Genomic DNA, 56558 nt, shown 5'->3' on the forward strand with positions numbered 1-56558 from the left:
CGCCGCCATCCGGCGTGCCTCGGGCAGGCCCTGGTCGGTGAGGAGTCCGGCGAGGCCGTCAACGTATCCCTGGCCCACGGCGCGGACCTTCCAGGCGCCCCGGCGGCGGTAGAACTCCAGGGCGACCACGGCACGCTCCGCGTCGAGGCCGGTGAGCGTGTAGGTGGCGACCTCGGTGCCGTCGAGACCCGTCACCGCGACGAAGGGTGCGGCGACGGCGCCGAAGCGGACGGGCCCGCGACCACCGCCGGGCAGCGCGAGGAGCACGTCGACGCGGTGCACGGTGTCCCGCAGGGCGTCGAGGTCGATCGCGAGGCGGTGGTCGGCGGCCGCCTGCCGGGGCACCTCCACCCCGGGCAGCGCCGGAACTCCGGGGTGGGCCACTCCGGCGGCTCCGGGCACGATGCCGTGCTCGTCGCTGAGGGTGGCCGCGGCCACGACCGGGCTGCCGGCCGAGATCCTGACCTCGAGCCGGACCTGGGTGAGCGGGTGGTTCTGCCCCCGCACCAGCTCGGCCGTCATCGCCTTCCGTCCCCCCGCCTCGCCGTCCGTCCTCGGTACCGCTCACCGCGCGCCGGACGTTCCACCGGCCGCCGCGGCCTTACAGCAGCGGCAGGATCGCCGGCATCAGGTCCTGGAAGGTGCGGCCGTTGGCCGGCGCACCGAGGGCGGTCATCGTCCAGCCCGAGCCCGCGCGGTGCACCTTCGCCATGATCTGAGCGGTGTAGGCACCGCCGCCGGCGAGGGTGTAGCGGGCGAGCTCCTGGCCGTTGGTCTCGTCGACCAGGCGGCAGAAGGCGTTCTGCACCTCCTGGAACGTCTGGCCCGTGAAGGAGTTCACGGTGAAGACGATCTGGTCGATGTGGACCGGGAGGCGCTGCAGGTCGACGAGGATGGCCTCGTCGTCGCCGCCCTGGCCGACACCCCCGACGAGGTTGTCACCCGTGTGGCGCACGGAACCGTCGTCGCTCACCAGGTGGCGGAAGAAGACGACGTCGACCGGCTGCTTGTCCGCGAACAGGACGGCTGAGGCGTCGAGGTCGATCTCCCTGGTGCGGGAGCCGAACAGGCCGCGACGGGGCGCCGCCTGCCAGCCGAGACCCATGCGCACCGCGGTCAGGCTGCCTCCGTCGTTCTTCTGCAGACTGATGGCCTGACCCTTGGTCATGTTGACGGTCACGCGCTGATTCCCCTCTCGAACGGTCCCCTGTTAGCCGCTGCGTCCGCGGTTGATCAGAACCCTACGCAGCGGCGCCGACAATGCCGAACCCCGGTGCACGTTTTGTGTCGGTCTTGCAACACAGTCCCCGGGGCCGGCGGCCGGGCCCGGCACGTCGTCAGGCCAGACCCGCCTCCTTCATCTGCCGCAGTTCCTTCTTCATCTCCGCGACCTCGTCGCGCAACCGGGCCGCGATCTCGAACTGCAGGTCCGCGGCGGCGGCGCGCATGCGCTCCGTCAGCTCCTCGATCTGCCCCGCGAGTTCGGCGGCCGGCTGATCGGTGGGGACGGCTTCCCCGGTCCGGCTCTTGGCGGACCCGGCCGGCTTCGCGGACGTGCCGCCCTTGGCCGCCTTGCCGCCGAGCGAGGGCACCGGGGCCTTGGCGCCCCGGCCGTCCTTCGGCGCCCGGTAACCGGTGCCGAGCAGCTGCTCGGTGTCGACGTCCTCGCGCGCGATCTGCGCCACGATGTCGTTGATCTTCTTGCGCAGTGGCTGGGGGTCGATCCCGTTGGCCTTGTTGTACGCGACCTGCTTCGCACGGCGCCGGTTGGTCTCGTCGATGGCCTTCTCCATCGCCGGGGTGATCTTGTCGGCGTACATGTGGACCTGGCCGGAGACGTTGCGGGCGGCGCGGCCGATGGTCTGGATCAGCGAGGTGCCCGAGCGCAGGAAGCCCTCCTTGTCGGCGTCGAGGATCGCCACCAGGGACACCTCGGGCAGGTCCAGGCCCTCGCGGAGGAGGTTGATGCCGACCAGGACGTCGAACTCGCCGGCGCGCAGTTCGCGCAGCAGCTCCACACGGCGCAGGGTGTCGACGTCGCTGTGCAGGTAGCGCACCTGGATGCCGAGCTCCAGGAAGTAGTCGGTGAGGTCCTCGGCCATCTTCTTGGTGAGGGTGGTGACCAGGACGCGCTCGTCCTTCTCGGTGCGCTTGCGGATCTCGTGCACCAGGTCGTCGATCTGGCCCTCGGTCGGCTTGACGACGACCTCGGGGTCGACGAGGCCGGTGGGGCGGATGATCTGCTCGACCGCGCCCTGGGAACGCGACAGCTCGTACGTGCCGGGGGTCGCCGACAGGTAGACGGTCTGGCCGATGCGCTCCTGGAACTCCTCCCACTTCAGCGGGCGGTTGTCCAGCGCGGAGGGCAGCCGGAAGCCGTGGTCGACGAGGGTGCGCTTGCGGGAGGCGTCGCCCTCGTACATCGCGCCGATCTGGGGCACCGTGACGTGCGACTCGTCGATGACGAGGAGGAAGTCCTCGGGGAAGTAGTCGAGGAGGGTGTTCGGCGGGGTGCCCGGCGAGCGGCCGTCGAAGTGCATCGAGTAGTTCTCGACGCCGGAGCAGGTGCCGATCTGGCGGAGCATCTCGATGTCGTACGCGGTGCGCATCCGCAGCCGCTGGGCCTCCAGCAGCTTGCCCTGCTTCTCCAGCCCGGCCAGGCGCTGTTGCAGTTCCTCCTCTATGCCCTTGACGGCCCGCTCCATGCGCTCGGGGCCGGCGACGTAGTGGGAGGCGGGGAAGACGTACAGCTTGTCGTCGTCGCTGATGATCTCGCCGGTGATCGGGTGCAGCGTGGAGAGCGCCTCGATCTCGTCGCCGAACATCTCGATGCGGACGGCCAGCTCCTCGTAGACCGGGAAGATCTCGATGGTGTCGCCGCGGACCCGGAAGGTACCTCGGGTGAACGCCGTGTCGTTGCGCGTGTACTGGATGTCCACGAAGCGGCGCAGCAGCTCGTCCCGGTCGATCTCGTCACCGACCCGTAGGGGGACCATCCGGTCGACGTACTCCTGCGGGGTGCCGAGGCCGTAGATACAGGACACCGAGGCGACCACGACGACGTCACGGCGGGTGAGCAGGGAGTTCGTGGCGGAATGGCGCAGACGCTCGACCTCCTCGTTGATCGAGGAGTCCTTCTCGATGTAGGTGTCCGACTGCGGGACGTAGGCCTCGGGCTGGTAGTAGTCGTAGTACGAGACGAAGTACTCCACGGCGTTGTCCGGCAGGAGCTCGCGGAACTCGTTCGCCAGCTGGGCGGCCAGCGTCTTGTTCGGCGCCATGACGAGCGTGGGGCGCTGGAGCTTCTCGATCATCCACGCGGTGGTGGCGGACTTGCCGGTGCCGGTCGCGCCCAGCAGGACGACGTCCCTCTCACCGGCCCCGATGCGGCGCGCGAGCTCGGCGATGGCCGCCGGCTGGTCGCCGCTGGGCTGGTAGGGGCTGACGACCTCGAAGGGCGCCACCGTGCGTTCGATGTGGGAAACGGGCCGCATGGAATCCACCGTACGACCCGGCACCGACATCGATGCCCCGATCGGCCGCTCTACGAGGTGCGGGAGGGTCTCCGCCCCAGGTCGCGGCGGGACCGGGCGCGGCGGTCTGCGTGGCCGGCGACGGAGTGGGCGGGGACGCCGGGCCTGCGCTCGGCCGGGGACCAGTCGGAGCGGCCCGGCACCATCAGCGGGTCGAAGATGACGACGACCCCGGCGAGGCACAGGAAGGCGAGCGGACCGATCAGCAGGGGGGCGAGCAGGGCCGCGGGCGAGCCGCCGGTGGAGGGGGCTGCGGTGCCGTGGAGGTGGACCGTGACGGCGGCCATGCCCATGTAGTGCACGCCGGTGACGGCGACGCCCAGGCCGAGGCTCGCCCCGATGCTCCAGACGAACCCCCTCACCTGCCCGACCGCCCACAGCGCCGCGGTGGCGGCGGCCATGGCGAGGACCACGGAGGCGGCCACGGTGAGCGTGTCGTACTCCAGCCGGCCGTCGAGGCGCAGGCCCGCCATGCCGAGGTAGTGCATCGAGGCGATGCCCAGGCCGGTGACCGTCCCACCGGTGAACAGGGCGGTTCCGCGGGCGCCGCGGTAGCCCACGATGAAGATCCCGATCCCGGTCATGACGACGGCGAGGGCGAGGCTGGCGAACGTCGTCGCCTTGTCGTAGCGGACCGGGGCCTGCGCGACGGTGAAGCCCATCATCGCGATGAAATGCATGGTCCATATGCCGGAGCCCATGGCGGCGGAGGCGAGAGCGAGCCAGCCGGGTCGCCAGGATCCGGCGACGAGCAGGGCTCTGCCGGTGCACCGCAGACCGAGGGCGCCGCCCAGGCAGGCCATGAGGCAGGCCACCAGCGGTGTGACGAGTCCGTAGCTGAAACCGTCGACCGTGCCCTGCATGCGCGGTTGCCCTTCCGCCCTGTACCGGAAATTGCCCGAAATGCACCCCTCCCGGCGCCGCGCGAGCGGTCAGGGCCGAGTGCGAAGAGTATGACCCCCACCGGAATGGTCGAACGATTTTCCGGAAAAGAAACACGGCCCTGCCGCAGATGCGGGGCACCGGCGAGCGGACTTGAGCAACTCCCGTCACCCGGCGACCGCGACCCACTCCTCCGTCGCTGACTCTCTGCTGCCACAGTGGAACCGACCGTGATCACTCGACGCGAGGAGTACGCATGCACGCGCGCGCAGTTGCCGTCACGACCACCGCGCTCCTGGCCGCCCTGTGCCTCCTGGTCACCGCTCCCGGTGCCCGGGCCGGCGAGGGCGGCCGGCCGCCCGTGGTCGTCGCCCACCGGGGCGCCTCCGCCTACGCCCCCGAGAACACCCTGGCCGCCGTCGACGAGGCGGCGCTGCTGGGCATCCGCTGGGTGGAGAACGACGTCCAGCGCACCCGGGACGGCGCGCTCGTGGTGATGCACGACGACAGCCTCAGGCGCACCACCGACGCCGAGGAGGTCTTCCCCGGCCGCGCCCCGTGGAAGGTGAAGGACTTCACCGCCGCCGAGATCGCCCGCCTGGACGCGGGCGGCTGGTTCGACCCCACGTACGCGGGCGTGCGCGTGCCGACGCTGGAGCAGTACCTGCGCCGGGTGGAGCGCAACCACCAGAGGCTGCTGCTGGAGATCAAGAGCCCCGAGCTGTACCCGGGCATCGAGCAGCAGATCCTGAAGGTGCTCGCCGACGAGGGCTGGCTGGACCACCGGCACGTGGCGGACGAGCTGATCGTGCAGAGCTTCAGCGCGGACAGCATCCGTGCCGTGCACGACCTGGAGCCCGCGGTCAGGACGGGCCTCCTCGGCACGCCGCCCTTGGCCGACCTGCCCGGCTACTCCGGCTTCACCGACCAGATCAACCCCTCCCACGGGACGATCTCGGCCGCCTACGTGGCCGCGGTGCACGCGTTCACCGGGGCGCACGGGCAGGCCATGGAAGTGTTCACCTGGATCGTCGACGACGCGGCGACCGCCCGGCAGGCGGCCGGCTACGGCGTCGACGGCATCATCTCCGACAGGCCCGACGTGGTGGAGGACGCCGTTCCCGCCGGCTGACCCCCGCTGCGGCAGCGGGCGCACACCGGTTCCCGGCGGCGTTGTCGGCGCCGGGCCGTACGGTGGTCGCATGGACGGTGACGGGCAGAACAGGCAGCGGGTCGTGTGGGCGGTCGTCGGCACCGGCACGGGTCCGCTGCTGCTGGCCGCGACCGGCGCGGGACTGGTCAACGTCGTGTTCCACGCGACGGGTGCGGTGCGCGAGCGGGCGCTGCGGCACCTGGCGGAACGACTGGGCGCCGAGCCCGTGGAGGCTCCCGGCTCTCCCCTGCTCGCCGAGGCGATACGGCAGGTGGAGGAGTACTTCGCCGGATCACGGCGGGACTTCGGGCTGCCGCTGGACTGGTCGCTGGTCTCGGGCTTCAACCGCCAGGTGCTGCGCGAACTGGCGTCCGGGGTGCCCTTCGGCTCGGTCGTGGGCTACGGCGACCTCGCCCGGCGGGTGGGACGGCCGGCTGCCGCGCAGGCGGTGGGCATGGCGATGGGCGCCAATCCGCTACCGGTCGTCGTGCCCTGCCACCGTGTCGTGGAGAGCGACGGCGGGATCGGCGGGTTCGGCGGCGGTCTGGAGACCAAGCGGACACTGCTCGCCCTGGAGGGCGTGCTGCCGGAGCCGCTCTTCTGACTCCAAGGGGGACGGCGAGACCGCGTCCGCGGCGGGGTGGGCGCGGTCGCGCCCCCGCCCTTCCCCGGGGCGGGCGGAGGCCGCGGATTCCCCGACCGGCCACACGCCGGGCGGCACCACCCAGCGGGCCGAAGGTTCCAGCCGAGGACAGCCGAAGCGTCGGTCAGCCGGAGCGCCGGCCCCGGGCGATGCCGTGGCCGGTCCACACCGTCAGTCGTAGTGGCGGGCCTCCAGGACGTTGCCGTCCGGGTCGCGGAAGTAGAAGCTGCGCCGGGCCCGGCCCCGGGCGCCGAAGGAGTCGTGGGCGAGGTCGGACACCGGGACGTCGTGTCCCCGAAGGCGGGTGTGCAGCGCGTCGAATTCGGTCCGCGGCAGGGACAGGCAGACGTGGTTGACGGGATGTCCCGCGCTGCCCTCGGTGCCGGTGAGGGAGGCCACGCGCTCCGCCGCGGCCCGTGGCATCAGGTCGAGGATCGTCCCGACGCTGACGCGCACGGAGGGGAAGGGCGCATCGCCGGCCGTGTACTCGGTGAGCCTCACCGGCTCCAGGCCGACCACCCGCTCGTAGAACCCGGCGGAGGCGGCCGGGTCGCCCACCCAGAGGACGACGTGGTCGAGGCGCAGGGAATTGTCCGTCATGCCTCCAGGCTGGCGCCTGCTCCCGCGGGGCGGCAAGGGTTTGACCGGCCGTGCGGCCCGCCAGAGATGAGGAAGGGACCCAACGACGGGAGGCAGGCGCGTGGTGCTGGTGGTGTCCGAAGAGGTGCGGGAGGCGATCGGCGCGGGACGCCCGGTGGTGGCGCTGGAGTCCACGATCATCGCGCACGGGTTGCCGCGCCCGCGCAATCTGCAGGTGGCGCTGGAACTGGAGGCGGCGGTCCGGCGGGAGGCCGCCGTACCGGCGACGATCGCCGTACTGGACGGGCGGCCGCACGTCGGCCTGGACAAGGAGCAGCTGGAGCGGATCGCCAACGAGGACGGTCTGCGCAAACTGGGCCACCGTGATCTGCCGCTCGCGGTGGCCTCGGGGGCCTGCGGGGCGACCACGGTGTCGGGCACCGCGCAGCTGGCGGCACTGGCGGGGATCCGGGTCTTCGCGACCGGTGGGCTCGGCGGGGTGCACCGGCAGTGGACGGTGACGCAGGACGAGTCCGCCGACCTGGGGCTGCTGGCACGTACCCGGATCACCGTGGTGTGCGCGGGCGTGAAGTCGATCCTGGACGTCCCGGCCACCCTGCAGCGGCTGGAGACGCTGGGTGTCGCGGTGGCCGGTTTCGGCACGGACCGCTTCCCCGGCTTCTACCTGTCCGACTCGGGGCATCCCGTCCCGTGGCGGCTCGACTCACCGGACCAGGTGGCCGGGGCCATGCGCGCGCAGGACGCGCTCGGCGGGCCCGAGTCGGCGCTGATCGTCGCCCGGCCGGTCCCGGAGGCGGAGCAGCTGGACCCCGGTCTGCACGCGCGCGTGCTCGCGGACGCGCTCGCGGCGTGCGAGGCGGAGGGCGTCTTGGGGCAGGCCGTCACGCCGTTCCTTCTCGACTACCTGGTGCGGCACACCGACGGCGCGTCGCTGAACGCCAACCTGGCCGCGGTGCGGGGCAATGTGCAGCTGGCCGGGCGGATCGCAGCGGCCTGGGCGGGGGCGTGACGGCGCAGCAGCACGGCGCGCTGCTGGTGATCGGGGACGTGATCACCGATGTCGTGGCCCGCCATCGGGGGCCGCTCGCCGCGGGGACCGACACGGCCGCGGGGATCCGCACCCTGCCGGGCGGTGCGGGCGCGAACGTGGCGTGCTGGGCGGCGCGCCACGGATGCGCGGACGTCCGGCTGCTCGGGCGGGTCGGTGCGGACGCGGCGGCGTGGCACGAGCGCGAACTGACGGCCTGTGGGGTGCGAGCCCGGCTCGTGGTGGACTCAGAAGCGGCGACGGGAACGGTGATCTGCCTGGTCGACTCGGGCGCCGCGGCCGAGCGGACGTTCCTCACCGACAGCGGCGCGTCCCTGCGGCTGGATCCCGGTGACTGGTCGGACGAGCTGCTCGACGGGGTCGCCCGGCTGCACCTGTCGGGCTATCTGCTCTTCGCCGAGTCGAGCCGGGCCCTGGTGGCGACGGCCGTCACGGCGGCGCGCACGCGGGGTGTGCCGGTGAGCCTGGACCCGGCGTCGGCCGGGTTCCTGGCGACGCTGGGGGCCGACCGGTTCCTGGCACTCGCGGAAGGGGTGGACATCCTGCTGCCGAGTCGCGACGAGGCGTGCCTGCTCGCCGGGCTGCCCGACGCGGAGGACGCGGCGGCGGCGCTGAGCCGGCGTGTGCCGCTGGTCGTCGCCAAGCTGGGTCCGCGCGGTGCGCTGGTCGCCCGTGGCGGTGCCGTCGCGGCCCGGATCGCCGCCGTCCCGGCGACTCCCCGCGACACCACGGGCGCCGGCGACGCCTTCACCGGCGCCTTCCTCGCCGCCCTGCTGGCGGGCGCGCCGCCCGAAGCGGCGGCGGAGAAGGGGTGCTGGGCGGGGGCGGCCGCGGTCGAGCGGGCGGGAGGAAGGCCGGCGCCACGGGGATGAGGCGGGGAGCCGGCACGGCCCGCGGCCCGGCCCCGGGCGGGGCCGCCGCCGCTACCGCTTGCGGCCCCAGGCGGAGATCAGCGGTGCCGTCGCCAGTTCCATCGCCCCGGAGGCGATGTTCGACAGGTGGCGATCGATGTCCTCGTCCGTCGCGAGACCTGCCGCGACGAGCCGGCCGCGGACCTGACGGATCGTCGCGGACTCCAGGGCGACGCAGGCGGCCGAGGCGAGGGGGAAGTAGGCGTCGGCCTCGACGCGCTGGAGGCCGGCCTCGCGCAGCAGGCGCGGGAGGCGGCGGCCGTAGGACAGGTCGGCGCCGCTGTCGGCGAGCAGGGTGCGGAAACCGTGCCGCAGCCGGTTGGCGAGCTGCTGCTCGGGGCCGTGCTCGTCGGGGCAGACCAGAGGCTGCAGGGCGGGGTCGGCGTCCTCCAGCAGCAGCCGTCCCCCGGGCCGTAGAGCCCTCACCATGGACGCCAACGCCCGCTCCCGGTCCGGCACATGAACGAGCACCAGCCGGGCATGGACCAGGTCGAAACTCTCCGCAGGGGGCTCGTCCGCCCCGATGTCGTGGACGCGCACCTCCACCGGCGTACGGGCCACCTCGGCCAGCCGGGTGATGTCGATGCCGGTGGCGACGACCTTGCCGGTCGGTCCGACCTTCTTGGCCATCCAGGACACCACCGACGTACCTCCGGCGCCGACTTCCCAGCAGCGCCAGCCGGGTCCGACGCCGAGCCCCTCCAGGTGCCGGAGGGTCGTGGGGTCGAAAAGGTCGGCGAAGGCGTCGAAGCGCTCCGCCGCCTCGTCCTGCCGGTTGTCGAGGAGATACCCGTCGGTTCGCGTCATGCCGTGATCATCCCAGTTTGCGCGTCGGTCCGGACAGGACGACGCTCCGGTGCACCCGCGTCCACAGGCCGGAACCAAGCGGAACCTGCCCTTTCCACAGGCTCGCACGAGGGTGCTGCCTCCCTGGCAGACTGGCGTGCCACGCCGCCGAACGCGGCGCGAGGAGATCGACGCGAGGAGATCCCCATGACGATGGCAGGGAACCTGCGGAAGGTCACGGGCAGGGTAGGTGGCCTGCGCAAGGTGGCCCGGCTGGCCCGGCGGCGCGTCCGCGTCGACCTCAGTCATCCGGCCCGCTCCCCGCTGGGCTCCGCGGTGGTGAACTGCGTGACCTATCAGGACGGCGTCCAGGCGGCCGGGGACGACCTGCTCGACTCCGTGCGGCGGGTCCGAAGGAGCGGGGACGGCTTCGTCTGGCTCGGGCTGCACGAGCCGACCGACGTGGAGTTCGCGGGCATCGCCGAGTTGTTCGACCTGCACCCGCTGGCGGTGGAGGACGCCGTCGAGGCCCACCAGCGTCCCAAGGTCGAGCGGTACGGCGAGACGCTGTTCGCGGTGTTCAAAACGGTCTGCTACGTCGAGCACGAGGAACTCACCGCGACGAGCGAGGTGGTGAACACCGGCGAGATCATGGTCTTCGTCGGCCGGGAGTTCGTCATCACCGTACGGCACGGCAGGCACGGCTCCCTGGGCCCGCTGCGCGAGGAGCTGGAGTCCGATCCGCAACAGCTCGCCAAGGGCCCCTCGGCGGTGCTGCACGCGGTGGCGGACCACGTCGTCGACGAGTACCTCAACGTCGCCGACGCCGTCCAGGCGGACATCGAGCAGGTCGAGACCGACGTGTTCGCGGAGAACGGAGCGCGGGTCGATCCGGGAAGGATCTACCAGCTCAAACGTGAACTGCTGGAGCTGAAGCGGGCCGTGGTCCCGCTCGGCCGGCCGTTGCTGGACCTCGCCGACCGGCCGATGCGGGTCGTCGACCCGGAGATACAGGCCTACTTCCGCGACGTCTCCGACCACCTGCTGCGGGCCACCGAGCAGATAGCCGCCTTCGACGAGCTGCTCAACTCGATTCTCCAGGCGCACCTCGCCCAGGTCACGGTCGCACAGAACGAGGACATGCGGAAGATCACCGCGTGGGCCGCGGTCATCGCCGTACCGACGATGGTGTGCGGTGTGTACGGCATGAACTTCGACCACATGCCGGAGCTGCACTGGCGGTACGGCTACGGCCTGGTGATCGGCGTGATATCGGTGGCCTGTCTGGTGCTGTACCGGGGTTTCCGGCGCAACGGCTGGCTATGACCGGGGCCGGAGTCGCGGCGTCAGTGCGATGAGGGCGCAGACCTGGCGTAGACGTGCTCGGCCCAGGATCCGATCTGCTCCTCGGTGAGGTGCTGGGCGAGGTCCGCCTCGCTGATCATGCCGACCAGGCGCTTGTTGTCGATGACCGGCAGACGGCGGATCTGGTGATCCTGCATCTCGCGCAGCACGTCACCGACGTCGGCGTCCGCGTCGATCCAGCGCGGGGTGCCCTGGGCGAGTTCGCCCGCAGTGACCTTGGACGGGTCGCGGCCCATGGCGACGCAGCCGACGACGATGTCGCGGTCGGTGAGGATGCCGCAGAGCCGCTCGTTGTTGTCGCTGATCGGCAGGGCGCCGACGCCGAGCTCGCGCATCAGCTGCGCTGCGCGGTCCAGGGTCTCGTGCGTGGGGATCCACTGGGCACCCCGGTGCATGATGTCTCGGGCGGTGGTCATGGAATACCTCCCTGAGCCGGGCGGCCGGCGCGGCGCAGGACGCACCACTGTCCCGGCGTCCTACATTCTCGCCGTGCCGGACGCCGCCCGCACCTCTGCCGCGGACTCAGCCGCCGAAGCCGCTCCACGCCGGATGCCGGGGGTCGTCGGCGCGCACCAGGACATCGGCCGTGCCGGCCGGGTCGGTCTCCCGCTCGTAGCGCGCACAGGCGGGCAGGGTCCAGTGGTCGGGCTCGGGGGTGCGTCGGCGCAGAGCGGCCGGGGAGAGGAGGACGTGGACCGAGAGGTCGAAGGGGAACCAGTGTCTGAGCAGGAAGGGGCCGTGCAGCAACAGCACTCCGCCGGGCGGGAGTTGTACGTAGGGGCTACGGGTGGCGCGGTCGGTGTCGGGGTCGCGGAGGTCGGGAAGGATCCGCCCGTCACCGCCGGGTTCGAGCGGGCCGAAGACCTCGCGCCACAGAGCGCCGGTGTCGAACCAGCCGTCGTAGTAGGCCTCCACGTCCTGACGGCCGTGCTCCAGGCGAAGCGAGGCGGGCCGCAGGAAGCCGTGTGCGCCGACGGCACGGGAGGCACGGCCGCGGAGGCGCAGCGACTCGGCGACGCGCTCGGCGAGGTCTCCGGGACGGGCGGCCGGAGCACCGTCGAAGGCGACGCGCGGCCAGGGACCGCCGTCAGCCGGCTTCAGGTCGAGCAGCCGCTCGGCGAGACGGTCGGCAAGCCGGTCCCAGGTGATCGCTTCGAGTCGCACGGCCCCATCATCCGCCGCCGACCGCCCGCCGTGCGGCCCGGCCCCGATGCGGAGGGCGCAATGTGTGCACGGCGGGCCTCGTGGTCGCGGTTCCGGCGGGGTGCATCCCGGCGGTGGCGAGGGCATGAACCGGGTATGACAGGCACTGCCGTCCCGTCGCCCCGTACCGCGCTCGTCGTCGTGCAGCCGCTGCGGCGCAAGCACTGCGCGGCGTGCCGGCGCGGCCCGCTGCCGCTGCTGGTGCTGGAGGACCGGGCGCCACGCTGCCTGGACTGCGCCGACCTCGGCCACCTGGTGTTCCTGCCGCGCGGGGACGCGGCGCTGACCCGCAGGTCACGGGAGGAGAGCACGTTGTCGGCCGTGGTCGTGCGGTTCAACCGGCGCAGGGGGCGCTACGAGCGGCAGGGTGTCCTCGTCGAGGAGGCGGGCCTCGCGCGGGCAGAGGAGCGGTGCCTGGCGGATGCTGAGGCGCGGCAGCGGCGCCGGGCACGGGATGCCAGGCGGCGGGCCGTGGAGGACGCCCTGTTCGCGGAGGCGTTCGCGACTGAGGTGCGGAGGATGTTCCCCGGCTGCCCGGCCGACCGGGCCGGCGCGATCGCCGGGCACGCCTCGGTGCGGAGCAGCGGACGCGTGGGGCGGAGCGCGGAGGGCCGGGCGCTGGCCGAGCGGGCGGTGGTCTCGGCGGTGGCGGCCTCCGTGCGGCACCTGGACACGCCGTACGACGCGCTGCTGATGAGCGGGGTCCCTCGGCAGGAGGCCCGGCGGCGGATCGCCGCGCGCGTGGAGACGGTGCTGCGGGACTGGCGGGGCGGGCAGGGGAGCGAGGGTGGGAGCAGAAGCAAGGGCGAGAGCGGAGGCGGAGGCGGAGGCGGGTGAGAGGGTGCCGGTTCGCCCCCTCCGTGGGCCGTGCACGACCCGCGGAGGCGCCCGGTTCCGCGCCCGGCGGACGTGCCGATGCCCGGACCCGGCGGCGGGGGTGGGCGGCCGGGCCGAACGGCCGGTCTCGGCAGCTCCGGACGGGAAGACGGGGCACGTCGTCCGCGTCGGCCGGCAGGACTGTGCGTCGGGGGCCGGGCCGGGCCGTCGGCGAGGTGGGATGGTGGACGGTCGCGATGCGGTCGGGCGGCTCGTCCGTGGTCGTCCGGCAGGTTGTGCGGGTTGGCTGAGGGTGCCGGACGGCGCGGGTCGGGGTCCACAGCTCTACGGGCGGGAGTTGACGTTGAGATGATCGACGGACCGTACTTGGTGGTGACCGTGCTGGGGGTTCTGGCGACGGGGCTGATGGCCGGCGTCTTCGGCGCGTTCTCGTTGCTGGTCATGCGTGGTCTGGCGGCGCTTCCGGCCGCTCGGGGGGTGGCCGCGATGAACGCGATCAACGCGGCGGCGACGACACCGGCGTTCATGGTCGTGTTCGCCGGGGCGGCCGTGGTGTGCGCAGTGATCGCGGTGGTCACCTTCGTGCTGTGGCCGGAGGAGGGAACGGCCGAGTTGCTGCTGGGCAGTGCGCTGTACCTGGTCGGGGCGTTCGGGGTGACGGTGGTGGCGAACGTGCCGCGCAACGACACGCTGACACGGCTGGAACCGGGCGCACCGCAGGCCGAGGCGTACTGGCCGGCGTACGTGCGCCAGTGGACGCGGTGGAACCACGTGCGTGCCGTCGCTTCGGCGGCGGCGGCGCTGACGTACCTGCTCGCGCTGGTGTGAGCCACCTGTGCGACCCGGCCCGCGCGGACGAGGGGGTGCCTGCGGGAACCGGCCGGGCCATTCGGGGAAAGCGCTGTCCGCCCCTCTGCGAGCAGGACCTGCCGGACGTATCGTGGCCGGAAGAGTGTGCCGCCCGATGATGCACGGCCTGTCGTGCGCGGACGCAAGGATGACGGCCATGGCCGATCCCAAGGGTTTCCTGACGACGCCCCGCCAGGACTGGCCCCGCCGGCCCGTCGAGGAACGAGTCCGGGACTGGAACGAGGTGTACGTCCCGGGGGCTCTGCTGCCCGTCATCAGCAAGCAGGCCGACCGCTGCATGGACTGCGGCGTCCCGTTCTGCCACGACGCCTGCCCGCTGGGCAATCTGATCCCCGAGTGGAACGACCTGGTCTCACGCGGGGACTGGCGTGCGGCGAGCGACCGGCTGCACGCGACGAACAACTTCCCGGAGTTCACCGGGCGGCTGTGCCCGGCGCCGTGCGAGGCGGGGTGCGTGCTGGCGATCAACCAGCCGGCCGTGACGATCAAGAACGTGGAGTGTGCGATCGCCGATCGGGCCTGGGAGGACGGTCTGACCCCGCCCCGGCCGCCGGAGCGGCTGTCGGGGCGGACGGTGGCCGTGATCGGCTCGGGCCCGACCGGACTGGCGGCGGCCCAGCAACTGACCCGGGCCGGTCACACCGTCGCCGTGTACGAGAGGGACGACCGGCTCGGCGGACTGATGCGCTACGGGATACCGGCGTTCAAGATGGAGAAGCACCACCTGGAGCGGCGGCTGGAGCAGATGGCGGCCGAGGGCACCAAGTTCCGTGCGTCCACGGTGGTCGGCCTGGACGTCGGGGCGGCGGAGCTGCGGTCACGCTACGACGCCCTGGTGGTCGCGACGGGCGCGACCGCCTGGCGTGAGCTGCCGGTGCCGGGCCGTGAGCTGGACGGAATCCATCAGGCCATGGAGTACCTGCCGCTGGCCAACCGGGTGTGCGAGGGCGATCTGGCGCTCTCCCCGCTGTCCGCGGCCGGTCGGCACGTCGTGATCGTGGGCGGCGGCGACACCGGGGCCGACTGCCTGGGCACCGCGGTACGCGAGGGCGCGGCGTCCGTGACCCAGCTGGACATCTACGCCCGGCCCGGCGCGGAGCGGGACGAGGACACCGAGCCCTGGCCGACGTACCCGAAGATCTACCGCCTGTCGGCGGCGCACGAGGAGGCACGGGATCTGCGGACGGCGCCCGCCGCCGACGCCGACGCACGTCTGTTCGCGGCGTCGACGCTCCGGTTCACCGGCGACGCGGACGGCCGGGTGCGCGGTCTGCACCTGGTCGAGGTGGACGCGCGGCGGCGCCCGGTGCCGGGCACCGGGCGCACGCTCCCCTGCGATCTCGTGCTGCTCGCCCTCGGCTTCTCCGGGCCGGACCGGGCGGACGGGCTCGTCGACCAGCTGGGGCTGGCGCTGGAACCGCGCGGCACGCTGGCACGGGACGCCGGTTTCGCGACCAATGTGCCGGGGGTGTTCGCCGCGGGTGACGCCGCGCGGGGGCAGTCGCTCATCGTGTGGGCGATCGCGGAGGGCCGTGCGGTGGCGGCGGCCGTGGACCGGTATCTGACGGGCGACTCGCGGCTGCCGGCGCCGATCGCGCCCGGGGACCGGCCCATGGCGGTCTGACCGTCACCGTCGCGCACCGGCCTCGGGGCAGCGGCCCTCATCGTTTCTCCCGGCGCCACGGACGACGACCCCACCGCCGCCTCCGCACCGGGAGCCGTCACCGCCGCCTGCCGCACCGCGGGTCGCCGCGCGCCGCACACCGGGCCGTCGCCACGCCGCTCGTCGCCGCCGGTACTCGTCACCGTCGGCGCGCATCACGGCTTGCGGGCCACCGCCCCGTAGCCCGGGATGAAGCCGTCGTCCTGGCCGGGCACCGGCTCACCCAGTTCCGGATGCCACCTGTGGACGATCTCCACGCCCGGTTCGACCAGGTCCAGCCCGTCGAAGAAGCGGGTGAACTCCGCGCGGGAGCGCAGGGCCAGGGTGACGCCGGCCGCCTTGAGCTTCTCGGTGGCGGCGGCCGACTGCTCGGGGGTGAAGTCGGCGGTGGCGTGGGTCATCACCAGGAAACTGCCGGAGGGGAGTTCACCCAGCAGCCGGCGGACGAGGTCGTGCGCCCCGTCCGCGTCGGAGACGAAGTGCAGCAGGGCGACGAGGGAGAGCGCGACCGGTCTGCCGAAGTCGAGTACCTTCCGGGCGCCCTCGACGATGGTGGCCGGATCCCGTACGTCGGCCTGGAGGTACTCGGTCGCTCCCTCTTCGGTGCTGCGCAGCAGGGCGGCGGCGTGGGCGAGGACGATGGGGTCGTTGTCGCAGTAGACGACGCGGGCGTCGGGGGCGGCGTCCTGCGCGACCTGGTGCAGGTTGGGCTCGGTGGGGATGCCCGTGCCGACGTCCAGGAACTGCCGGACGCCGGCACCGGCGAGCCAGCGGGTGGCCCGGTGCATGAAGGCGCGGTTGACTCGTGCCATCACCGGCACACGGGGGTCGAGGGCGAGCATCTGCCGCCCCATCTCCTCGTCGACGGGGTAGTTGTCCTTACCGCCGAGGTACCAGTCGTACATCCGCGCGGGATGCGGCCTGCTGGTGTCGATCCGGTTGGCGCCGGCGGTGTCCTTCCCGGTCATACGGCACTCCGTGAGCGTGGGATGCGATGAGTGATCAAGTGAGCACCACAATAAGTAAGTTGGAGCGAGAAAAAGACACACGTTCAGGACAGCAGGAAGTCCGCCTCTCCCGCCTTGGCGCCCTCGATGAAGGCGGTCATCTCGTCGGAGGTGTAGATCAGGGCCGGTCCGTCGGGGTCGGTCGACTGGCGGACGGCGATCCGGCCGTCGGCGAGTTTCATCGCCTCCAGGCAGTTGCCGCCGTTGCCGCCGCTCCACGGCTTGTGCCAGCCCTCGCTGCCCAGTTCCCGGGCGGGCATGCCGTTGTAGATCCGCTCGGCGCGGCCCCCCGACATGTGCGGGGACGTGATGCGATCCATTCACAACTCCTTGCGGAGATCCTGGAGGATCTCCTTCGTGCGGTGGGCCGTGGTGGCCTGGGCCGCCATGCGGTCCAGGACCTCCAGGTGGGTGGCCACCTCGTGGCGCGCGTCGAGGTAGACGGCGCCGGTCAGGTACTCGCTGTAGACCATGTCCGGCAGTTCGGGCATGGCGAACCGGAAGAGCACGAACGGCCCGTACGTGCCCGGGTGCGGGCCGGCGGAGAACTCGGCGATCTGCAGGGTGACATGGGGCAGCTGCGTGCCGTCGAGGAGCTTGTCGACCTGGGCGCGCATCGTCTGCGGGCCGCCGACCGGACGGCGCAGCGCGGTCTCGTCCATGACGACCCACAGACGCGGCGCGCCCTGGCGGGTGAGCAGGTCCTGGCGCTGCATGCGCAGTGCGACATGGCGCTCGATGTCGTCGGGGCTGGTCTGACCGATGGCGCCCGAGGTCAGAACCGCGCGTGCGTAGTCCTCGGTCTGGAGCAGGCCGGGCACGAAGTGCGGCTCGTACTGGCGGATCAGGGCGGCGGCACCCTCCAGGCTGACGTGCATGGAGAACCAGCCGGGCAGGATGTCGTGGAACCGCTGCCACCAACCGGGCTTGTTGGCCTCTTCGGCGAGTCGCACGAAGGCCCCGGCCTCCTCGTCGCCGACCCCGTAGGCCTTCAGCAGCAGCTGGAGGTAGGGGATCTTGAGGGAGACCTCGGCCGTCTCCATGCGGCGGACGGTGGCGGGCGCGACACGCAGGACGCGGGCGGCCTCCTCGCGTTTGAGGCCGGCGCGCTCCCTCAGGTCCAGCAGGCGCCGGCCGAGAACGACCTGTCCGACTGTCGGTGCGGACCGCGGTTCACTCACGCTCCACCTCCATCAAGGGCTCTGGGCGGGCGATTTCCGGCCACTGCCCACCATCCGACAACAGGGCGTCGTCAAAAGAATCCTGACAGCCCAGCGGCGCCATTCGAAGACCCGTTCGAAGATCTTCGGAGATCCCCGGTGGCTCAACTGGCGCCGCTGCAGATGCTGTTGCGAGCAGTGTGCCACGGCCGTTCACCGCGTCATACAGCACTCTGCAATTTTCAGAGTGACACTTGCCAAGTGTTCACGGCGGGGAGATAGTGGCAAGCGTGATTCCGTCCGCGCCCTTAGGAACAGACGCCGCAGACCACTTCGGCCTCCCGGCCGATGGAGGCCCCCTCGCCGGACGCCGGTTCCGTTTCGAGCTGGCCGCGCATCCGGGCTCTCCCGCCCGGGCCAGACATCTGACACGGGCCCGACTGAACGGCTGGGAGGTGTGCGAGGACACCTGCGACACCGCGGCCTTGGTCGTATCGGAACTCGTCACGAACGCGATCGTGCACACCGCGAGCAGGGTCGTCGTGTGCGAACTGCACGACGGCAGCGACCGGGTGCGCATAGCCGTGCGCGACGAGGGGTGCGCGCCGGGCGGGCCGAGCGCGGCACAGGGGCAGCCCGAGGAGGAGCACGGGAGGGGGTTGCTCCTCGTCGACGCCCTCTGTCACGCGTGGGGGGCCCACGAGCACGGGCCCGGCCTGCTCGTCTGGGCCGAGCTGCCACGGCAGGCCGACCCGCCCGGCGCGCCAGTCGAGCCCCGCGACGACCTCGGGTGGGGCGCCCGCCCCAAGCCGGGCCCGGCCGGCGGCGATCCGGGCGACGGCGACGAGGACGAGGCGCAGCGCACGGAATCACCACAGCAACGGACGACAACGGCGCGACGAACCGGGTACCGCCCGTCGCGCGACGGCGCGGAACACCACGCGACAGGGGGCGAACGGCCGTGAGCGCCGAACCCGGCCGCCCCCAGGTCCACAGCATGCACACCCTCGTACGCCTCGGGCGCGGGCTGCATCCGGCACACTCCCCCAGCCGGCTCACCGTGCCCGAGGGCATGACCGCACCGCTGGGGTGCGACGCGGTCGCCGTACCCGCCCGGTTCGGCCCGCTGCTGCTGCCCCGCCTCCCCCGTGTGGGGTGCGTGTACGCCGATGACACCCACTGGTGGTGGATCGTCCCGTCCGACTCGGACTACGCACTGGACTGGCCGGCCCCCGCGCGCTACTCCGTCGGCGCGGTCCTGCCCGACACTCCACGCGCCCCCGGACTCATCCACCAGCCCGACGACACGGTGCCGTACACGCCACCGATCCCGCTGTACCTGGCCCTGTGCCGGTTGACGGGAACCGCGCCGGCCTGGTCACGGCCGGTCAACGCGTAGCCGCCGCACCACGCCCTCCGGGCGCGCGCCGCCCACTCCGGCGCGCCCCGGCGCCGCGCGCCCCAGGACGACGCTGACCGAAGCGCTCGCGGGACTGTGCGAACCCGCGGGGCTGTACGCACCGGACCCGGGACGGATCCTGCGGGACGGGGTGGACGCGGCTTGGGCCGGCACCGTCCGGCGAAGCGGGTGGTCGCGATGGTCGCGCAGGACTTCAAGCAGTGACCGTTCACCGCCCGAGACGGGCTGGAGGAGTTGCCGGCCCCTTGGGGGCGGTACACCGAGTCGTACGCGCGGCAGGCGCAGCAGTTCGCCGCGGAGGGGACGGCGCCCGTCACGAGGGCGGGCCGAACCGTCTCACTCCCCCAGGTTGCCGCCGCGGACGATCACCAGGAACGTGTCCGTCGCGAGGTCCATGACGACCTCGGCGGGCAGCCCTTCCAGACGCCGCGCCTGCGCGAACTCCTCCGCCGGCCACGATCCGCGCGGCCCACCTGCGGGAAAGCGTTCGAGCACTGTTCGCCCGTTCACCACCCTGCACCTCCAGAAAGCGTTGTACTTGTAGGAGTTAACGCCTTCCCCGGGTCGAAGGGCTCACCCGGTGACGGGACTGAGACATTGTTGACACGCGTTCACCACGCAGGGTGAGAAAGCGATCACCTTGCGCGCCGGGCGAACACGTTACGTATCGAATTCCACACGTTCCGCATCGGACACCGCCCACGCCCCGACACCGGGCACGAGCCCTGCGCGGACGTGGGCGTCGGCGTCGGCGGGGGTGCGCGATCCGGACCTCCCCGTGAGGCAGCGGCGCCGGACGCGAGGCCCGGGCGGTCGACGCGAACAACGGGCCATACGCCCATAGATGGGCGAAATATCCGGTCTGGTGGGGAGCCACTGAACGTCCGGGTCGCGCATCGCCCACCTCGGGGTCGGAACGAAGCCGTGGACGGTCCGCCGGACCCGCCCCCTCGAACGGACCCGGCGGAGTGGCCTTCCGTCACCGCGCTCGAAGGCGCGCTCCTCCTCGACCTCCACCCTGGGCAGCCCGCGCCGTCCTGGGGCAATGCGCGCGCGTCGCCACCCCGCCCGGCACTTCCCCTCGTCCACCCCGTTCTCCGCGCGGCGCACGCCACTGGTCCCGCGGGTCCCCGCGCGCGGCGACCTCCTCCTGGACTCGGCACCGCGAGGAGGGGGCCGCCGAAGTGGAACGGAACTCGCCGCTCCGACACGGACCTTCCCTGCTCCCCTCCCGACGAGGCTCCTGCGCCGTGGAAGGCCGGGGCGTGGCAGCCGGGAAAGGCGGCGCCCCGACGACCGCCCCGCCTGCCGGACACGGCGGCCGGAACGGCGTTCGAGCGGACCACCCGGGCTCTCGGCCAACTCCCCTGCACCGGTGGCCGCGTCGGCGGCCGACGGCACCCGGCACGCATCAGCGACCTGCGCCGGCAGCGGTCGCGCCCGTGGGGGCGCCGCGACGCACGCGGGAGGAACCGACGTCATCGGAGATCCGGGGCGGCCCTGCGGGCACGCCCGGGCCGGGCACCCGGACACCGCAGCGCGCCTGACCGTGCGTCAGGGTCGGCGGCGCACCCTCGACGACCGGTCATGTTCTCTGTCGCACGGCACGACCCGGGTGCGTTCTCCGCCTGTGGGACACCCCCGCTGCCCCCCTCGCGCAGTACTTCTCCCGGGTCGACTCCGGCCGGCACCAGCTGATCGGCCATGTCCTGGTGAGCACCGGCCGGTCCACCGGGTGACGGCGGCGGGCACGCGTCCGGCCGGGTCCGGCCCGCCGGGCCGCCTCGGCCTGACAGGATCCGGTGGAGCGCAGGGGTGCGCCGGGCTCGGATCACGCTCCGGTGTGGCTGCGGATCGGCGACCGAGCCGCCCACCGCGGCGCCTTCTGGGCGGGCGACGGCCACGGACCACCGGGACCGGACGACGGCCGACACGGGCTCGGAGAGCCCACTTCCAGGCGTTCCGGCCGGGGAACCCCCGGATCGGGGAGCCCGACCCGCTCCCGCATCCGGTCCAGCCGGCCCAGGACCTCGTGAAGCCGGCGGAGGTGCACGGAGGTGAGCCGGCCGGTGTCGTCGAGGTGCACGGCGCACGCGGTCGTCGTGTCCACGAGACGTTCCAGCAGACCGGCGACCGCGTCGGCGCCCTCGGTGTGCCGGGCGACCGGGGGCAGTTCGGCCGCGGCCAGCGCGATCGCCGTACGGGCCTCGGCCAGGCTGCGGTATGCCTCGCGCCGGAGGGTCCAGCGGGCCGCGCGGTCCTCGGACCCGGCGAGCACGTGGCCGAGGTGGGCGTAGGCCGCCGACGCCGCCGCGGCCAGCAGGTGCCGTACTCCCCCACCCCGCCGGGCAGGCATCGGAAGGTGGCCCACGACGAGCACGATCACGCAGGCCAGCAGGGTCTCGCCGATGCGTCCGGCGGAGGCCTGCGGCTCGCCGCCCACCATCACCAGGGCCAGGACGAGGACGGTGGCGACGGCGGTCTGGGCGGCGAAGTGGCGTGTGGCCGCGGGAAGGAGGGCTCCGCACACCGCGACGACGGCGACGAGCCCCTCGGGCCGGGGCAGCAGGGCGGCGAGCCCGGCGAAGACGAGGGCGCCGAGTACGGTTCCGGCGGCCCGGCACAGCACGCGGGAGACGAGCGGCCCGAGGTCGGGCTTGACGAGGAAGACGGCGGTGACGGGCAGCCAGTACCAGTGCGGGTGACTGCCGTACCAGCGGGCGTGGTGCAGTGCCTGCGCAGCGGCGGAGCCGGCCCCGAAGCAGAGGGCGACGCGCATGCCGTACTCGCGACCGCCGCGTCCGAAGGCGGCCGTCAGTGTCTGCCGGACGGTCCGACGGCGCCTGTGCAGAGCACGGCCGCTGTACCCGCGGTCGAAGGCCTCTGCGGCGTGCAGCAGGGCGTCGTCCAGGGCGCGCAGAGCGGGTACGGAACGATCCGGTGCGGGCAGCGGGCGCGTGTGCGCGCGATCCCGCACGGCGGCGGCCAGGCGCCGGGGACCCACCGACGCCCGGGGCCCGGCGGACTCCCCTGCCCAGGCCAGCGCGGTGGCCGCCTCGGCGAGCGGCAGAGCGGCGGCGTACTGCGCGTGCAGTCGGCGCTCGGCGGCGCTGGACGCACAGCGCCGCAGACGCGGCCCGGCGAGAGCGTCCTGGGCCTGGTCGAGCGCGGCGGTGAGCGCGGCGCGGCGGGCGCCGGCCTGTGCGGTCCCGGCCGCGTCGAGCAGGTCCCCGACCGCGTCGTACACCCGGGCCACGGCTACCCGTTCCCCGTCGAAGCGGAAGTCGCCGCCGGCGAGCGATCCGGGCGTGGGCAGTGCCAGCCGCAGCAACAGCAACCATCCCGCCCCGGCGAGGAAGGCCAGTCCCCGCTGCCACCCGGTCTCGGGCAGCGGCATCCCGGCCCCGATCGCGGCGGCCACCAGCACCTGGGTACCGGCCGCGGAGGCGACCGGGCCACCGGCGCTGGCGCAGCCGGCGATCAGCCCGAGCCCGGTCAGCAGCAGGGTGAGCACGACGGCCGAGCAGTTCTGCCCGGCATACGTTCCCGCGCACAGCCCCACCGCCCCTGCCAGCGCGGGCCCCCCGATCCTGCCGACGGCGGCCCGCCGGCTGCCGGGGCGGTCGTTGATCCCGGCCAGCATGGCCGCGACGGCGGCGACGACCCCCAGGGAGGCGCGGCCGGTGAGCAGCGCGGCCGACAGCAGGGGTCCGGCGGCCAGTGCGCCGCGGGTCACCGCGCTCCAGGGAACCGGTACCCGCTGAGCACGGAGGGCGTGGGCGAGCCACGGAGGAGGGGTGAGGGTGGCGCGGGGGCGGGACACGGGGCTCCTGACCGGGCGAGGGCGGGATGCCTTCGGACGACGGCGGCCGGGCGACGAGGTGCGCACTCCACCGTAGATCGTGCCGGTGTCCGGCGAGGGGACGGCCGTATTGCGGGCGTGTGACGGCTCGTCGGCACCGACGCGGCAAGAGGAGGTGCGGGCACGGCAGGGGTGTCTCGCGGACGGTCTGTGGCCGTTGCGCGGCAGCCGAACGTCCCGCAGGGCCCGTACCTGCACGACCTGTGCGCGCACCCGCCCCGCCTGCCACTCCCGCCTCAGCCACCTCACCCAGGAAGTGGCCGTTGCCCGCGTAGTGGGTGACGGTCCGGGCGATCCCCCTCCGGAACCGTGGGTCCCCGTACCGCTCGACCGATGGCGGTGGCGCGGGGATCGTCGCCGTCTCCCAGTCGGTCCGGGCTCGCGCCGCCCGCCCGGGGACCGCGGGGTCCGGGGACTCGAAGCAGCCGGTTGCCGGCTGCGGCAACGTTTCCACCGCGCCGGTCGGCGGGCGGCTCGGCGAGGAACCGCCCGAAGGACTCCGGGAAGATCTTCCCGAGCCCTCGCGCCGGCAGGTCCACCGCGGCGTCGGACCGGGTCGCGACGCCCGTCAGCACCAGCCCGTCGACCACGGACCCGTCGTCTCAGGTCCCGTCGGCTCGCCGCCCTGCGGGCCGGTGGGGCAGGCCCGCCGCCCTGGCCGCCGTGCGCAGCGTGTCCCGCAGCATGAGAGGGGTGAGCCGACCGGTGAAGGTGTTGCGCTGACTGACGTGGAAGCAGCCGAGGAGCTCCAGTCCGCCGTGCCCCTCCAACCTCACCCGCGCGCCGTGGGCGAAGACCGGCCGCGGCCGGGGGACGGCCCAGCCGGCCTCGGCGAACGCGGGCAGCGACGCCTGCCAGCCGAAACCGCCCAGCACCAGCACGGCCCTCAGCGTCGGCCGCAGAAAACGCAGCTCCTGAACCAGCCACGGCCGGCACGTGTCCCGTTCCGCGGGGGTGGGCTTGTTGGCCGGCGGTGCACAGTGCACCGGCGCGGTCACGCGGACGCCGTACAGCTCCAGCCCGTCGCCCACCCCCACCGACGCCGGCTGCGAGGCGAGTCCCACCTCGTACAGTGCCTGGTACAGCACGTCCCCGGAACGATCACCGGTGAACATGCGGCCGGTGCGGTTCCCGCCGTGCGCTGCGGGTGCGAGGCCGACGATCAGCATCCGGGCGTCGACCGGGCCGAACCCGGGCACCGGTCGTCCCCAGTACGTCCAGTCGGCGAACGCGGCCCGCTTGGTGCGGGCCGCCTCCTCCCGCCACCCGACCAGCCGGGGGCAGGCCCGGCAGCCCGCGATCCGCCGGTCGAGCCCGGGAAGACCTCGGGGGGCGCCGGGGACGGCGGGGGCCGGGAGTGCGGCGATGTCGTCGGCGGGGTCGGGACTCCCCGCGGGTGGGCTGACGCTCATCCCTCCACCGTAGGAAACCGGTCGGAGACGTGCCGTGCGGGGAGCTAGGGTCGGGGACATGGTTGCTGAAGGTACGGACCGCGCCACGACGGACCCGTCGGACACCGGCGGCGAGGATTCCGGAACCGACACGTCCCGGGCCGGGGAAGCGAAGGTCGCCGCCGCGGTGGCTGCCGCCGAGGCCGCCGGGCCGGCCCGCGGCGAGTCGGTGCGGATCGACAGCTGGATCTGGTCCGTACGCCTGGTCAAGACCCGCTCCGTGGGTGCCACCGCCTGCAAGGGCGGTCATGTGCGGGTGAACGGCGAGCGCGTCAAGCCCGCCCATTCCGTACGGGTCGGCGACGAGGTGCGGCTACGGCACGAGGGCCGGGAGCGCGTGGTCGTGGTCAAGCGCCTGATCCGCAAGCGGGTCGGCGCCCCGGTGGCCGTCCAGTGCTACGTCGACAACAGCCCGCCGCCCCCGCCGCGCGAGGCCGTCGCCCCTGCGGGCATCCGCGACCGAGGCACCGGCCGTCCCACCAAGCGCGACCGCCGCGAGCTGGAACGGCTGCGGGCCCTGCGCATGCAGGGCAGCGAGGCGCGCCGGCCGGGAACTGCGGGCAAGCCGGGCGCGGAGGGTGGCGGGCGCACCGGCGGCCGGTGAGCGGGGCAGAAGCGGCTCAGTCCCTTCTCCCCCGGCTTCTCCCCCGACTGTCCCTGGCACCGGCCGGTTCGTCCGTGACGCTCAGCCGCGCCGCCGCACCCACCGCACCAGCTCCGCTGTGTGCCGGCTCCGCACCCACGCGATGAGCAGGAGCGGCACGATCAGGATGACCGGGGTCGCCGCGTTCTCCCCGGCGAAGACGGTGACCTGCACGACGAACACTCCCACCATCAGCGCACTCAGCGCAGTCGCCGCCACGGACTGCAGCACCGGGATCAGCAGTGCCTCTGGCGGGCAGTTGCCCGGGCGCCTGTCGTCCGGGCCACCCGCACCCGCTCCAGCATGTCGGGGGACTCGTCGACCGCGGTGACCGTGAAGCCCCGCTCCAGCAGCGGGTGGGTCATGCGCCCGGTCCCGCAGCGCGGTTCCAGGACGGTCGTGCCTGCCGGAACCGCCGCCTCGATGATGTCCGGCCGGCCCGGCCGGCAACCGGGAGCAGAGCCCGACCGGGCAGCCGTCCGGCGTGATCGACCCAGGTCCCGTCCCCTGATTTCCCGCTCGCACTCTTCGCTCCATGCCCGTCCAACGGCCCGCGTCCGCACGGACGTTCCCCTCCCTCGCGGGTTCACCCGTTCGAGTGGCCCTCCGAGGGGCCGCCCTCCGGGGCCGCCTCATGCGGCCTCAGGGCGCCGGAGAGCAGGTGCACATCGCCCGGCGAACCGGGCCGTGCGGTGCCCGCTCACGAGGGCACGGCCGGAGCCGCACCGTCACAGGCGGAGCCATCCGTCCGGGACGTACCAGTGCCCACCGTCCCGGACATGGTCGACCACCGCGCGTTCGAGGACCGTTCGGCGCGGCAGCCCGCCGGGGTCACTGTCGGGGGTACCGAAGACGTGGCGGATCGGCGCGTCGTCCTCCGGTTCCGCCGGCAGGTGACTGATGCGGAAGCGCTCCTGGAAGCGGACGATGTCGGAGCGGTCGGGCAGGTATCGCTTCAGCTGCGGGTCGAGCAGCCAGGAGCCGCAGGTCACCACCTGGTACGGCTCGTCGGGGTAGTGGCGGGCGAAGAAGGTGCGGGCCAGGTCCAGGGAGCGGTCCACGGCCTGCGGGGTCAGCGGCCCGAGGAAGTCGGGGATGTGCAGGCCGAGACACGGGTCGTCGGGACCGAGGGGGAGGCCGGCCGCCGCGGCGGATTCGCTCGTCCATTTCCCGACATGGCCCCGCTGGAACTGCAGCCGGCCCAGCTGGTACAGCTCGCCGCGGAAATGCAGGGTCAGCCACTGGGAACGCAGCAGGCCGCCCGTGCCGTACCGCCTGCGATGGCAGGCCAGGGCGCGGCCGGTGTCGGCGAGGGTGCGCCGGGTGACGTCCGGCGGGATTCCCCGCTCGCGGTGGTGAGCGCGTACGGCGGGCAGGGCCGCGAGCAGGACGTACAGGGGGAAGTAGCGCTGCATGGGGCCGGACGGCCAGTCGAGGTCCGGCAGGTCGGCGCCGCCACGGATCTCGCCGATGTCCTGGACGAGTACCGCCAGTCTGCGCTCCGCTGCGGCGCGCAGTTCCGGATCGTCCACCACCCGCCGGCTCATCCGCACGATGTCGTCGATGTCCTCGTGCGGCACGGAGAGGTCGCAGAGCGTCGCGGCCAGTTCGTCGGTGTCCCAGAGCACGCGCTGAGCCCCCTGTCGGACGGTGTGGAGAACCCCTGCGCCGAAGAGTACGTTGCGGATGGGAGCTGGTGGTCGCGATGCGTACGGGCAGTGAGCCGACGACGGCGCGCAGTGCGCTGCGGATGCGGTTCTGGCTGAGCCTGTGGGGCGTGTTCTGGTCGATCTTCGGGACGGCCGTGTTCGCGTTCGTCGGGCGCCCGGGGTGGGCGGCTGCCTGCGGGGTGCTGTGGCTGGTGATCACGGCGGATCTGGCCGTGATCCTCAAGCACATGCGCGAGGGCCCGCATTTCCAGCCCGGACGGGACGTCCCGCCCTACCTGCCGCCCGAGCACCGCCGACGCTCCCCGTGAGACGTGAGATCCACTCCTCCCGGGAGAGGCGCCCGTGCGGAGACGCGCACGTCCGCGTCGGCGCACGACGGGCGCACGGGGCGGAGGACACGGCTCGTCGGAAGAGGACGTGCCTCGGGGAGAGGGCGGACGTCAGTTGTCGAAGCGCGCCGCTTCGAGGTACTGCGGGTTGGGGTCCAGGGCGGCGGCGAGGCGGAAGTGGCGCCTCGCCTGGTCGCCGCGGCCTTGGCGCTCGTAGGTGCGGGCGAGGGCGAAGTGCGCGTAGGCGTTGTCCGGCTCGCGCTCCAGGACGACGGAGAACTCCAGCTCGGCGGGTCGCAGTTGCGCGGCGGCGAAGAAGGCCCGGGCACGCAGCAGGCGGGCGGCGGTGTTCTCCGGGTGCGCTGCGATGACGGAGTCGAGCAGCTTCACCGCACCCCGCGGGTCACGGGCGGCGAGCAGTTGCTCGGCGGCACGGAAGTCGATGACGTGTGTCTCCGGAGTACCTCCGGTCGAACCGCTGGTTTCGGGCACGGAGAAATCCTTCCCTTGCTGCGGGGGTTCAACGCCCGGGGCGCGTGCCCCTATTCCGGGCGGCCGGTACGGGCCCCGCGGCGCTGCTCGTGCGCCGTGCGTTCCAGTTGCGCCCACACCTCGCGCACCCGCTGCCGGAGCCGCTCCAGGGGCACGTCGTTGTCGATCACGATGTCCGCGATCTCGCGGCGCGCGTCGCGGGTGGCCTGGGCGGCCATACGCGCGCGTGCTTCCTCCTCGGTCATCCCGCGCAGCCGGACCAGGCGGTCCAGCTGGGTCTCCGGGCTCGCGTCGACGACGATCACGACGTCGTAGAGCGGGGCGAGGCCGTTCTCGGTGAGCAGGGGGACGTCGTGCACGACGACGGCGTCGTCGGCGGCGGCCCGCTCCAGTTCACGGGAACGGGCACCCACCAGGGGGTGCACGATCGCGTTGAGCACGCTGAGCCTGTCGGGGTCGGCGAAGACGACGGCACCCAGCCGGGGCCGGTCCAGGCTGCCGTCCTCGGCGAGGATCTCCTCGCCGAAGGCGTCGGCGACGGCCGCGAGTCCGGGCGTGCCCGGGGCCACGACCTCGCGCGCGATCCGGTCCGCGTCGATCAGCACCGCCCCGCACTCGACGAGCAGCCGGGACACCTCGCTCTTGCCGGCGCCGATCCCACCGGTCAGGCCCACCTTCAGCATGAGCGGAAGCCTAGGCCCTGCCACCGGTGGTGCGCGGGGCAGGGCCCGGGCCGAGGGACCGGGACGGCGTCAGTTGTCGCCCTCACGTTCGGCGAGGAACCTCTCGAACTCGCGCCCGATCTCATCGGCGGACGGGATCTCGACGGGGTCGGCGAGCATGTTGCCGCGTGTCTCGGCGCCCGCGGCCGCGTCGTACTGGTGCTCCAGGCCCTGGACGAGGGCGGTCAGTTCCTCGTCGCCCTCCCGGATCTGGCGTTCGATCTCGGTCTGCGTCCGGTGGGCGTCCGTACGCAGCGCGTGCGCGATACCCGGCAGCACCAGGCCGGTGGCGGCGGTGATGGACTCCAGGGCGGTCAGTGCGGCGTCCGGGTACGCCGACCGGGCGATGTAGTGCGGGACGTGCGCGGCGACGCCCAGGACGTCGTGCCCGGCCTCCATGAGGCGGTACTCGACGAGCGCCTCGGCACTGCCGGGCACCTGCGCCTCGTCGAAGGGGCTGCGGTGGCCCGGGACGAGCTCCGTGCGGTTGCCGTGCGGGGTGAGACCGACCGGGCGGGTGTGGGGCACGCCCATGGGGATGCCGTGGAAGTTGACCGACAGGCGTACGCCGAGCCGCTCGACGATCTGCTGCACGGCCGCCGCGAAGCGCTCCCACTCCACGTCCGGTTCGGGGCCGGACAGCAGCAGGAACGGGGCTCCGGTGGCGTCCTGGACGAGCCGTACGGTGATGGACGGTTCCTCGTAGCCGGCCCAGCGGTCGCGCCGGAAGGTCAGCAGGGGCCGGCGGGCGCGGTAGTCCACCAGCCGGTCGTGGTCGAAGCGGGCGACGACCTGGTGGGGCAGCGAGTCGAGAAGCCGGTCGACGATCTGGTCGCCGGTCTCGCCCGCGTCGATGTATCCGTCGAAGTGGTAGAGCATGACAAGTCCGGCCGACTCCTGGGCGAGCGCCATGTCGACGACGGCCAGGCCCTTCGGCTCCCATGCGTACAAACCCTGCGGATCAAGCACTTGGACCGCTCCTCCTCGTGTTCTCGCAGAACAACGCGGGCGGGAGCGCGGGCATTCCCGGGCCGGAGCCTTGATCAGCCGACCTCTGCGGGCTTCTCACGTCACGGCGGCTGGATGGGCGGGAGCGGTGGGCCGGACACGGCCGAGGGGCCGCACCTCGAAAGGTGCGGCCCCTCGGCCTCGGCTGTGCCTCAGCGGTGAGCGGGTCAGCTCTGGCCGCCCGCCAGCTTCTCGCGCAGCGCGGCGAGCGCCTCGTCCGAGGCCAGGGCGCCGGACTGGTCGCCGCCCTCGGAGGAGTACGAACCGCCGCCGGTCGCGGCCGGAGCGGCGGCCTCGCCGCCCTCGGCGGCAGCGGCAGCGTCCGCCTCGCGGGACTTGACGACCTGCTGCTGGTGCTGCTCGAAGCGGGTCTGCGCCTCGGCGTACTGGCGCTCCCACTCCTCGCGCTGCTTCTCGTAGCCCTCGAGCCAGTCGTTGGTCTCGGGGTCGAAGCCCTCGGGGTAGATGTAGTTGCCCTGGTCGTCGTAGGACGCGGCCATGCCGTACAGGGTCGGGTCGAACTCGACCGCCATCGGGTCGGCACCGAAGGACTCGTTGGCCTGCTTCAGCGAGAGGCTGATGCGACGACGCTCGAGGTCGATGTCGATGACCTTGACGAAGATCTCGTCGTTGACCTGGACGACCTGCTCCGGGATCTCCACGTGGCGCTCGGCCAGCTCGGAGATGTGGACCAGACCCTCGATGCCCTCGTCCACGCGGACGAACGCACCGAACGGAACCAGCTTCGTGACCTTGCCGGGCACGACCTGGCCGATCTGGTGGGTACGGGCGAACTGCTGCCACGGGTCTTCCTGGGTCGCCTTCAGCGACAGGGAGACACGCTCGCGGTCCATGTCGACGTCGAGGACCTCGACGGTGACCTCCTGGCCGACCTCGACAACCTCGGACGGGTGGTCGATGTGCTTCCAGGACAGCTCGGAGACGTGGACCAGGCCGTCGACGCCACCCAGGTCCACGAAGGCACCGAAGTTGACGATCGAGGAGACGACGCCGGAGCGGACCTGCCCCTTCTGCAGGGTGGTGAGGAACGTCTGGCGGACCTCGGACTGGGTCTGCTCGAGCCAGGCACGGCGGGACAGGACCACGTTGTTGCGGTTCTTGTCCAGCTCGATGATCTTCGCCTCGAGCTCCTTGCCCACGTAGGGCTGGAGGTCGCGGACGCGGCGCATCTCGACCAGGGAGGCCGGGAGGAAGCCACGGAGGCCGATGTCGAGGATGAGACCACCCTTGACGACCTCGATGACGGTACCGGTGACGATGCCGTCCTCTTCCTTGATCTTCTCGATGGTGCCCCAGGCACGCTCGTACTGGGCGCGCTTCTTCGAGAGGATCAGGCGGCCTTCCTTGTCCTCCTTCTGAAGGACAAGGGCCTCGATCTCGTCGCCGACGGCGACGACCTCGTTCGGGTCGACGTCGTGCTTGATCGAGAGCTCGCGGCTCGGGATGACACCTTCGGTCTTGTAACCGATGTCGAGCAGGACCTCGTCCCGGTCGACCTTCACGATGACGCCGTCGACGATGTCGCCGTCGTTGAAGTACTTGATCGTCTCGTCGATCGCTGCGAGGAAGGCTTCCTCGTTACCGATGTCGTTGACCGCTACCTGCGGGGTGGTGGCGGTGGTCTCGGTGCTGCTCGTCATGTGGGAAAGGGCTCCGGTACGGACATTGAAGTCGTAGGTACTGCTACGCCGGAGCCCGTTTCGCTCTGCAGAAGCCGGACAGCCAAGGAAGCGCCACACAAAACCGCTGGTGGCGCCTCGAGAACCGAGGGGACATACAACAGATGCGAGCGCAGCCTGCTACGTCTGAGGTGCGCAGGCCCGCAGCGCAACTTGTAGCATACGGGGGCAGCCGGGCAGGGTCAATGCGCGAAGGCGCACACCCGGGGCGGACCGCCGCATTCCCGGCACAGAACCTGTGGCGTCGGCCGCAGGTCGGACGTTGCCCCGCGCCCGTGCGGGCCCACCGCACCCCCTGGGGGACGCGGCCGGGACAGGTTGGACGGAAGAGTACGACGAGGGAGCCGATCATCCAAGAGCCCGAACCGTTCGCAAACCCGGAAGGGACCCCTGGGCCGGACGTGGACGCCGAGGCCACCCGGCGTGCGGCCGGGGTCGCCGAGAGCGCCCGGGCCAACCGGGGCTGGTGGGACCGCAACGCGGACGAGTACCAAGTCGAGCACGGCACCTTCCTGGGTGACGACCGCTTCGTATGGGGCCCGGAGGGCCTGGACGAGGTGGAGGCGGAGTTGCTCGGCCCACCGCAGGAGCTGAAGGGCCGCGCCGTGCTGGAGATCGGCGCCGGTGCGGCCCAGTGCGCGCGCTGGCTGGCCGCCCAGGGCGCCCGCCCGGTCGCCCTCGACATCTCCCATCGGCAGCTCCAGCACGCGCTGCGCATCGGCGGATCGTTTCCCCTGGTGTGCGCGGACGCGGGTGCGCTGCCCTTCGCCGACGCCTCCTTCGACCTGGCGTGCTCGGCGTACGGCGCGCTGCCCTTCGTGGCCGATCCGCGGCTGGTGCTGCGGGAGGTGCGCCGGGTGCTGCGGCCCGGGGGCAGGTTCGCCTTCTCGGTGACGCACCCGATCCGCTGGGCGTTCCCGGACGAGCCGGGACCCGAGGGCCTGTCGGTGTCGGCGTCCTACTTCGACCGCACACCGTATGTCGAGCAGGACGAGGAGGGCCGTGCGGTGTACGTCGAGCACCACCGCACGCTCGGTGACCGGGTCCGGGACGTGGTGGCGTCGGGATTCCGGCTGGTGGACCTGGTGGAGCCCGAGTGGCCGGCCTGGAACACCTCCGAGTGGGGTGGCTGGTCGCCGCTGCGCGGGCGTCTCCTCCCCGGGACGGCCGTCTTCGTGTGCGAGCGGGACTGACGCTCCCCGCACCGGAGGTTGTCCCCGTCGGGAAGGTTGTCCCCACCGGGAAGGTTGTCCACAGGTGCCGCAGCGGCGGCCGGCCCGCGTACGACACTGGGGACGTGATCCGTAACGACGCTCTGGACGCGCTGCCCGTGCGCGGCGCCCTGCCCGCCCTGAACGAGGCCCTGGACACCCATGGCACCGCGGTGCTCGTCGCGCCTCCCGGGACCGGCAAGACCACCCTGGTGCCGCTGGTGCTGGCCGGGCTGCTGGGCGACGGTCCGGCGCGGCGCGTCGTGGTGGCCGAACCGCGGCGGATCGCGGCGCGGGCGGCGGCCCGGCGGATGGCGTGGCTGCTGGGCGAGAAGGTCGGCGAGCGTGTCGGCCACACCGTCCGCGGCGAGCGATGCGTGGGACGGAACACGCGTGTGGAGGTCGTCACCACCGGTGTGCTGCTCCAGCGGCTCCAGCGGGACCAGGAGCTTCCGGGTGTGGACGTGGTGGTGCTCGACGAGTGTCACGAGCGGCATCTGGACGCGGACACGTCCGCGGCGTTCCTGTGGGACGTGCGCGAGACGCTGCGGCCGGAGCTGCGGCTGGTGGCCGCGTCTGCGACCACGGACGCGGAGGGCTGGTCGCGGCTGCTGGGCGGGGCGCCGGTGGTCGAGGCGGACGGCGTCTCCCACCCGGTGGAGGTGGTGTGGGCGCCGCCCGTCCGTCCGGTACGGCCGCCGCACGGCATGCGGGTGGACCCCGCTCAGCTGGCGCACGTGGCGTCGGTGGTGCGGCGGGCGCTGGCCGAGCGGTCCGGTGACGTGCTGTGCTTCCTGCCGGGCGTGGGCGAGATCGCGCGGGTGGCGGCCCGGCTGGGGGACCTGGACGGTGTGGACGTGCTCCAGGTGCACGGGCGGGCGCCGACCGCGGTGCAGGACGCGGTGCTGGCGCCCGGCGGGCGGCGCCGGGTGGTGCTGGCGACGTCGGTGGCCGAGTCCTCGTTGACCGTTCCCGGGGTGCGGGTGGTCGTGGACTCGGGGCTGGCGCGCGAGCCGCGGGTGGACCACGCGCGCGGGCTGAGCGCGCTGACGACGGTGCGGGCCTCGCAGGCCGCGGGGCGGCAGCGGGCGGGGCGGGCCGGACGTGAGGCGCCGGGCGCGGTGTACCGGTGCTGGGACCGGGCCGAGGACGCACGACTGCCGCGGTTTCCGGCGCCGGAGATCAAGGTGGCCGACCTCACCGCATTCGCGTTGCAGGCGGCCTGCTGGGGGGATCCGGACGCCTCCGGGCTGGCGTTGCTGGACCCTCCGCCGGGCGGTGCGATGGCGGCGGCGCGGGCCGCCCTGGCGGCGGTGGGGGCCGTGGACGCCGAGGGCCGGGCGACCCGGCGCGGGCAGATGTTGTCCCGGCTCGGGCTGCACCCCCGGCTGGGGCGGGCACTGCTGGACGCCTCCGGCGCGGGGGCCGAGGTGGTGGCGCTGCTGTCGGAAGAGGCGCCCCGGGAGTACGGCGACGATCTGGCCGCCGCGGTGCGGCAGGCCCGGCGCGGAGGTGACGGTTACTGCGCGCGGTGGCGGACGGAGGTGCGTCGGCTGCGGTCCGCGCTGGGGGAGGCGGCGCACCCGCCGGCACCGGGTGGCCGGTCGCACGTGGACGTCGGGCACGCGGCGGGTGGGCGTGACGAGGAGGCGGACCGGTCCGTCGACCGGACGGCCGGTCTGGTCGCCGCCCTCGCCTTTCCCGAGCGGGTCGCCAGGCTGGACGGGGGCTCGTACCTGATGGCTTCGGGCACCCGGGCGGACCTGCCAGAGAACTCGCCTCTGCGCGGCTGCCCGTGGATCGCCGTCGCGGTCGCCGACCGGCCTGTCGGCAGGGGGCACGCGCGCGTGCAGCTCGGGGCCGCGGTCGACGAGGACCTGGCCCGGCTCGCGGGGGCCGCCCTGCTCGACGAACGGGAGGAGGTGCGGTGGGCCGACGGGGACGTGGTGGCGCGCCGCGTGGAACGGCTGGGTGCCATCGAACTGGCGGCGCGGCCCCTGTCCGCCGCCGATCCCGGGCTCGTGCGGGGGGCTCTGCTGGACGGGCTGCGGCAGGAGGGGCTCGGGCTGCTGCGCTGGTCCGCGGAGGCCTTGGCGTTGCGGCAGCGGCTGGCGTTCGTACGACTGCACCACGGCCAGCCGTGGCCCGAGGTGTCGGACGGCGCTCTGTTCGCACGCGTCGACGCGTGGCTGGAACCGGAGCTGAGCAGGGCTCGGCGGCGCGCCGATCTCACGCGCATCGACGCCGGCGCGGCGCTCGGTCGGCTGTTGCCCTGGGCGTCGGGTGAGGCGGGACGGTTGGGCGAGCTGGCGCCGGAGCGCATCAGCGTGCCCAGCGGGTCGAGGGTCCGGGTCGACTACACCGATCCCGAACGTCCCGTCCTCGCGGTGAAGTTGCAGGAGATGTTCGGTCTGCAGGAGTCGCCCGCGCTCGCGGGCGTGCCGCTGCTGGTGCACCTGCTCTCCCCCGCCGGGCGGCCCGTGGCGGTGACGGCCGACCTGGCCTCGTTCTGGAGGGACGGATACAGGGGGGTTCGGGCCGAGCTGAGGGGGCGTTACCCGAAGCATCCGTGGCCGGAGGATCCCGCGGCCGCGGAGCCGACCCGTCACACCAACGCGCGGCTCAGGAGATGAGCGGGAACGGCAGTACGACTGCCACTCGCACGTGGGGCGCCGCGCGACGCCCCGGGACGGAAGGGTGAGACGCAGAGCGGGGGCGGAGGCCGGGAACACGGGCACCGGTGTGTGGAGGACGGGCGGCCATGCCGGTGCGTGGTGGTGAGGGCACCGGCGTCGCGCCGCCCCTCCCCGCCGAGCGCCGGCCCACGGTTGTGAACGCGCAGCGCCCCTCGGCGGGGAGGGGCGCTGCGGCAGCTCGGGCGAGGCGCTACGCCCCGGGGCTCGCCGACGGGGAGGCACCGGCCGAGGGCGTGGGCCCGGTCGAGGGGGTCGGTTCGGTCGACGGGGTCGGTTCGGTCGACGGGGTCGGTTCGGTCGGCTCACCGGGACTCGGGGACGTTTCGGCCGCGGACACGGTCAGCTCGACGGTGAGGGTCGCCCCGCCGGTGGAGGTGATGCGCAGCAGGAACGTGCCCGTGGTGTCGTCCGCGTAGAGCTCGGGCAGCTCCAGCAGGCCGTCCGCGTCCGTCTCCAGGTCGGTCAGGGCGCGCACGGGCTTGCCGTCGGCGTCCTTGAAGTAGGGACCCTTGTCGTTCTCGGCCGGGTCGTCGGCCGATGTGACGAGCGTGGCGGTGGCGGCGACCAGGTCGGCCGCGGCGCCCTTGTACGTGGCCTTCACCTCGACCCGCTCGGCGAACTCTCCACCCGGGATGCAGACGAGCGCGGTGTCGCCGGTGCGGGTGAGGGTGTCGGCGGCACGCGCGGTGACGGTCGCCGCGTACGGCAGGCCCGGAAGGGTGCGGCCCACCACGGTGGCGCGGACGGTGAAGGCTCCGGTCCGCTCGCCGGCCCGCAGGACGGGAGCGACGGCGACGCCGGAGCCGTCGGTGGCGACCGTGGCGACGGTCTCGCCGCCGGCGAACGTGGCGTCGGTGTCGCCGGTGATGGTGAAGCGGACGCGGACCTTGGCGACGGGTGTGCCGGAGGCGGTCTCGGCCCGGGCGCTGAGCCGCGGGGTGAACGCGTCTCCCGCCATCGCGGTCAGCTTGGCCATGCCGGCGTTCGCCAGGTGGTCCACGGTGTCGGTGGGCGTGGGCGGCGCGGGCAGGGGCGTCCAGGTGGGCGGCGTGGCGGGAGTGGTCGGGGTGGCGGGGGCGGTCGGGGTGGAAGGCTGCTGTGCCGGGGGCGGTGTGGGGCTCGGCGGCGTGGTGCCGGGCGGGGTGGACGGAGCCGCCGGTGCGGAGGGAGAGGGCGGCGTCGGCTCGGCACTCGTGCCCGGCGTGGTGTCGTCGCTGGGGTGGGAGGGCACCCTGCCCGTGCCGTCCGGGATCTCGTGGGTGCCCTTGCGGTAGTACTCCAGCCACGTCAGGACCAGGTTCAGGTAGTCCCGCGAGTTGTTGTAGCTGAGGATCGCCGCGTGCAGGCCCTTGTCGGTGGCCATGTTCCAGTCGTTGCGGCACAGGTAGTGCCCGGCGGCGAGCGCGGCGTCGTAGACGTTGTTCGGGTCCTCGAGGCCGTCGCCGTTGCCGTCGCGACCCGCCCAGGCCCAGGTGGACGGGATGAACTGCATCGGGCCCACGGCTCGGTCGACCGTGGTGTCGCCGTCGTAGGCGCCGTGGTCGGTGTCCTTGATGTGCGCGAAGCCGTTGCCGTCCAGCTTGGGGCCGAGGATCCGGCCGAGCGTGGTGCCGTTCGCGTCGACCCGGCCGCCGCGGGCCTGACCGGACTCGACCTGGCCGATGGCGGCCAGGAGCTGCCAGGGCATGTTGCAACCGGGCTTGCTCGCGGCGAGTTCGGCCGCGGCCTTCTTGTAGGCGTCCAGGACGGTCGCGGGGATACCGGCCTGGCCCTCCGTGGTGACGGTGGGCGGGGTCGTCGCGGTGGTCGGTGCGGGTTTGGGGCTGTTCAGCGGCGGCAGGTCGGTGTAGTACCGCGAGTTGCCGGTGGCGGTGTCGTCGGCGACCGGGTCGGGTACGGGTTGCGTGCCGCCGGTGGTGGTCTGCCCACCGGGTCCGTCACCGATCACGCCCGGCGCCTGGGATGCGGAGAGCGCCGCCACTGCCGCCGCGGCAACGGCGGTGGTGACCGCCCCCTTGCGCAGCCGCCTGCCGAATTGCGCCGCCATAAAGTGAACCCCTCCCGCGGACGCCCGAGCGTCCGTCTCTGTGTGCCGTGCCCGGTGTGCCGTGCTCGCCCTGGTGTGACGATCGACCCGCCGTGCTGGTTGCGCTGGTGACGGGTTTACGTTGTTCTTGTGCGCGTTGTGCGTTCTCTTGCGTGTTGTGCGGTGCGCGCCGCCTGTTCGTGACGCCGGTCGCTCGCCCGCACACGGCGCCTCGTGACCCTACGACAACTTCCTTTGCGCGGGCACCGGTTCCTGTCCGATTTTCGCCAGTTGCTCACGTGCCGTTCCCGTGAAGGTGGCGCCGCGCCTACTGGAGCGCGCTGATCTGCGGCCGGTCTGCGGCCGGACGGTCCGGCCGATGCGCCCTCGGGGATTCCAGTTGCCGTTCACACTGAGTCACGCGGCCGCCGTGCTGCCCGTGGTGCGCACCGACGGGACAGGGCGGGGCCGGCTGGTGCCGGCCGTGCTCGCCGCCGGATCCTTCGCGCCCGGCATGACCTACTACGCGGCGGGCGCGGTGTCCGGGGCGACGGGGCCGCTGGGGTCACCCACTCCCTCACGGGGGTCTTCACCATCGACGTCCTCATCGCCCGGACGCTGGTGGGTCTGTGGCTGCCGGTGCGCGAGCCGTTGGTGGCGCTGCTGCCGCAGGGGCGCTGGGCGACGCTGCTGCGCTGCGGGGCCCGCGCACGCGGGTACGGCCCGCCGGGGTGCTGTGGTGGACGTGTCCGCGGCGCTCGGCGCGTCGACCCGCGTCGTGTGGGACGCGTTCACCCATCTCCGAGCGGTTGGGGGACGCGCTTGTCTCCCGTTCTGGGGCGGGAGGTGGCGGGCTCGCCTCTGTACCGGTACCTGCAGTACGGCGGTTGGGGGGTCGCCGTCGTCGTCCTGGGCGTGTTCCTGGCGCGCGGGGCCCCCGGGCCAACCGGTGGGGGTGCCCGCGTTGTCGGTGAGGGACCGGTGGTGGGCGGCTGCCGTCGTCGGCCGCTGCGCAGCGGCGGGAGCGGTGCAGCGCGCCTCCCGGTGGCGGGCCCACCGGGGTGCGCACGCCGGGCCCTGGGAACTGGTTCCGGCGGCGTGTTTCGGGGCGGGCACCGGGCTGGTGGCCGGGCTGCCGCAGTACGCCGTGGGGGTCCGGCTGTGGCGTCCCGTCCGCCGGGAGCAGGCCGTGGTCAGCGCCGGGGCCGAGCGGAGCCGTCCCGGCGTCCACCGACCGTGGGGCCGGCCGCGGGGGCCGTCGTCGCGACGAACACGGTGAACCTGCGGTCGGGGCGGGGTTTGGGCAGCCGGGCCAGCACGAGGGCCACGTAGCCCAGGCCGACGTCCGCCCAGGCCCGCCAGGCGGCGGCGTCGGGGAGGCGTACGGCCGTTCGGCCACGGCCGGCGAGGCGGCGGCCCAGGCCGGCCGCGGCGCGGGCGAGGGCCCTGGCGCGGTCGGCGGGGATGCGTGCGGTGCTGGCGCCCGACGCGGCGGGCGGGACCGTGGGGAGCGACGCGGAGGGGGCCGCTTCGGCGCGGGCCGGAGCCGGTTCCTGGGCCTGAGCTCGTGCCGTCCGGCGGTGGAGCATGCGTATACCCATGCCCGCATCCTGGCGGGCCGCGTTGTGAGGGGCCTTCTCGCGGGGGCCAGCCGGGTGACCGGGCCTGCGGGGGCGGGCGTGATCCGGGCCGGGCCGGCCCGTGGGGACCTGCCGCGCGGCGCTCCGCACCGGAACGCCGCGCGCCTCCCGGCAGTCCGTGCCGGTCGGGGCGTCAGTGCGCCGCGGACTCCCAGTCAGGGCCGACGCCCACCGACACGTCCAGGGGGGCGTGCAGGTGGACGGCGCCCGCCATCTCGCGGCGGACGAGTTCCTCCACCGCGTCACGCTCGCCGGGCGCGATCTCCAGGACGATTTCGTCGTGCACCTGGAGCAGCATGCGGGAGGTGAGGCCGGCCTCGCGGAGCGCGCCGTCCACCTTGAGCATGGCGATCTTGACGATGTCGGCCGCCGTGCCCTGGATCGGCGCGTTGAGGGCCATCCGTTCGGCCGCCTCGCGACGCTGGCGGTTGTCGCTGTTGAGGTCGGGCAGGTAGCGGCGACGGCCGAAGAGCGTCGCCGTGTACCCCGTCGCCCGCGCCTCGTCCACGACCCGGTGCAGGTAGTCCCGGACTCCGCCGAAACGGTCGAAGTAGGCGTCCATCAGGGCACGGGCCTCGGCGGCCTCGATGTTCAGCTGCTGCGACAGCCCGAACGCCGACAGCCCGTAGGCCAGCCCGTAGGACATGGCCTTGATCTTCCGGCGCATCTCGGCGTCCACCGCCGACCGCTCCACCGCGAACACCTGCGAGGCCGCCGTGGTGTGCAGGTCCTCCCCGGAGGTGAACGCCTCGATCAGGCCCTCGTCCTGGGACAGATGGGCCATCACGCGCAGTTCGATCTGGCTGTAGTCGGCGGTCATCAGGGACTCGTAACCCTCGCCGACGACGAAGCCGCGGCGGATGGCGCGGCCCTCGTCCGTGCGTACCGGGATGTTCTGCAGGTTCGGGTCGGTGGACGACAGCCGTCCGGTCGCCGCCACCGTCTGGTTGAACGTGGTGTGGATCCGGCCGTCCGCCGCGATCGTCTTGATCAGGCCCTCGACCGTGACGCGCAGCTTGGCCTGCTCGCGGTGGCGCAGCATGATGACCGGCAGTTCGTTGTCGGTCTGGGTGGCCAGCCAGGCCAGCGCGTCCGCGTCGGTGGTGTAGCCGGTCTTGGTCTTCTTCGTCTTCGGCAGGCCGAGCTCGCCGAAGAGGACCTCCTGCAGCTGCTTGGGCGATCCCAGGTTGAACTCGTGGCCGGCCGCGGCGTGCGCCTCCTTCACCGCCTGCTGCACGGCGCCCGCGAACATCTGCTCCATGGCCTCCAGATGGGCCCGGTCGGCCGCGATGCCGTGCCGCTCCATGCGGGCCAGGAGCGCGGACGTGGGCAGTTCCATGTCCCGCAGCAGGTCCGCGGCGCCGACCTCCTCCAGCCTGGCCCGGAAGGCCTGCCCGAGGTCGAGGACGGCACGGGCCTGGATCATCAGCGCCTCGGCCTCGGCGCCGTCGTCGGCACCGAACGCGAGCTGCCCGTCGGCCTCGGCGGCCGGGGCCAGCTCGCGGCCCAGGTACTCCAGGGACAGCGCGTCCAGGTCGAAGGAGCGGCGGCCCGGCTTGACCAGGTAGGCGGCGAGGGCGGTGTCCATGGTGACGCCGTCGACGCGCCAGCCGTGCTCGGCGAACACGCGCATGGCGCCCTTGGCGTTGTGGAGGACCTTGGGCCTGCCGGCATCGGCCATCCAGCTCGCGAACGCCCTCTCGTCGGCCTCGTCCAGCTGCGCCGGGTCGAACCAGGCGGCGGGCCCCTGGTCCGTGGCGAGGGCGACCTCGGCGACCGAGCCGGTGCCCAGCGCCCAGGAGTCGACGGTGGCGACGCCCAGGGTCCCGCCCGCGTGCTCCGCCAGCCACGGGGCCAGCTCCCCGGTGCCCAGCACCGCCCCGTCCAGCTCCACCCCGTCGGCGACGACCGGTGTCGTCTCCGCCTCCTCGGCCCCCGGGTCGACGGCCAGCAGCCGCTCGCGCAGCGACGGGTTGCGGATCTCCAGGGTGTCCAGGATCATCGCGACGCCCTTGCGGTCGTACGGCGCGCGCTCCAGGTCGGGGACGGTCCGGTCCAGCTCGACGGTGCGGACCATCTCGGTCAGCCGGCGGTTGAGCTTGACCGCCTCCAGGTGGTCGCGGAGGTTCTGCCCGGCCTTGCCCTTGACCTCCTCGACGCGCTCGACGAGCTGGGCGAACGAACCGAACTGGTTGATCCACTTGGCGGCCGTCTTCTCGCCGACGCCGGGAATGCCCGGCAGGTTGTCGGACGGGTCGCCGCGCAGCGCCGCGAAGTCCGGGTACTGCGCGGGCGTCAACCCGTACTTCTCGACGACCTTCTCCGGGGTGAAGCGGGTCAGCTCCGACACGCCCTTCGTCGGGTACAGCACGGTGACGTTGTCGGTGATCAGCTGGAAGTTGTCGCGGTCGCCGGTGACGATCAGCACCTCGAAGCCCTCGGCCTCGGCCTGCGTGGCGAGGGTGGCGATGATGTCGTCGGCCTCGTAGCCGTCGACGGCGAAGCGGGAGACGTGCATCGCGTCGAGCAGCTCGCCGATCAGCTCCACCTGCCCCTTGAACTCGTCCGGCGTCTTGGAGCGGTTCGCCTTGTACTCGGTGAACTCCTGCGACCGCCACGTCTTGCGGGAGACGTCGAACGCCACCGCGAAGTGCGTGGGCGCCTCGTCACGCAGCGTGTTGGCCAGCATCGACGCGAACCCGTAGATCGCGTTCGTCGGCTGGCCGGTCGCGGTGGTGAAGTTCTCCGCGGGCAGCGCGAAGAACGCGCGGTAGGCCAGGGAGTGCCCGTCCATGAGCATCAGGCGCGGGCGGCTGCCGCCGGGGGTGCTGTCGGTCTTCTTCGCTGCTGTCTCTGCCACGCACCCGATCCTGCCACGGCCCGGTGACAGTCGGCCGCCGCCGGCGGCGGCCGGTCCCGGCCGGTCGGCCCACGAGGCCGTCCGGGGCCGGCCGGTCCGCAACGGGGCCGTGGGGCGACGGATCCGCACACGGGAGCCGCGGGGCGGCGGTGTCCGGCCCGGGGGCCGGTGCCGCCCGGCGGCCGCTCCGGGGACCAGCCGCCGGCGCCCCGCGGGGTGCCGGGACGGAGCGTGGGAAGACCGGGCGCGGCGTCCGCCGCGAGCCGGCACGGTGCCGTGCGCGGAACCCGCCCGTCCCCGTCGTCGGTGGCGCGTGCGAGGATCGGAGACGTACTTCACACGTGTACCCGAAGGAGAGTGCGCGATGGCGACGAAGCCGCCGAAGGGCGATCCGGTCCAGGACGCGCCGCAGGTCAGCGAGCCCCAGCACGCAGCGGCGGGCCTGCCGGCCATCGGGCACTCCCTGCGCATGGCCCAGCAGCAGATGGGGGTGCGGCGCACGGCACTGACGCTGCTGCGGGTGAACCAGAAGGACGGCTTCGACTGCCCGGGCTGCGCCTGGCCGGAACCGGACCGGCGGCACGCGGCGGAGTTCTGCGAGAACGGCGCGAAAGCGGTCGCCGAGGAGGCCACGCTACGCCGGGTCACCCCGGAGTTCTTCGCCGCGCACCCCGTCACGGATCTCGCCGCCCGCAGCGGGTACTGGCTGGGGCAGCAGGGCCGCCTGACGCACCCCATGTACCTGCCCGAGGGCGCCGACCACTACGAGCCGGTCACCTGGGAGCGCGCCTTCGACATCATCGCCGAGGAGATCACCGGCCTGGGCTCCCCCGACGAGGCCGTCTTCTACACCTCGGGCCGTACCAGCAACGAGGCCGCGTTCCTCTATCAGCTGTTCGCCCGGGAACTGGGCACCAACAACCTCCCCGACTGCTCCAACATGTGCCACGAGTCGTCCGGCTCGGCGCTGTCGGAGACGCTCGGCGTCGGCAAGGGCAGTGTGCTCCTGGAGGACCTGTACCAGGCCGACCTGATCATCGTCGCCGGGCAGAACCCCGGCACGAACCACCCGCGCATGCTCTCCGCACTGGAGAAGGCCAAGGCCAACGGCGCGAGGATCATCAGCGTCAATCCGCTGCCCGAGGCCGGTCTGGAGCGGTTCAAGAACCCGCAGACCCCCAGGGGTCTCACCGCCGGGGCCGCGCTGACCGACCTGTTCCTGCAGATCCGCATCGGCGGCGACCAGGCCCTCTTCCGTCTCCTGAACAAGCTGGTCGTCGAGACCGAGGGAGCGGTCGACGAGGCCTTCGTCCGCGAGCACACCCACGGCTACGAGGAGTTCGCCGAGGCGGCCCGGGCCGCCGACTGGGACGAGACGCTCGCCGCCACCGGGCTCACCCGCGCGGAGATCGACCGGGCGCTGGCGATGGTGCTCGCCTCCCGGCGCACCATCGTCTGCTGGGCCATGGGTCTCACCCAGCACAAGCACTCCGTGCCGACCATCCGCGAGGTGGTCAACCTCCTGCTGCTGCGCGGCGCCATCGGCCGACCCGGCGCGGGTGTCTGCCCGGTGCGCGGGCACTCCAACGTGCAGGGCGACCGCACCATGGGCATCTTCGAGCGGCCCGCGCCGGCGTTCCTGGACGCGCTGGAGAAGGAGTTCGGCTTCGCCCCGCCGCGCGAGCACGGGTACGACGTCGTCCGGGCCATCCGCGCGCTGCGGGACGGTGACGCGAAGGTGTTCTTCGCGATGGGCGGCAACTTCGTCTCCGCCTCTCCCGACACGGACGTCACCGAGGCGGCCGTGCGCCGCGCCCGGCTGACCGTGCACGTGTCGACGAAGCTGAACCGCTCGCACGTGGTGACGGGCGCGCGTGCGCTCATCCTGCCCGCCCTCGGCCGCACCGAGCGAGACCGGCAGGGCAGCGGCGAGCAGTTCGTGACGGTCGAGGACTCCATGGGCATGGTGCACGCCTCCCGGGGGCGGCTGGAGCCCGCGGGCCCGCGGCTGCTGTCCGAGCCGGCCATCGTGTGCCGCCTCGCCCGCCGGGTGCTCGGCGAACGCAGCGTGGTGCCGTGGGAGGAGTTCGAGAGGGACTACGCCGCGATCCGGGACCGCATCGCGCGCGTGGTTCCCGGCTTCGAGGACTTCAACGCGCGCGTGGCGCGTCCCGGCGGCTTCGCGCTGCCCCACGCGCCCCGCGACGAGCGCCGCTTCCCGACCGCCACCGGGAAGGCCAACTTCACGGCGGCACCCGTGGAGTACCCGCGACTGCCGCAGGGCCGGCTGCTGCTGCAGACACTGCGCTCACACGACCAGTACAACACCACGATCTACGGCCTCGACGACCGCTACCGGGGCATCAGCAACGGCCGCCGGGTCGTCCTGGTGCACCCCGAGGACGCGCGGGAGCTGGGCGTGGCCGACGGGTCCTACGTCGACCTCGTCGGCGAGTGGAAGGACGGCGTGGAGCGGCGGGCACCCGGCTTCCGGGTGGTGCACTACCCGACGGCCCGGGGCTGCGCCGCGGCCTATTACCCGGAGACGAACGTACTGGTCCCGCTGGACGCCACCGCGGACACCAGCAACACCCCGGCCAGCAAGTCCGTGGTGGTCCGTCTGGAACAATCGGCGACCGACTGAGCGTTTGCTTAAGTCACCGCTGTACCTGGATCGACGGATCGACGGATCGACGAATGGAGCCGGGCCCCATGGGCGAGCAGCAGCACGTGAAGTTCCCGCAAGAGGTCATCGACGAGTACGCCGCCCTGGGCGTCGACCTCCGGGCCCTGTTCTCGGCGGGCCACCTCGGCACCCGCATGGGCGTGCAGATCCTGGAGGCCTCCGCCGACCGCGTCGTCGGCACGATGCCGGTGGAGGGCAACACCCAGCCCTACGGGCTGCTGCACGGCGGCGCGTCCGCCGTCCTCGCCGAGACCCTCGGCTCCGTCGGCTCGATGCTGCACGGAGGAACGCGGAAGATCGCGGTAGGCGTCGACCTGAACTGCACCCACCACCGCGGTGTCCGCTCCGGTCTGGTCACCGGCGTCGCGACGCCCGTGCACCGCGGGCGCACCACGGCGACCTACGAGATAGTCATCAGCGACGAGCAGGGCCGCCGCGTGTGCAGTGCCCGTCTGACCTGCCTGCTGCGCGACGTCGCACCGGACGACGGCGCCCCCGCCCGCACGGGGGGCTGATCCTCACACGCCGGACCCGGGGGCCGGGGACCACGCTCCCGGCTCCCGAAGCCGCACAGCCGCAGCGCTGGGGCGTTCCGCAGCCGGGCCGGGACCCGCTCACAGGCGGCTCCCACCCGGTGCGCCGCGGGACGCCCCGATCGGAGCGGCCGGACAGCACCGCGCACCGGACCGGCCGGGCGGGGTCCGCCCCGTCTCCCGGCGCGGGGGCACGCGGGAGAGGCTCGCGCACCAAGCCGGGGCGCGGATCGGCGTGAGTGTCCGGACCGCGCCGCTCCTCCGGGGTCCCGAGCCCCACCGCTCGGGGCGTCACGCCCCAACTCCCTTCGGCGGCAGTGCCACAGGCTCCGAGCAGTGCGCACGCCGCCGGCCGCGGCGCCCTCCGCGACGTACCCCGCACCGCGGCCGGGCGTCAATCCCCGGCAGCAGCGAACCGGCCAACTTCCGTCCGAACACGCAGCGTTCGGACAGGCACGCTCGCCCCGCCCCCGTAGGGTTCGGATGACTGACCATCAGACTCCGTACACACAGGGTGAGTTGAATGCGCAACAGGTGGACGGACAAGGGCCGATCCCCCGGCGCGCCTTTCCGGACAAAGTCAGTTTCCCGACGCAAGATCACCATCACCTTGCATGTCACGGAATGCGGGAAAGTGCCAAGGAATGCCAGATTCCCTTTCGCGGACGTAACCCTGTGTAATGCGCGCGCAATGGGTGACCCCCACTTCGACACCGGCACCCCTCCCCCACGCGACCTGCACGGACCGCGCAAGTCGCCCGCAGCAACGAATCCAGGTAATCACCAAAACCCCTGAGACGCCTGAACAGATCATGGCCAGTCCTGCGTGTTCTCACCATGCGGACAGGGCGAATCGGCCGTAATTCCGCTGTTCCCCCCACTCAGTACCGCTCTGCATTACGCCGTGTCATAACAAGAGCGTCACAGCCTTCGTCAGACCCTCCTCGACTTCCCCACACCCGCTTAGAGTCACGCCCAGTCACCGCGCCGTGGGAATGTCACTTCGGCCCGGCGCTCGACTCGGCCGCCTCCACGGGGATGCGGTTGTGCCAGCGGAAAGGACAGATCGTGCGTCAACGTTCGCTCATCGCCATCACCGCCGCGCTGGCGGCGGGAGCTCTCACCCTCACCGCTTGCGGCTCGCGCGACGGCGACGGCGGCTCGAAATCCGGAAGCGGCGGCACCACCAAGGTCGTCATCGGTGTCGACGCCCCGCTCACGGGCGACCTGTCCGCAATCGGCCTCGGCATCAAGAACTCCGTCGACCTGGCCGTCAAGCAGGCCAACAAGCAGAAGCTCGTCGACGGCGTCACCTTCGAGACCCAGGCCCTGGACGACCAGGCCCAGCCCTCGTCCGGGCAGCAGAACGCCGTCAAGCTCGTCGCCGACAAGAACGTCCTCGGCGTCGTCGGCCCGCTGAACTCCTCCGTCGCCGAGTCCATGCAGAAGGTCTTCGACGACGCCAAGCTGGTCGAGGTCTCCCCGGCCAACACCAACCCCGCCCTCACCCAGGGCACCAACTGGGCGACCAGCAAGGCCCGCACCTACAAGTCGTACTTCCGCACCGCGACCACGGACGCCATCCAGGGCCCGTTCGCCGCGCAGTACGTCTTCAACAAGGCCAAGAAGAAGAAGGTCTTCGTCATCGACGACAAGAAGACCTACGGCGCCGGCCTCGCCGGCACCTTCACCGACGAGTTCAAGAAGCTCGGCGGCACCGTCGCGGGCACCGAGCACATCAACCCCGACGCCAAGGACTTCTCCGCGGTCGCGACCAAGGTCAAGAACTCCGGCGCCGACGTCGTCTACTACGGCGGCGAGTACCCGCAGGCCGGCCCGCTCAGCAAGCAGATCAAGGCCGCCGGGGCGAAGATCCCGGTCGTCGGCGGCGACGCCCTGTACGACCCGACGTACATCAACCTGGCGGGCGCCACCAGCAACGGTGACCTGGCCACGTCCGTCGGCGCCCCGCTCGACGAGCTCCCCTCCGCCAAGGAATTCCTCGACAACTACAAGGCCGGCGGCTACAAGGAGGCGTACGGCGCCTACGGCGGCTACGCCTACGACTCCGCCTGGGCGATCATCGAGGCCGTCAAGAAGGTCGTCGAGGACAACGGCGGCAAGCTGCCCTCCGACGCCCGCGCCAAGGTCACGGACGCCATGCAGGGCATCTCCTTCGACGGAGTGACGGGCAAGGTCTCCTTCGACGAATACGGTGACACCACCAACAAGCAGCTCACCGTCTACGCCGTCGAGAACGGCGCCTGGAAGACCGTGGAGTCCGGTACCTACAGCGGTAGCTGACCCCCACCCGCACCACACCTGAGCCGCGCGGGGCGCTGTTCCACTGGCGCCCCGCGCGGACTCGCATCCGGACAAATCACTCCCCGGACATACGGCCCATCCGTCGAACATCCGAAGTCTCGGAGGACATGCGGTGAACGAACTGCCGCAGCAGCTGGTCAACGGCCTGCTACTGGGATCCATGTACGGGCTGGTCGCCATCGGCTACACAATGGTCTACGGCATCGTCCAGCTCATCAACTTCGCCCACGGCGAGATTTTCATGACCGGCGCCTTCGGGGCGTTCACGGTCTACATGTACGTCCTGCCCGACGGCACCTCCATGGCAATCGCCCTGCCGCTCATGCTCATCGGCGGCATCATCGTCGCCGTCCTCGTCGCCGTCGGGGCGGAACGGTTCGCCTACCGCCCCCTGCGCGGCGCCCCCCGCCTCGCCCCCCTCATCACCGCCATCGGCCTCTCCCTCGCCCTCCAGCAGGGCGTATGGGCCTGGTACCCCGACGCCAAGTCGGCCCTGTCGTTCCCCCAGATCAAGGGCGGCCCCTTCGAGATCGGCAACGTCACCATCCAGACCGGTGACATCTTCCTGATCATCGCAGCCCCCCTCAGCATGGCGGTCCTCGCCTACTTCGTCATGCGCACCCGCACCGGCCGCGGCATGCAGGCCACCGCGCAGGACCCCGACACCGCCAAGCTCATGGGCGTCAACACCGACCGCATCATCGTGATCGCCTTCGCCCTCGGCGCGGCCTTCGCGGCGGTCGGCGGCATGGCCTACGGCCTCAAGTACGGCCAGATCGACTTCCGCATGGGCTTCATCCTCGGTCTCAAGGCCTTCACCGCAGCCGTCCTCGGCGGCATCGGCAACATCTACGGCGCCATGATCGGCGGCATCGTCCTCGGTGTGGCCGAAGCCCTGTCCACCGCCTACGTCGGCGACATCCCCGGCATGGACAAGTTCGGCAGCCAGTCCTGGGCAGACGTCTGGGCGTTCGTACTCCTCATCCTCGTGCTCCTCTTCAGGCCACAAGGCCTGCTCGGCGAGCGCGTCGCGGACAGGGCGTGACACCGATGACCACACAGACCACCGTTCCCGAAACCCCCAGCACCCCCGCCGCACCCGCCCCCAGCGGCCTCATCGGCGGCATCCCCCCGGCGATCGCCCGCGCCCTCACCACCGGCGGCGGCGTCCTCGCGGTCGTCTCCGCCTTCCTCGCCTGGACCTGGACCGCCGACTTCCCCGGCGACCTCACCGTCTACGGCTACCCGGGCGGACTCCAGGTCCTCGTCCTCATCGGCGGCATCCTCACCACGCTCTTCGCCCTCTCCTCCTACCAGGTCAAGGGCCTGCGCTGGCTGACCCCCGCAGGTGCCGACGGCGCCCTCAAGCTCGCCGCCCTCGGCACCTTCGCCACCGCCTGGTACACCGTCATCGCCATCACTGCCCAACTCGGCGGCCTGGTCAACCTGGAGCCCGGCGGCTGGCTCGTCGCCGTCGCCACCCTCCTCTCCGTCACGGGCGCCGCCGCCCTGCCGTTCGAGCGCCCCGAACCGGAGCCCTTCGACCCCGACGACACCGGCTGGGAGTCCTTCCGCCACCAGACGCGCCACGGCGCCGCCGTCCTGCGAGCGGCCGTCTCCTCCGGCACCCCCACCCCGGCCCGCAGGCTGCCCGCCTACGCCGAGATCCTCGTCATCGTCGCCGCCATGGCCCTCGGCCTGATCGTCTTCACCTACGGCATCGGCACCGAGTACGACGAACTGTTCATCGGCTTCCTCATCACCGTCGGCTTCTGCTTCACCGCCCTCGCCAAGTCCGGCCTGATCAGTCGTGTCTCGGCCATCACCGCCCGGCACCGCACCATCACCATGGCCGGCGCCTTCATCGCCGCCGCCCTCTTCCCCTTCACCCAGTCCGACGACCAGTACGCGACCATCGGCGTCTACATCCTCATCTTCGCCACCGTCGCCCTCGGCCTGAACATCGTCGTCGGCCTCGCCGGCCTGCTCGACCTCGGCTACGTCGCCTTCCTCGGCGTCGGCGCCTACACCGCCGCCCTGGTCTCCGGCTCCCCCGCCTCACCGCTCCACGTCCACTTCCCCTTCTGGGCCTCGGCCCTCCTCGGCGGAGCCGTCGCCATGGTCTTCGGCGTCGTCATCGGCGCCCCGACCCTGCGACTGCGCGGCGACTACCTCGCCATCGTCACCCTCGGCTTCGGTGAGATCTTCCGCGTCACCGTCCTCAACCTGGACGGCACCTCCGGCCCCGACATCACCAACGGCTCCAACGGCATCTCCTCCATCCCGAACCTGAACATCCTCGGCTTCGACTTCGGCCAGGAACACAACATCCTCGGGTTCACCATCGCCCGCTTCGCCAACTACTTCCTGCTGATGCTGCTCATCACGCTCATCGTGGTCGTGGTCTTCCGGCGCAGCAGCGACTCCCGCATCGGCCGCGCCTGGGTCGCCATCCGCGAGGACGAGACCGCCGCCCTCGCCATGGGCATCAACGGCTTCCGCGTCAAGCTCATCGCCTTCGCCCTCGGCGCCACCCTCGCCGGCCTCGCCGGCGCCGTACAGGCACACGTCACCTACACCGTGACCCCCGAGCAGTACCAGTTCGCCCACGTCGTGCCGCCCAACTCGGCCTTCCTGCTCGCCGCGGTCGTCCTCGGCGGCATGGGCACCATCAGCGGACCCCTCGTCGGCGCCGCACTGCTCTACCTCATCCCCGCCAAGCTCCAGTTCATGGGCGACTACCAGCTCTTCGCCTTCGGTCTCGCCCTCGTGCTGCTGATGCGCTTCCGCCCCGAGGGACTCATCCCCAACCGGCGCCGCCAGCTGGAGTTCCACGAAGAGGCCGAAGCGCCCACCGCGCTGAGCAAGACAGGGGCCTGACCAGAGATGACCACCCACACCACCACCAGCGGCGAGACCGTCCTCGACGCACGCGGCGTCACCATGCGCTTCGGCGGCCTCACCGCCGTCCGCGGCGTCGACCTCACCGTCAACAGCGGCGAGATCGTCGGCCTCATCGGCCCCAACGGCGCCGGCAAGACCACCTTCTTCAACTGCCTGACCGGCCTCTACATCCCCACCGAGGGCGAAGTCCGCTACCGGGGCGACGTCCTGCCGCCCAAGTCCTTCAAGGTCACCGCGGCCGGAATCGCCCGCACCTTCCAGAACATCCGCCTGTTCGCCAACATGACCGTGCTGGAGAACGTCCTCGTGGGCCGCCACACGCGGACCCGGGAAGGCCTCTGGTCGGCCCTGCTGCGCGGCCCCGGATTCCACAGGGCCGAGCGGGCCTCCCGCGACCGCGCCATGGAACTGCTGGAGTTCGTCGGCCTCGCGGAGAAGGCCGGACACCTCTCACGCAACCTCCCCTACGGCGAACAGCGCAAGCTCGAGATCGCACGCGCCCTCGCCAGCGAACCCGGCCTGCTCCTGCTCGACGAGCCCACCGCCGGCATGAACCCCCAGGAGACCCGCGCCACCGAGGAACTGGTCTTCGCCATCCGCGACAAGGGCATCGCCGTCCTCGTCATCGAGCACGACATGCGGTTCATCTTCAACCTCTGCGACCGCGTCGCCGTCCTCGTCCAGGGCGAGAAACTCGTCGAGGGCGACAGCGCCACCGTCCAGGGCGACGAACGCGTCGTCGCCGCCTACCTCGGCGAACCCTACGAAGGCGACCCCGGGCAGGACGAGGCAGCCGAGGTCGAGGCAGCCGAAGCCCACGCCGCACGGGCCCACACCGCCGGCACCGAAGCCGAGGCCACCGAAGCCGAGACCCCCGAGGCCGAAGCCACCGAGGCGGAGACCCCCGAGGTCGAGACCGCCGAAGCCGAAGCAGACGCCGAGGCCACCACGGACGCCGCGCCCGGCAAGGAGAACGACCGATGACCACCCTCCTCGAAGTCGAAGACCTCCGGGTCGCCTACGGCAAGATCGAAGCCGTCAAGGGCATCTCCTTCAAGGTCGACGCCGGCGAGGTCGTCACCCTCATCGGCACCAACGGCGCCGGCAAGACCACCACCCTGCGCACCCTCTCCGGACTGCTCAAGCCCGTCGGCGGCCAGATCAAGTTCAACGGCAAATCGCTCAAGAAGAGCCCCGCCCACCAGATCGTCCAACTGGGACTCGCCCACTCCCCCGAGGGACGGCACATCTTCCCCCGCATGACGATCGAGGACAACCTCCGCCTCGGCGCCTTCCTCCGCAACGACCGGCAGGGCATCGAGAAGGACATCCAGCGCGCCTACGACCTCTTCCCCATCCTGGGCGAACGCAGGAAGCAGGCCGCCGGCACCCTCTCCGGCGGCGAGCAGCAGATGCTCGCCATGGGCCGCGCGCTCATGTCCCAGCCCAAGCTGCTCATGCTCGACGAACCCTCGATGGGCCTCTCCCCCATCATGATGCAGAAGATCATGGCCACCATCGCCGAACTCAAGTCACAGGGCACCACGATCCTGCTCGTCGAACAGAACGCCCAGGCCGCCCTGTCCCTGGCCGACCACGGCCACGTCATGGAGATCGGCAAGATCGTCCTGTCCGGCACCGGCCAGGACCTCCTCCACGACGAGTCCGTCCGCAAGGCCTACCTCGGCGAGGACTGACCCCTCACCACACGGGCGAGGCCCCGCACCCGGGTGGGGTGCGGGGCCTCGCCCACATCGAAGAGGTCACTTCCCCTTCGCGGCCTTCTTCTCGTCCGCGTCCTGGATGACCGCCTCCGCGACCTGCTGCATCGACATCCGCCTGTCCATCGACGTCTTCTGGATCCACCGGAACGCCGCCGGCTCCGTCAACCCGTACTCCGTCTGGAGAATCGACTTCGCCCGGTCCACCAGCTTGCGCGTCTCCAGGCGCAGCGTGAGGTCCGCGACCTCGTTCTCCAGCTCCTTCAGCTCGGTGAACCGCGACACCGCCATCTCGATCGCCGGCACCACGTCGCTCTTGCTGAACGGCTTCACCAGATACGCCATCGCACCCGCGTCCCGCGCCCGCTCCACCAGATCGCGCTGCGAGAACGCGGTCAGCATCAGCACCGGCGCGATACGCTCCTCGGCGATCTTCTCGGCCGCGGAGATACCGTCGAGCCTGGGCATCTTCACGTCGAGGATCACCAGGTCCGGCCGGTGCTCCCGGGCGAGTTCCACGGCCTGCTCGCCGTCACCGGCCTCACCGACGACCGTGTAGCCCTCCTCCTCCAGCATCTCCTTGAGGTCGAGCCGGATCAGGGCCTCGTCCTCGGCGATGACGACACGGGTCGTCAGCGGGGGAACGTGCGACTTGTCGTCGTCGGGCACGTCTACGGGCTGGGGCGACTCGGGGGTCACGGAAGCTCCTTGTTCGGGCAGGGTACTGCTGACAAGAGCCTACCCAGCTGGGGTAAGGTGGGGACACGGCGGGTAACCGTCAACCTTTGTTTTAGAGGGAGCCCCGGTAGCCCAGCGGCAGAGGCAATGGTCTCAAACACCATACAGCGTCGGTTCGAATCCGACCCGGGGTACTTTTCCTCCGAATTCAAGGTCGCCAATGAGAAGCGGATTTTCACCTTCTCGTGAGTATCCGCTGTTTGCCGCCTGCTGCCGCAATCGGCTCCGCGCAGTGAGCAGATGTACGACCTCAGCACCCGCAGGCGAGCGCCGGCTCTGACGGCGCAGGGACGCAGCCTCAATTCGGTCAGCCTGGAGCTGGGCATCTCACGATCCGCGATCCGCGCCTGGCAGCAGCGCCTCGAACCCCTACCCGGCAAGGCATCGGCGGACCCGGGCCCACCCTCCGACAACCTCGCCCACGCCTATCTCCTCGGCCTCCATCTGGGGGACGGCTGCCTCCGTGGCGCTCATGGACGCCCACGTCGGCCCCAAGTACTGAAGCTGAAGCTGAAGCAGCACCCGGGGCCCCGGTGTCCGGGGCCCTGTCCGTCACCTCGGACTGTCATCCTCGCCGATACGGCGGACGCGGACCATGTTGGTCGACCCGGAGACGCCGGGCGGGGAGCCGGCGGTGATGACCACCGTGTCGCCCTTCTCGCAGCGGCCGTGGCGCAGCAGCAGCTCGTCGACCTGGTCGACCATGGCATCGGTGGAGTCGACGTGGGGACCGAGGAAGGTCTCCACGCCCCAGGTGAGGCTCAGCTCGGAGCGGGTCGCCGGGTCGGGCGTGAAGGCGAGGAGCGGGATCGGGGAGCGGTAGCGGGAGAGGCGGCGGGCCGTGTCGCCGGACTGGGTGAAGGCGACGAGGAACTTCGCGTCCAGGAAGTCCCCGGTCTCGGCTGCGGCACGGGCGACGGCGCCGCCCTGGGTGCGGGGTTTGCTGCTCTCGGTGAGGGGTGAGAGGCCCTGGGCGAGGAGGCCCTCCTCGGCGGCTTCGATGATCTTCGCCATGGTGCCGACGGTTTCGACGGCGTACTTGCCCACGCTGGTCTCGCCGGAGAGCATCACCGCGTCCGTGCCGTCGAGGACGGCGTTGGCCACGTCGCTGGCCTCGGCTCGGGTCGGGCGGGAGTTGTCGATCATGGAGTCGAGCATCTGGGTGGCGACGATGACCGGTTTGGCGTTGCGCCTGGCGAGTTTGACGGCGCGCTTCTGGACGATGGGGACCTGTTCGAGGGGCATTTCCACGCCGAGGTCCCCGCGGGCGACCATGATGCCGTCGAAGGCGGCGACGATGTCGTCGATGGTGTCGACGGCCTGGGGTTTCTCGACCTTGGCGATCACGGGGAGGCGGCGGCCCTCCTCGTCCATGACGCGGTGCACGTCCTTGATGTCGTGGCCGCTGCGGACGAAGGAGAGGGCGATGACGTCGAAGCCGGTGCGCAGGGCCCAGCGGAGGTCTTCCTGGTCCTTTTCCGACAGGGCGGGGACGGAGACGGCGACGCCGGGGAGGTTGAGGCCCTTGTTGTCGGAGACCATGCCGCCTTCGACCACGCGGGTGCGGACGCGGGGGCCGTCGATGCCGGTGACCTGGAGGCAGACCTTGCCGTCGTCCACGAGGATGCGTTCGCCGGGGGTGACGTCGGTGGCGAGGCCGCTGTGGGTGGTGCCGCACTGGTCGTGGTCGCCTTCGGCGCCCTCTTCGACGGTGATGGTGAAGGTGTCGCCGCGTTCGAGGAGTACGGGGCCTTCGGTGAAGCGTCCGAGTCGGATCTTCGGGCCCTGAAGGTCCGCGAGGATGCCGACGCTGCGGCCGGTTTCGTCGGCTGCTTTGCGTACGCGCCGGTAGCGCTCCTCGTGTTCGGCGTGGGTGCCGTGGCTGAGGTTGAACCGGGCGACGTCCATTCCGGCGTCGACCAGGGCTTTGATCTGGTCGTACGAGTCGGTGGCGGGGCCCAGAGTACAGACGATCTTTGCTCGACGCATGGTGCGAGCCTATGGCTTACCGATGGGTAGCGAATTGGGTGGGCGTGACGACTCAACAACCTTTGGGTGAAGGGTTATTGACAAGTGTTGAATTGTGCGCGGAGGTGCTCCGATGAGCATGGGGGGCTTCCGGGCGCTCGTTCGGATGGTGTTCCGTATTTCTGTTCGGGGGTGTTCCGGGGGCGTGCGCGGGCGGTTTCCGGTGGCTGTCCGTCGTGCATTCCGTTGCCCCTCCGGGGAGTTCCGGGTGCCCCTCGGGGTGTCCGGGTGCCGCGTGCGTTCCCGCTCCGTTCAGGTCCGCGGGTCCGGCGGTGTTCGGGGCCGAGGGAGAAGGCACCGGTGTCGATGGGATCGACCGCCGGTCCGTACTCCTTCAGCGGGGCGAGGACGGTGGTGTTGCGTCGGGTGACATCGCCGGGGGTGGTGCGATGGTCCCGGGCGTGGACGGTGATGGTGATCCGGGCGATCTCGGGGGCGACTTCGAGGTGCGCTTCGCCGCGGACGGTGATGTGGGGGCCCTGGGTGCCGTGGGGGACGGCGGCCTGGGTCATACGGGCCACTGTGTCATGGGTTGGCAGGTTACGGTCCGTCAGACTCACAGGTCGGGTCATGTAATCGCAACGTGCGGGGCCTGTTGTCGCCGGTCGTGTCCGGGTCAGAATCTACGCGCGTTCATCTACGCGCGTCGTATGCGCGTGGGAAGAGGAATTCCCGAGGAGAGGCAGACACGGACATGGCGCTGAACCGCCGGAGGTTTCTGAAGGAGTCGGCCGTGACGGGAGCGGGGGTGGCGGTCGCGGGTGCGGCGGCGGCTCCGGCGGCGCAGGCGGCACCGGTCTCGCGGGCCGCGGGGGCGAAGGGCCCCGGGAGGCCGGTGAAGCGGTACGCGCTGACCGTCATGGGGACGACGGACCTGCACGGGCATGTCTTCAACTGGGACTACTTCAAAGACGCGGAGTACGCGGACAAGGCGGGCAACGCCCAGGGCCTGGCGCGTATTTCGACGCTGGTGAACCAGGTGCGTGCGGAGAAGGGCCGCTGCAACACGCTGCTGCTGGACGCGGGTGACACGATCCAGGGGACTCCCCTGGCCTACTACTACGCGAAGGTGGACCCGATCACCGCCGAGGGCGGTCCGGTGCATCCGATGGCGCAGGCGATGAACGCGATCGGGTACGACGCGGCGGCGTTGGGCAACCACGAGTTCAACTACGGGATCGACACGCTGCGCAGGTTCGAGGCGCAGTGCGACTTCCCGCTGCTGGGGGCGAACGCGGTGGACGCTACGACGCTGCGGCCGGCGTTTCCGCCGTACTTCATGAAGCGGTTCCATGTGCCGGGGCTGCCGCCGGTGAAGGTGGCGGTGCTGGGGCTGACGAACCCGGGCATCGCGATCTGGGACAAGGCGTACGTGCAGGGGAAGCTGGCTTTCCCGGGGCTGGAGGAGCAGGCGGCGAAGTGGGTGCCGAAGCTGAAGTCGATGGGTGCGGACGTGGTGGTGGTGTCGGCGCACTCGGGGACGTCGGGGACGTCGTCGTACGGTGACCAGGTGCCGTACGTGGAGAACGCCGCGGCGAACGTGGCGCGGCAGGTCCCGGGCATCGACGCGATTCTGGTCGGGCACGCGCACGTGGAGATTCCGGAGCTGAAGGTCGTCAACGAGCGCACGGGCAGGACGGTCGTGCTGTCGGAGCCGCTGTGCTACGCGGAGCGGCTGACGCTGTTCGACATCGAGCTGGTGTTCTCGCGGGGGCGGTGGACGGTGGAGTCGGTGTCCGCGTCGCTGCGGAACTCCAGTGCGGTGGCCGACGACCCGGCGATCACGAAGCTGCTGACGGACGAGCACGAGCAGGTGGTGGCGTATGTCAACCAGGTCGTGGGGAAGGCGACCCAGACACTGACGACGGCAGAGGCGCGGTACAAGGACGCGCCGATCATCGATCTGATCACGACGGTGCAGGAGGACGTGGTCAGGGCGGCGCTGGCGGGGACGGAGTACGCGTCGCTGCCGGTGATCGCGCAGGCGTCGCCGTTCTCGCGGACGTCGGAGATCCCGGCCGGTGAGGTGACGATCCGGGATCTGTCGAGTCTGTACGTGTACGACAACACGCTGGTGGCGAAGTTGATGACGGGTGCGCAGGTCCGGGCGTACCTGGAGTACTCGGCGGAGTACTTCGTGCAGACGGCGGCGGATGCGGTGGTCGATGTGGAGACGCTGACGAATGCGAACGGCCGTCCGGACTACAACTACGACTATGTGTCCCGGCTGCG

General features: G+C 72.2%; 47 protein-coding genes, 1 tRNA gene and 5 pseudogenes (2 of these 53 cut by a window edge). 25 read left to right on the plus strand and 28 right to left on the minus strand.

Features of this window, described 5'->3' with window-relative positions; translation table 11 throughout:
* The 4 genes from I3F54_RS05765 to I3F54_RS05780 form a co-directional block, all read right to left on the minus strand.
* Positions 1-522 carry the 5' portion of a TerD family protein gene (locus I3F54_RS05765; RefSeq protein WP_240117511.1) on the minus strand. Its footprint begins 1521 nt before the window's first position, so only the first 522 of its 2043 coding nucleotides appear in the window; it begins with the start codon at positions 520-522; the stop codon falls past the left edge of the window.
* A 79-nt stretch (positions 523-601) separates the two neighbouring features.
* On the minus strand, positions 602-1180 hold the full coding sequence (locus I3F54_RS05770; protein WP_240117512.1) for a TerD family protein: 579 nt from the start codon (positions 1178-1180) through the stop codon (positions 602-604).
* Between the two features lie 157 nt (positions 1181-1337).
* A complete protein-coding gene (uvrB, locus tag I3F54_RS05775) occupies positions 1338-3494 on the minus strand; it encodes an excinuclease ABC subunit UvrB (RefSeq protein ID WP_240117513.1) in 2157 nt (718 codons plus the stop codon).
* A gap of 50 nt (positions 3495-3544) precedes the next feature.
* The gene (locus I3F54_RS05780) at positions 3545-4396 is read right to left on the minus strand and encodes an MHYT domain-containing protein (RefSeq protein WP_240117514.1); all 852 of its coding nucleotides are present in this window, start codon (positions 4394-4396) and stop codon (positions 3545-3547) included.
* Between the two features lie 275 nt (positions 4397-4671).
* On the opposite strand from I3F54_RS05780, the gene I3F54_RS05785 reads away from it, so the two are divergent.
* Together I3F54_RS05785 and I3F54_RS05790 are read left to right on the plus strand one after the other, a co-directional pair.
* The gene (locus I3F54_RS05785; protein ID WP_240117515.1) at positions 4672-5547 is read left to right on the plus strand and encodes a glycerophosphodiester phosphodiesterase family protein; all 876 of its coding nucleotides are present in this window, start codon (positions 4672-4674) and stop codon (positions 5545-5547) included.
* Positions 5548-5617: 70 nt separating this feature from the next.
* Positions 5618-6172 (plus strand): methylated-DNA--[protein]-cysteine S-methyltransferase, encoded by a 555-nt coding sequence (locus I3F54_RS05790; RefSeq protein WP_240117516.1) that lies wholly within the window; start codon positions 5618-5620, stop codon positions 6170-6172.
* Positions 6173-6382: 210 nt separating this feature from the next.
* On the opposite strand, the gene I3F54_RS05795 is transcribed toward I3F54_RS05790, so the two are convergent.
* Positions 6383-6811 (minus strand): VOC family protein, encoded by a 429-nt coding sequence (locus I3F54_RS05795; protein WP_240117517.1) that lies wholly within the window; start codon positions 6809-6811, stop codon positions 6383-6385.
* 100 nt (positions 6812-6911) lie between these two features.
* Here I3F54_RS05795 and I3F54_RS05800 point away from each other — a divergent pair, with 100 nt between their 5' ends.
* Both I3F54_RS05800 and I3F54_RS05805 read left to right on the plus strand, forming a co-directional pair.
* Positions 6912-7820, plus strand: coding sequence for a pseudouridine-5'-phosphate glycosidase (locus I3F54_RS05800; RefSeq protein WP_240117518.1), 909 nt, complete (start codon positions 6912-6914; stop codon positions 7818-7820).
* Entirely contained in the window at positions 7805-8731 is a 927-nt protein-coding gene (locus I3F54_RS05805) for a PfkB family carbohydrate kinase (RefSeq protein WP_275675780.1), read from the plus strand. Before I3F54_RS05800 ends, I3F54_RS05805 begins: the two co-directional genes overlap by 16 nt.
* Positions 8732-8782: 51 nt before the next feature.
* Here I3F54_RS05805 and I3F54_RS05810 read toward each other — a convergent pair whose 3' ends face one another.
* A complete protein-coding gene (locus I3F54_RS05810) occupies positions 8783-9577 on the minus strand; it encodes a methyltransferase domain-containing protein (RefSeq protein ID WP_240117520.1) in 795 nt (264 codons plus the stop codon).
* A 186-nt stretch (positions 9578-9763) separates the two neighbouring features.
* Here I3F54_RS05810 and I3F54_RS05815 point away from each other — a divergent pair, with 186 nt between their 5' ends.
* Entirely contained in the window at positions 9764-10882 is a 1119-nt protein-coding gene (locus tag I3F54_RS05815; RefSeq protein ID WP_240117521.1) for a magnesium and cobalt transport protein CorA, read from the plus strand.
* Positions 10883-10902: 20 nt separating this feature from the next.
* Here the strand turns inward: I3F54_RS05815 and I3F54_RS05820 are convergent, their stop codons facing one another.
* Together I3F54_RS05820 and I3F54_RS05825 are read right to left on the minus strand one after the other, a co-directional pair.
* Positions 10903-11337: a CBS domain-containing protein gene (locus I3F54_RS05820; protein ID WP_240117522.1), complete on the minus strand. Its 435-nt coding sequence runs from the start codon at positions 11335-11337 to the stop codon at positions 10903-10905.
* Between the two features lie 106 nt (positions 11338-11443).
* Entirely contained in the window at positions 11444-12085 is a 642-nt protein-coding gene (locus tag I3F54_RS05825) for a uridine kinase (RefSeq protein ID WP_240117523.1), read from the minus strand.
* 135 nt (positions 12086-12220) lie between these two features.
* Here I3F54_RS05825 and I3F54_RS05830 point away from each other — a divergent pair, with 135 nt between their 5' ends.
* The 3 genes from I3F54_RS05830 to I3F54_RS05840 all read left to right on the plus strand — a co-directional run bounded on the left by I3F54_RS05830 (position 12221) and on the right by I3F54_RS05840 (position 15455).
* Positions 12221-12961: a DUF2293 domain-containing protein gene (locus I3F54_RS05830; protein WP_240117524.1), complete on the plus strand. Its 741-nt coding sequence runs from the start codon at positions 12221-12223 to the stop codon at positions 12959-12961.
* A 348-nt stretch (positions 12962-13309) separates the two neighbouring features.
* A complete protein-coding gene (locus I3F54_RS05835; protein WP_240117525.1) occupies positions 13310-13789 on the plus strand; it encodes a DUF1772 domain-containing protein in 480 nt (159 codons plus the stop codon).
* Positions 13790-13967: 178 nt separating this feature from the next.
* The gene (locus tag I3F54_RS05840) at positions 13968-15455 is read left to right on the plus strand and encodes a glutamate synthase subunit beta (protein ID WP_240117526.1); all 1488 of its coding nucleotides are present in this window, start codon (positions 13968-13970) and stop codon (positions 15453-15455) included.
* A gap of 194 nt (positions 15456-15649) precedes the next feature.
* Here the strand turns inward: I3F54_RS05840 and I3F54_RS05845 are convergent, their stop codons facing one another.
* The 3 genes from I3F54_RS05845 to I3F54_RS05855 form a co-directional block, all read right to left on the minus strand.
* A complete protein-coding gene (locus I3F54_RS05845; protein WP_240117527.1) occupies positions 15650-16462 on the minus strand; it encodes an SAM-dependent methyltransferase in 813 nt (270 codons plus the stop codon).
* Between the two features lie 83 nt (positions 16463-16545).
* Positions 16546-16821 carry a DUF397 domain-containing protein gene (locus I3F54_RS05850; protein ID WP_240117528.1) on the minus strand — a complete coding sequence of 92 codons (276 nt, stop codon included), beginning with the start codon at positions 16819-16821 and terminating at the stop codon, positions 16546-16548.
* Complete coding sequence (locus tag I3F54_RS05855) at positions 16822-17682, minus strand: helix-turn-helix transcriptional regulator (protein WP_240117529.1); 861 nt, start codon at positions 17680-17682, stop codon at positions 16822-16824. It lies immediately after the preceding gene.
* A gap of 260 nt (positions 17683-17942) precedes the next feature.
* On the opposite strand from I3F54_RS05855, the gene I3F54_RS05860 reads away from it, so the two are divergent.
* The gene (locus I3F54_RS05860; RefSeq protein WP_240117530.1) at positions 17943-18626 is read left to right on the plus strand and encodes an ATP-binding protein; all 684 of its coding nucleotides are present in this window, start codon (positions 17943-17945) and stop codon (positions 18624-18626) included.
* Between the two features lie 32 nt (positions 18627-18658).
* Positions 18659-19060 carry a hypothetical protein gene (locus I3F54_RS05865; protein ID WP_240117622.1) on the plus strand — a complete coding sequence of 134 codons (402 nt, stop codon included), beginning with the start codon at positions 18659-18661 and terminating at the stop codon, positions 19058-19060.
* Between the two features lie 357 nt (positions 19061-19417).
* On the opposite strand, the gene I3F54_RS05870 is transcribed toward I3F54_RS05865, so the two are convergent.
* The 4 genes and pseudogenes from I3F54_RS05870 to I3F54_RS05885 all read right to left on the minus strand — a co-directional run bounded on the left by I3F54_RS05870 (position 19418) and on the right by I3F54_RS05885 (position 24355).
* Positions 19418-19591: a hypothetical protein gene (locus I3F54_RS05870; protein WP_240117531.1), complete on the minus strand. Its 174-nt coding sequence runs from the start codon at positions 19589-19591 to the stop codon at positions 19418-19420.
* A gap of 1321 nt (positions 19592-20912) precedes the next feature.
* Positions 20913-22904 carry an FUSC family protein gene (locus I3F54_RS05875; protein WP_240117532.1) on the minus strand — a complete coding sequence of 664 codons (1992 nt, stop codon included), beginning with the start codon at positions 22902-22904 and terminating at the stop codon, positions 20913-20915.
* A 265-nt stretch (positions 22905-23169) separates the two neighbouring features.
* Positions 23170-23533: pseudogene (locus tag I3F54_RS05880) on the minus strand (prolyl aminopeptidase); the annotation flags it as partial.
* Between the two features lie 12 nt (positions 23534-23545).
* Positions 23546-24355 carry a uracil-DNA glycosylase gene (locus I3F54_RS05885; RefSeq protein WP_240117533.1) on the minus strand — a complete coding sequence of 270 codons (810 nt, stop codon included), beginning with the start codon at positions 24353-24355 and terminating at the stop codon, positions 23546-23548.
* 58 nt (positions 24356-24413) lie between these two features.
* Between I3F54_RS05885 and I3F54_RS05890 the strand changes: the two genes are divergently transcribed.
* Positions 24414-24998 carry an RNA-binding S4 domain-containing protein gene (locus I3F54_RS05890; RefSeq protein ID WP_240117534.1) on the plus strand — a complete coding sequence of 195 codons (585 nt, stop codon included), beginning with the start codon at positions 24414-24416 and terminating at the stop codon, positions 24996-24998.
* 81 nt (positions 24999-25079) lie between these two features.
* On the opposite strand, the pseudogene I3F54_RS05895 reads toward I3F54_RS05890, so the two are convergent.
* The 3 genes and pseudogenes from I3F54_RS05895 to I3F54_RS05905 form a co-directional block, all read right to left on the minus strand.
* A pseudogene (locus I3F54_RS05895) lies at positions 25080-25283 on the minus strand (DoxX family protein); the annotation flags it as partial.
* Between the two features lie 29 nt (positions 25284-25312).
* Positions 25313-25574: pseudogene (locus I3F54_RS05900) on the minus strand (class I SAM-dependent methyltransferase); the annotation flags it as partial.
* 191 nt (positions 25575-25765) lie between these two features.
* Entirely contained in the window at positions 25766-26665 is a 900-nt protein-coding gene (locus tag I3F54_RS05905) for an acyltransferase domain-containing protein (RefSeq protein ID WP_240117535.1), read from the minus strand.
* 77 nt (positions 26666-26742) lie between these two features.
* Here I3F54_RS05905 and I3F54_RS05910 point away from each other — a divergent pair, with 77 nt between their 5' ends.
* Entirely contained in the window at positions 26743-27015 is a 273-nt protein-coding gene (locus I3F54_RS05910; RefSeq protein ID WP_240117536.1) for a DUF6343 family protein, read from the plus strand.
* A gap of 132 nt (positions 27016-27147) precedes the next feature.
* Here I3F54_RS05910 and I3F54_RS05915 read toward each other — a convergent pair whose 3' ends face one another.
* The 4 genes from I3F54_RS05915 to rpsA all read right to left on the minus strand — a co-directional run bounded on the left by I3F54_RS05915 (position 27148) and on the right by rpsA (position 30919).
* Complete coding sequence (locus tag I3F54_RS05915; RefSeq protein ID WP_240117537.1) at positions 27148-27528, minus strand: tetratricopeptide repeat protein; 381 nt, start codon at positions 27526-27528, stop codon at positions 27148-27150.
* Positions 27529-27578: 50 nt separating this feature from the next.
* A complete protein-coding gene (gene coaE, locus I3F54_RS05920; RefSeq protein ID WP_240117538.1) occupies positions 27579-28211 on the minus strand; it encodes a dephospho-CoA kinase in 633 nt (210 codons plus the stop codon).
* Positions 28212-28280: 69 nt separating this feature from the next.
* On the minus strand, positions 28281-29219 hold the full coding sequence (locus tag I3F54_RS05925) for a PAC2 family protein (RefSeq protein WP_240117539.1): 939 nt from the start codon (positions 29217-29219) through the stop codon (positions 28281-28283).
* Positions 29220-29425: 206 nt separating this feature from the next.
* Entirely contained in the window at positions 29426-30919 is a 1494-nt protein-coding gene (gene rpsA, locus I3F54_RS05930; protein ID WP_240117540.1) for a 30S ribosomal protein S1, read from the minus strand.
* 386 nt (positions 30920-31305) lie between these two features.
* On the opposite strand from rpsA, the gene I3F54_RS05935 reads away from it, so the two are divergent.
* Both I3F54_RS05935 and hrpB read left to right on the plus strand, forming a co-directional pair.
* Positions 31306-32151, plus strand: coding sequence for a class I SAM-dependent methyltransferase (locus I3F54_RS05935; RefSeq protein WP_374205863.1), 846 nt, complete (start codon positions 31306-31308; stop codon positions 32149-32151).
* A 104-nt stretch (positions 32152-32255) separates the two neighbouring features.
* A complete protein-coding gene (gene hrpB / locus I3F54_RS05940) occupies positions 32256-34802 on the plus strand; it encodes an ATP-dependent helicase HrpB (protein WP_240117541.1) in 2547 nt (848 codons plus the stop codon).
* Positions 34803-35055: 253 nt separating this feature from the next.
* Here hrpB and I3F54_RS05945 read toward each other — a convergent pair whose 3' ends face one another.
* Positions 35056-36912 carry a lytic murein transglycosylase gene (locus I3F54_RS05945; protein WP_240117542.1) on the minus strand — a complete coding sequence of 619 codons (1857 nt, stop codon included), beginning with the start codon at positions 36910-36912 and terminating at the stop codon, positions 35056-35058.
* Positions 36913-37291: 379 nt separating this feature from the next.
* On the opposite strand from I3F54_RS05945, the pseudogene I3F54_RS05950 reads away from it, so the two are divergent.
* Positions 37292-38170, plus strand: a pseudogene (locus I3F54_RS05950) (DUF4184 family protein).
* On the opposite strand, the gene I3F54_RS05955 reads toward I3F54_RS05950, so the two are convergent.
* Both I3F54_RS05955 and polA read right to left on the minus strand, forming a co-directional pair.
* Complete coding sequence (locus tag I3F54_RS05955) at positions 38085-38492, minus strand: hypothetical protein (protein ID WP_240117543.1); 408 nt, start codon at positions 38490-38492, stop codon at positions 38085-38087. The pseudogene I3F54_RS05950 and the gene I3F54_RS05955 overlap by 86 nt on opposite strands.
* Before the next feature lie 172 nt (positions 38493-38664).
* A complete protein-coding gene (polA, locus tag I3F54_RS05960) occupies positions 38665-41391 on the minus strand; it encodes a DNA polymerase I (RefSeq protein WP_240117544.1) in 2727 nt (908 codons plus the stop codon).
* 364 nt (positions 41392-41755) lie between these two features.
* Here polA and I3F54_RS05965 point away from each other — a divergent pair, with 364 nt between their 5' ends.
* The 7 genes from I3F54_RS05965 to I3F54_RS05995 all read left to right on the plus strand — a co-directional run bounded on the left by I3F54_RS05965 (position 41756) and on the right by I3F54_RS05995 (position 51536).
* Positions 41756-44035: an FdhF/YdeP family oxidoreductase gene (locus I3F54_RS05965; RefSeq protein WP_240117545.1), complete on the plus strand. Its 2280-nt coding sequence runs from the start codon at positions 41756-41758 to the stop codon at positions 44033-44035.
* 68 nt (positions 44036-44103) lie between these two features.
* Complete coding sequence (locus I3F54_RS05970; protein ID WP_240117546.1) at positions 44104-44592, plus strand: hotdog fold thioesterase; 489 nt, start codon at positions 44104-44106, stop codon at positions 44590-44592.
* Positions 44593-45678: 1086 nt separating this feature from the next.
* A complete protein-coding gene (locus tag I3F54_RS05975; protein WP_240117547.1) occupies positions 45679-46914 on the plus strand; it encodes a branched-chain amino acid ABC transporter substrate-binding protein in 1236 nt (411 codons plus the stop codon).
* A 133-nt stretch (positions 46915-47047) separates the two neighbouring features.
* Complete coding sequence (locus tag I3F54_RS05980) at positions 47048-47980, plus strand: branched-chain amino acid ABC transporter permease (RefSeq protein ID WP_240117548.1); 933 nt, start codon at positions 47048-47050, stop codon at positions 47978-47980.
* A 5-nt stretch (positions 47981-47985) separates the two neighbouring features.
* Positions 47986-49815, plus strand: a complete 1830-nt coding sequence (locus tag I3F54_RS05985) for a branched-chain amino acid ABC transporter permease (protein ID WP_240117549.1) — start codon at positions 47986-47988, stop codon at positions 49813-49815.
* A gap of 6 nt (positions 49816-49821) precedes the next feature.
* Positions 49822-50823, plus strand: coding sequence for an ABC transporter ATP-binding protein (locus I3F54_RS05990; protein ID WP_240117550.1), 1002 nt, complete (start codon positions 49822-49824; stop codon positions 50821-50823).
* Positions 50820-51536, plus strand: a complete 717-nt coding sequence (locus I3F54_RS05995; protein WP_240117551.1) for an ABC transporter ATP-binding protein — start codon at positions 50820-50822, stop codon at positions 51534-51536. The genes I3F54_RS05990 and I3F54_RS05995 overlap by 4 nt, the downstream gene beginning before the upstream one ends.
* Before the next feature lie 66 nt (positions 51537-51602).
* Here the strand turns inward: I3F54_RS05995 and I3F54_RS06000 are convergent, their stop codons facing one another.
* Positions 51603-52259 (minus strand): ANTAR domain-containing response regulator, encoded by a 657-nt coding sequence (locus I3F54_RS06000; protein ID WP_240117552.1) that lies wholly within the window; start codon positions 52257-52259, stop codon positions 51603-51605.
* A gap of 100 nt (positions 52260-52359) precedes the next feature.
* Here I3F54_RS06000 and I3F54_RS06005 point away from each other — a divergent pair.
* Positions 52360-52432 (plus strand) — tRNA-Leu (locus I3F54_RS06005).
* A 106-nt stretch (positions 52433-52538) separates the two neighbouring features.
* A pseudogene (locus I3F54_RS06010) lies at positions 52539-52772 on the plus strand (helix-turn-helix domain-containing protein); the annotation flags it as partial.
* Positions 52773-52850: 78 nt separating this feature from the next.
* Here the strand turns inward: I3F54_RS06010 and pyk are convergent.
* Complete coding sequence (gene pyk / locus I3F54_RS06015) at positions 52851-54287, minus strand: pyruvate kinase (RefSeq protein ID WP_240117553.1); 1437 nt, start codon at positions 54285-54287, stop codon at positions 52851-52853.
* 74 nt (positions 54288-54361) lie between these two features.
* Positions 54362-54898 (minus strand): SIMPL domain-containing protein, encoded by a 537-nt coding sequence (locus tag I3F54_RS32340; protein WP_308373172.1) that lies wholly within the window; start codon positions 54896-54898, stop codon positions 54362-54364.
* Positions 54899-55020: 122 nt separating this feature from the next.
* On the opposite strand from I3F54_RS32340, the gene I3F54_RS06025 reads away from it, so the two are divergent.
* Positions 55021-56558: the 5' portion of a bifunctional UDP-sugar hydrolase/5'-nucleotidase gene (locus tag I3F54_RS06025; protein WP_240117554.1), read on the plus strand. It continues 286 nt past the right edge of the window; 1538 of the gene's 1824 nt are visible here — the first part of the coding sequence; its start codon is at positions 55021-55023; the stop codon falls past the right edge of the window.

It is taken from the genome of Streptomyces sp. MUM 2J, from assembly GCF_022414535.1.
In the GTDB taxonomy this organism is placed as follows: domain Bacteria; phylum Actinomycetota; class Actinomycetes; order Streptomycetales; family Streptomycetaceae; genus Streptomyces.

Excerpts from the sequence above, each read along its gene's own strand:
- uvrB (WP_240117513.1), bottom strand. The coding sequence starts at position 3,494 with ATGCGGCCCGTTTCCCACATCGAACGCACGGTGGCGCCCTTCGAGGTC.
- I3F54_RS05780 (WP_240117514.1), bottom strand. The coding sequence starts at position 4,396 with ATGCAGGGCACGGTCGACGGTTTCAGCTACGGACTCGTCACACCGCTG.
- I3F54_RS05785 (WP_240117515.1), top strand. The coding sequence starts at position 4,672 with ATGCACGCGCGCGCAGTTGCCGTCACGACCACCGCGCTCCTGGCCGCC.
- I3F54_RS05790 (WP_240117516.1), top strand. The coding sequence starts at position 5,618 with ATGGACGGTGACGGGCAGAACAGGCAGCGGGTCGTGTGGGCGGTCGTC.
- I3F54_RS05795 (WP_240117517.1), bottom strand. The coding sequence starts at position 6,811 with ATGACGGACAATTCCCTGCGCCTCGACCACGTCGTCCTCTGGGTGGGC.
- I3F54_RS05810 (WP_240117520.1), bottom strand. The coding sequence starts at position 9,577 with ATGACGCGAACCGACGGGTATCTCCTCGACAACCGGCAGGACGAGGCG.
- I3F54_RS05815 (WP_240117521.1), top strand. The coding sequence starts at position 9,764 with ATGACGATGGCAGGGAACCTGCGGAAGGTCACGGGCAGGGTAGGTGGC.
- I3F54_RS05820 (WP_240117522.1), bottom strand. The coding sequence starts at position 11,337 with ATGACCACCGCCCGAGACATCATGCACCGGGGTGCCCAGTGGATCCCC.
- I3F54_RS05830 (WP_240117524.1), top strand. The coding sequence starts at position 12,221 with ATGACAGGCACTGCCGTCCCGTCGCCCCGTACCGCGCTCGTCGTCGTG.
- I3F54_RS05835 (WP_240117525.1), top strand. The coding sequence starts at position 13,310 with ATGATCGACGGACCGTACTTGGTGGTGACCGTGCTGGGGGTTCTGGCG.
- I3F54_RS05840 (WP_240117526.1), top strand. The coding sequence starts at position 13,968 with ATGGCCGATCCCAAGGGTTTCCTGACGACGCCCCGCCAGGACTGGCCC.
- I3F54_RS05845 (WP_240117527.1), bottom strand. The coding sequence starts at position 16,462 with ATGACCGGGAAGGACACCGCCGGCGCCAACCGGATCGACACCAGCAGG.
- I3F54_RS05850 (WP_240117528.1), bottom strand. The coding sequence starts at position 16,821 with ATGGATCGCATCACGTCCCCGCACATGTCGGGGGGCCGCGCCGAGCGG.
- I3F54_RS05865 (WP_240117622.1), top strand. The coding sequence starts at position 18,659 with ATGCACACCCTCGTACGCCTCGGGCGCGGGCTGCATCCGGCACACTCC.
- I3F54_RS05885 (WP_240117533.1), bottom strand. The coding sequence starts at position 24,355 with ATGAGCGTCAGCCCACCCGCGGGGAGTCCCGACCCCGCCGACGACATC.
- I3F54_RS05890 (WP_240117534.1), top strand. The coding sequence starts at position 24,414 with ATGGTTGCTGAAGGTACGGACCGCGCCACGACGGACCCGTCGGACACC.
- I3F54_RS05910 (WP_240117536.1), top strand. The coding sequence starts at position 26,743 with ATGCGTACGGGCAGTGAGCCGACGACGGCGCGCAGTGCGCTGCGGATG.
- coaE (WP_240117538.1), bottom strand. The coding sequence starts at position 28,211 with ATGCTGAAGGTGGGCCTGACCGGTGGGATCGGCGCCGGCAAGAGCGAG.
- rpsA (WP_240117540.1), bottom strand. The coding sequence starts at position 30,919 with ATGACGAGCAGCACCGAGACCACCGCCACCACCCCGCAGGTAGCGGTC.
- I3F54_RS05945 (WP_240117542.1), bottom strand. The coding sequence starts at position 36,912 with ATGGCGGCGCAATTCGGCAGGCGGCTGCGCAAGGGGGCGGTCACCACC.
- I3F54_RS05955 (WP_240117543.1), bottom strand. The coding sequence starts at position 38,492 with ATGGGTATACGCATGCTCCACCGCCGGACGGCACGAGCTCAGGCCCAG.
- I3F54_RS05965 (WP_240117545.1), top strand. The coding sequence starts at position 41,756 with ATGGCGACGAAGCCGCCGAAGGGCGATCCGGTCCAGGACGCGCCGCAG.
- I3F54_RS05970 (WP_240117546.1), top strand. The coding sequence starts at position 44,104 with ATGGGCGAGCAGCAGCACGTGAAGTTCCCGCAAGAGGTCATCGACGAG.
- I3F54_RS05985 (WP_240117549.1), top strand. The coding sequence starts at position 47,986 with ATGACCACACAGACCACCGTTCCCGAAACCCCCAGCACCCCCGCCGCA.
- I3F54_RS05990 (WP_240117550.1), top strand. The coding sequence starts at position 49,822 with ATGACCACCCACACCACCACCAGCGGCGAGACCGTCCTCGACGCACGC.
- I3F54_RS05995 (WP_240117551.1), top strand. The coding sequence starts at position 50,820 with ATGACCACCCTCCTCGAAGTCGAAGACCTCCGGGTCGCCTACGGCAAG.
- pyk (WP_240117553.1), bottom strand. The coding sequence starts at position 54,287 with ATGCGTCGAGCAAAGATCGTCTGTACTCTGGGCCCCGCCACCGACTCG.
- I3F54_RS32340 (WP_308373172.1), bottom strand. The coding sequence starts at position 54,898 with ATGACCCGACCTGTGAGTCTGACGGACCGTAACCTGCCAACCCATGAC.